The following is a 57,671-nucleotide window of genomic DNA, read 5'->3' as shown; positions in this document are numbered from 1 at the left end:
GCTTCGAAAGGCAAATAGATTCACTACACTCATCCGCTGGTAGCCCCAGTGTTGAGAAAATCGTATGCATCTACGGATAGTTGGGTCATCAACTTGTGCATCTGCGGTACTGGGGTTTAGCAACACCCACGTTACCATACCCGCACCAAAAAGCCATGAGCGCCCCAGCCAATAACGATAGCGTTTGCACAAGGAAAATTCAGCTTGATGAATCATTTTTAGCAACGGATATCTTTTGGGTTTGAATAGCTTTTATGTGCTTCACAATCTTATCTGCAGAAAGTCCAGGGTGTTCATAATATATAGTTGCCTCGCTGTTAGCCGGTATCGAGTAGACTATAGTTATGGGCAGATCAAGATCACAAATCTCAAGTTGAATACTTTTCTTGAACGAAAATTTTCTATTCGTGGTATCAATACCATCCCTATAAACTAAGCGAAATTTTTCAAATTCACTTTGAATTCTCTTTGCTGCAATTGCAATTGATGTGGAGTCAAGATTATCATTAGGTTTGAACCTTTTGATCGCATAGCTTTGTTTAATTTCAATGCACTCTTTGCTAAATTCAACGACCTCAGGGGGGAAAAAATGAATATCACTGTCTCTGATTCCGTGGTATTTATTCCTCCCCCAATCCTGCAATTCATCACAGAAAAAGAGCAAGAAGGAAAAACTTGCCACATACATTTGATATACATCTGAGCATGTATGGGATGCGATCGAGCGTAGGATTTCACGCCGTGCATAAAACTGACGTACATCTTCATGTGTAAAACGATAGTCTTCACTTATATTACAATCAGTTTCTAAGAAATATAATAATGATTTATATAAAACTATTGAACTAATTATGCCATGTCGAGATGTCTCAAGTGACTTTAAAAATTTTATGTAAAACTTGGGCTGTACCCGCCCAACGTATACTTTTTCGTTTACTACATCATTAAAATATGGACGATACTGCGACATTCTAGTGCTAATTAGTCTCACAACATAGTCATTAATAGAATCTGCAGCCGTATTAAAGCGCAGGTCTTGTCGTAAATCAGGAGAACATACAAAATTAGCCATCATATCCTGGATCGACCGAAGAATTTTGGGCGCTTTTTCTAATGGGTATCCTAGATCATGAGTTAACGCTGCAATTGACCAGATGGCGATAATTTCATCGTATGAATAAACAAATTTAGGAGCATCAATGGGTAAAGCAGTCGCCTGAGAATTAGGTATATTCTGCTCTATATCCTTTGAGCAAAATAGCCCCAGGTCGCATTTGACCTCAAGGCTAATTGCTTCTGAAAAATCATCTGCAAAAATTCCCCCAGCGGGCTTTTCCTTTAGCAAAAAATCAAGCCCAAGAAGCCAAACTCTATATGCATGAACAACATGATCTCGGTACCATCGATCCGCTCCATATAGCACATCTTCAAAGTCAACAAACTTTTGAAAAAATTCTTTAAGGTGTGTAACTCCATAGGCAGAGGGATTAATTTGAGAGTGAGACCTTTCACGAAAAGGCTCACGCGTGTCGGCTTTTCTCAAAATAGCGATGGCAGCTCTTATTATTCGCTCCCATTCTATTGTAAGCTCTCTATGGTGACTGGAAAGCACATCATACGGAAGTGTCCCAGATTTATCTTTTTTGTAAATTTTTTGGATTTCTGTGATAAATGTTGAGTGACACGCACTGTCATTCATCCTCTGCGGGGCTATTGAAAGAATAGCAATTGGATGTGCTTTAGCGGCAGATGTGATGCTGTTTAGAAGTTTTTTGTCTGCATTGTTTATAGAAGAAATAACTTTATTTTTATCATCCAGATTGGTTTTAGTTGGCATGTAAAATCGCTCCAGACTGGCATCCACGGGCATAGTCATGTAAAGAATAACTGACCGCATCACACGCAAAAAGTTTTTTATCTAAAGCATATTCTGAACAATGTCTGAATTCTTTTCTCGAAGATTTAAATACTTCGCAGGGGATAACATAGCCGTCAAATGATATGCACATTTTTTTACTACCAGCTTCACATCGATAGGTAGCGTTAGATAATTCTCCAAATGAATTGCCAATTTTTGTTTTCTGCTTTCCGCATAGAATACGTAGTTCTTGATCTATGCATTCCCTGGAGGCAAATAATTTTCCCCAATTATTCTTAGCATTCCCTTGGCATACTAATTTGAGAACATTAAATTGACTTAATATTTCTTTATATTTTTCATACACTACATTCATTTCGTGTGCATTTAAAGCCATTGGAACGAAATTCATTTCAAAATATTCTACTGTATTATGAAATTGAGAAATAAATTCTTGTAATTTGTCATAGCTCTGCGAATTGCGCGTAATTGAATTGTGCAGATCTCGGTCTGACGCGTAACAGGATACAGTTATGGCGTTTAGACATGACATAGCATGAATTTTTTCCTTATCATTAAAAAAAGAACTGTCGGTAACTCCAGAGGTATACACCTTCATAGGTATATTCCGGCTGTGGAAATACTTTACAAACAAATCAAACTCAGGATGGAGCAAAGGTTCTCCACCAGAAAAAACAACCTGATGAAAGCCAGAATTAATGGCACTAGATACCACAGGTTCAATTTCATGCAAAGAAATGTCGTGGATTTTCCCCCCAGCACCGCAACTTTTGCTTGAACAGTGAATACAGTTATTCAAGCATCGATTCGTGAGTTCTATTATAAGCTCTTTCATGTATCTCTTCTCTTTATGTTGAAAGCTTGCAAGCCTTCTACACGCTACGCCATAACTTAAGGCACCAACTAGAGAAATGAGTTTTATAAGTCTAGTTTAGTAGAAACATTCCAATCGGAACGAATTCGTGTCTTTTTGCCTTACAACATGCGTGTATTCAATTTTGCCATTTTTTTTGTTGCCCGTAAAGTCTGAACTAAAAAAGTCCTGTCACTCGCTCTCAATAAAGTGTCATGTTTTTATTGATATTTTTTTAATGAGATGGCTGTTGACGTTTTTTTGAAAACTGTCTATCGAAGAATTGTCATCAACATTTAGCAAAAAAAAGATTTGGGCCGACCGAAAGGTCTCCCCCCTGCCTGGTGGTCAGGAAGGTGGAAGCGCTTCGCGATCAGGGTCGATGGAACAAGCCCTGCAACTACGTTTTTTCCCAACCCACAATTTGCGATTATGCGCTCATTTCCAAAGAGCGCCGAAGGGGAGGACGCCCCTTCGTTTTATCCGGGGCACCGGAATATGGCGGCATGGAGCTGCTATAAGGGGGAAAACGGCAAACAGTCGGAATTGGTGAGAACCAATTCTGGTTGTCTGCCGTTTTCTTTTTTTGTTTTTCAGACAGAAAACGGCAGACTCTTTGGAGGAATCCATGAGTCTGCAAGCTAATACTCCTTCCACATTCCCAGACTCTCCTTACCGCCAGCACCGACTGGGCTTTCTTGCCTCGGTCAAGCCTGTGGTTGTCTCGCAGCCTCTTTCGACTTCACCATCCGAAAATGCACTTTTCACATTTGATAGCGGCAGAACGCTATCATTTGCTGATGGTGCGCGGTCAATCGCCATTATTGGCGGCACAGGTTCGGGCAAAACCACATCTGTTATCTTGCCTATGATTGACGCACTGATGCGCCAAGGATTCGGCGGTGTCATCTTGGACATCAAAGGGAATCTTGGTACGCAGACGCGGGCTTTGGCCCTAAAATGCGGGCGGCAAGATGACGTCATTGAATTCGGCTCTTCGCACACAGCGCAGCCGACTAATCTTCTTGCAGGTCTTAAGAAGCACGAAATTGCAGACCTCTTCCAAGTTATTGCCCTTGATGGCGTTGAGCGTGACCCTAATGCATCATGGCATGCAAAGGGTGGGGCTTTGGCATCAGATGTTGCATTTGCAATGCTGTCTTTGTCGAAAATTGCGCACAAAAGCCATTTTTCTCAGCAATTTTCGCCAACGCTGAAAGCCATCTACGCGGCCCTTTGTAACCAAAAATTTTCGGCTTCCCTCTGGTCATTTTTTTGCCAGGAGCTAGGTGCGCTCCGTGCGCAAAATATGGGGAAAGAATGGCCCGATTATCTGCTCGAAGCCGAATCATTTTACCATGCTGTCAGTGCCGAATGTTTTCATGTTCTCGAAACTGAGAACAACTTGCGAAGCACGAAAGGTTCTGCAACTAACCAGCAACAGAAAACATGGATGTTGCAACGCATTTTGATGCGATTGAAAACTATAAAGACCACTTGCGGGCTAATGGACTGCTTCTCGTCTCTAGAGGATGGGGCAGTCCCTATTGATTTCACACGGCTAGTCTACAAAGAGAAAAAAATCGTTTTGATCCACTTTGCTGCCGAATGCGGGGCTACTGGTGCAATTTTGGCAAGATGCCTGAAAGAGAGATTTTATCAAAGTATTCTCAAGCATGGGAGAACGCTTGGGAAAAATGAATTTACTTTCATGGTTGGGGATGAGTTTCAGGAAATTATGGACGTAGGCAGCGCAAATAATCTGAACGACATGCAGCTATTCGGGCTTTCTCGCGAGTTTAAAAACATAAATATCGTTGCTTCGCAAAGCATTGCATCCTTGTACGCACGCGGAGAACGACACTCCGTCTCCTCACTTCTTGGAAACTGCACGACAAAAATTTTGCTGCAAAGCAGCGACCCTGAAACTCTAAATTGGGTCAAAGAGGTTCGTGAAGACAGCGCAGAAATTAAAACTTTAGAAAGGGGAGAGTGTTTTTGGGAGGGAGTCAGGAATAATGGGCCGCTTGTTAGCTCAAAAGAACAAGTTAATGTCGCCCACAAGTCTGTCACCCAAGCTATCCATGCGCAGAAGCCTCTGGGTGATACAATTGCGAGAAGGCAAAAAACAAAGCTCTTGTTTAAACGAGGGATGAGTGGGCTTCCTCTTAGCGTTGAACGAGCAATGCTTGAGGAGCGGTCGCAGAGGACAGGTGGCTTGGAAATGAGATGTGAGCTGGTACAGATGCGGCAGGAATCGCTTCGTGGGGGAAAATATTGGGAGCAAAAGAAAGAAATAGCCAAACCTAAAGAAACGGCTGTTCCAGCTGAAGGGGTATTTCAATTCCTTTGAGTTACTTGTCTTCGGACAGTGAGGCTCCGATAGTTATGGTGCGGCGGCGTCCGCGACCAGGCTTAGAAATTGTTGGCTTTTGCGCTCGTAAGTCTTCTACGCGCTGAAAAAAGGCGACAATATCAACATTCATTACGCCAAGGAGTGCGTAGAGGCTTTCACAGGAAAAGCTGGTTTCTCCGGCTTCCAGTGCGGCAATATAGCTGCGAGAAAGGCCGGAGAAGTCCGCAAGCTGAGGCTGGGTCAATCCGGCTGCCTTTCTGGCTTCAGCCATAGCAATGGCTATAGAGGGGCGAAGGAAGGGAATGATATCCATGTGCTAAGATTAGCTTAGCTGTTGACCACCAAAATCCATTATCATAGATTATTTGAAAATTACCGAGCTGCCAACAAGTGAACACTGTGATGGCAGCTCGGTAAGACAAAGACTGAGTAATCCAACTCAAACCTTATTATTCGAGGAGAGGAACATGTTTATTTTCACACAGTACCAACTTTCAAAAATTCCTTCTGCTGAGCGCGAACAGTACAAGCGTAAGATGCGAATCAACCAGGGAATCATTTTGGTTGCCAGTATGCTAGTTGTATGGGGATTGTTTCGGTATTCGAAAATGCCCTCAAATGCACAACGTGAACATGGGAATGTAACAGATAAAATAGTTAAAAGTTATGTGTTAAATAATTACGATGTACTAACAGATGAGGTGATAAAAAATAACGACAAACTGTACTATTCGACAAAATGTGGATGGAGAAATTCCACAGAAAGAAATAAATATGTCGAAGATATATGCACTTTGCCAAAAAACAATAATCTTCAGCCAATAAAATTTAACAATGAAAAAGAATATTATGTAGAAATAATAGAATCAACAATTCCAAGAGTTGATAAAAAAGACAAAACAAAAGATTTTTCCGTGATCATATCAACATTTGAAGAAAGTTCTATTTCAGGGCGAGTGGAACTAAGCACTTCGTTCCGCACTAATGGAACAAGTCCAGAATGGAATATGAAAAAATAATATAAGGAAATAATATGTTAATCGTTAAACACGAGCGCGATATAAATGGGAAAAAAGTCATTGTCAGCATGGAAGAAGGTGAAGTTCTGGAAAGTGAAGAATCAAGTCGTCTTCACATTTCAGGGAGTGGGGGTGGTTCTAGTGTGTCTCGTGGCTATGGCGGAGGTTCTGATATAAAAATAAACTCTTACACAACAACTACTACAAAAGTATGGGTTCGAGTAGAAGGGGATGAGTCACAGTGGAGCATTCCATGCTCTTTCCCAATTCGTTCTGGACACATGCTGGCAAGATACATAATTGAAAACAATTTTGATGAAAAAACGGAATTATTGCTTGTATGGAATAAAACGTCTGGAGACTACTGGCATCCACCTCTAGGCGTTACATGCACGAGGCTAAAAATCATCAATACATATGCCGACAGCATATGGAACTGGATACGCACCATATCCTTCTTTGTGTTAGTGTTTGGCCTGATTTTTTCTGGAGGAAAATCCAGTTCATTGATTTTGCCAACACTAATTGCTGGCTGTGTTTTTGCCATCACATTTGTCAAGCAATTCATTTGCAACTTGAGACATCACAACAATGCAGAGAAAAACTTGAAAGAAATAATTGGTATTTTAACCTCAGCAAGGTGAGATTAGAACGCCGTATAGTGAATTGAAAGATTTTTCTGCATGAGTAATGCCCCCATCTCATACGAGTGGGGGTATTGCCGTTTTTGTTTTGTCTTTAGGTTTATGGGATGAGGATGATATCTAGATTAAATGATCTGGCGGCTTTTTCCGGAAAAGCTTACATCGGCCTCTTAGCTGCTCTTTGATAAACTTTTCGACAATATTAACCTTATTATTTTCGACTAATTCTAGAATTACAGGTTGATAACGATAATTTGCTATCGAGCGATATGTTGCTTCCGGCACGCCCAAAATGACTTCATCTGTTGATCCTTGCAGAAGTTCTTCATCCGTTTTATCTGCAATTCCGCAATATTTCTTTAGAAGAGGAGACCAATAAACAGCCACACGGCTATACATGCCGACAGCGTATTCGGCCCATAGTTTTTTCGCCTGAGTATCGCCCTCACAAGCCAGAGCAAGCAATTCGTGTGGATGGACAGAGCCAGCAGTCCTTGCCGCCTTGGTAGTGCGCGATGAAAGTTCCCATACTGCCGTTTTGGTGAGATATTCTTGAGCAACTGGCTCACTACCAATTCTCACGTCTACTGCGTGCAACCGCGCATCGCCCATTTTGCCGTGCTCAATTAAGCCCACTTTTTTGCAGACTTTGAGCCAGCGATCACGAATCAAAGCTTGGTAAGCCTTTGACTCCTTGTCGTTCAATATATGGTCAAAAATTGTCAGCTCGTGGAAATGGGGGTGCCATCCGCTATTCCAACCATACGTCACCTCTTGTGCTCTTATGTAGCCCTTCATGCCAAACTGGGTTTTTACATCGGCCCAAGCTCGGCCCGCGCGATACAATTTCAAGGCTTTTTGAAGCCGTTCCATATAAACTTGAAGTTTAATACCTACGCGATGCGGAAACGTCAGCGTGACAAATGCAAATCCGCATCCTTCGCTTTTCAGTACTTCCAAGCCTTCTTTGATCTCTTCACGCCGCCTGGCCATAACTTTAGGGCCGCAAAGTGGGCAAAACCAGGTTGATGCACACCATCGAACCCAACTCCAGACAGTATAAGAAGATTCACCGCCGCCTACTGCGTGGACTTCAGCGCCTCCTGGAGCGCCAGTTTCACATTTTTCACCTTCTTTATTGGTGACATATGTGGGGATGCAGCGATCTCCACATACACGAACTGAATGGTTCCTTACTTTGAGAGCTCGTTTCTGGCTGTTTTTGTCGTTGTCGTTTCTGGCTTCAAAATATAAGTCCATCAAGTAGCCCTGAAACTCATCTGACTTCCATAATTTTTTTTCACGCGAAAGAGCCTTCCAAGCGTTGCGGCGCAATGCTTTTGGGGATTTTTTCTCTGATAAAAAGGAAGACTCTGTTGAAATTCTCCCAAGAGAGACAGAAGACGTTTCATCCGGTAAGGCGCTTTCATTTTGAAGAGCAGCCACAGAAGAAATAGCTTCACCCCGTCCATCAAGACGCGGCTTTAGAGCCGAGCCTTCAGGGGCGGGTGAAGTGAACTTTTTTTGAGAAAAAGAACGAGCGCTTGCCATGTCTTGTTTGACATGGAAGGTCGAATCTGCTATCTAGCGAAGTACATTTGCTGGGTAGTCCGCTTCTATTATGCCTTTTTATAGGGCGTAGCAGAGGCGGCCTTCCTTTTTTAGGGAAGTGCCGCTTATGCCTGATGAGCCGAATCGTGTGATTCAGCGCGAAATTTATTCACCAACTCTGGTGAAAAAGCACGGTGTATTGACTGGCTTGGAGTGACAGCCGTCCCTTCTAAATAGTCGATAATATCTTGCCACAAGTACCGAACAAGCTTTCCGTTTAGCCGCCAATAGCGCGGGCCAATAGACTTCAAACGCCAAGCTTGTGTGGTTTTAATGGAAATTCCAAGGATGTCAGCGACTTCTTTTTCTGAAAGAAAACGAGAATAAGAAAGTGGGGTAGGAATTTCAGACATATAGAGACCCTTTGACCGAAAAAAAACGGCCCTAGAAAATGAATTTCCAGAGCCGCTTTTTTTAAAGAGCATCTTGCAATACCTTTGTCCTACGACAGCGAAGAAAGTGTAAGCCTAGGCGGCTTTCATCGCAGATATTGCAGAGAAGGCGGGACTCTATATTCGTAAAACAAGCTTATCTTGCTCTCTGCACAAGATCAGCGGGGGCTGTTCTAATCGCTCCGGTACGAACAGCCAAGCTACCGATGCGCGTCCTTCATATCGACCCAAAATCTGCTGCCACTGTAGGCATCGGTGGCAGGGGTAGACCAAAAACGACCTGCATGCCTAATTGTCATGCGCTTTTTTGGCTTTTCTAAATATATACACGAACATAGCCCTTCTGTCAAGAAAATATCTCTTCGCGTTATATTTTTACCAATATTTCCCCATCTTAAATAATTGCACCGCTAATCGGCTCCGCCGTAGCGGAAAGGCCATGTCGCCACCCGCCCTAGCGGGCGTGGCGACAAGAAGATTCGCGCATTTTCTCACTTCTCCAGAGCGGTCAGTCAGTCGCGTGCAAAGGCATAGCACAGCTAAAAAAAACTCAAGACCCACTCTTCATTTGCTATTTATTCCTCGAAGAACGTATAAAAACATTAATCTTGAGCTGCGGCATAAACCGCAAATGCCTCGTTTTCCGTCTTGAGTTTTTTTTGTTCGCTGTGCTTTTTGAAGAGCACGCGACTGACACCGACCGGCTCCGGAAGAGAGTAAGATGAAGAGAAAAGCCTTGCTTCATCATGAACTTTTACGCTCCCTCTCCCTCCCTCACCAAAAGAGAGAGGTATGGAGAAGGAATACCTTCGTTAATGAAGAAAAAAACGGGCGTATTAAGCCCGTTTTTATTTGCCTTTCAGAATATGGTTTTCAGGAAAAGTACCTTCCCTATTGCTCCCCCTGCTTCTTCCAAATTCTTCAAAGAATATTTTCTTCACTGCGTGTTACCATAGGTGTTACCACAAAAGAAAAAGGGGCCACGGTATTACCCGTAACCCCTTGATATTGTGGTGGAGAAGAAGGGATTTGAACCCTCGACCCCCGCCTTGCGAAGGCGATGCTCTCCCAGCTGAGCTACTTCCCCACAATGGAAAGCTTAACGCAGGAAATGAGCAATAGGCAAAACCGCTCGACTTGTCAAGCCTTTCTCCTGTTCAGCTGTGCATCCAGCCTCCGCCGCCTGTCAGGCAAAACTTTCGATAATCTGCTGAATACGTTGATCATAGCCGTGCTGCGCGCGCAGATGCTCGCGCCATGCCCGCCGCAGATCATACGCAGCTTGCGGATGCGCCCGAAACCATGCGCGCTTGACCATAAAGTCGTTTAGCCCGCGCAATGTCATGGGTTTGGTCAATTCCGCAGGGAAGATTTCCAATCCAGATGTGGCATCACTGAGCAGCAACCCGCCGCTGGCCCAGACGTCAAAATGGCGCTGACTCAGGCTGTGCGGCAATAGGAGGCTCGTCACGTTCAGCACGGCTTCTGCCCGCGCATACACTTCGGGCAGTGCCGTATAGTAATCTACTGGCGGCAGTATTTCCGTGCCAGGCAGCAGGGGCTTCCAGCCGTCATCGCCGATAACTCGCAGCCCGCCAACCTTGCCAGCCCCTGCGGCCAAGAGCCAGCGTCGCCTGTTGGCCTGTGCGCAGCGCTCGGCCCCAAGGCCCGGACAGCGCGCATCATAGCCAGGCCACAGCCTGCCCCTCAGTTTGTCATGCCACCAGAAAAAATGCGGCGCATTCTGCGGGCCGGTGCTGGCCTCAAGCAGCGTTGCGGCCTCAGCCTCCAAAGCCTGCGGCACACTGGCCGCCGCAAAAAAGCGTTCTTTTTCAGGAAAGGCGGAACGCCCCACAAACAGGGGCGGCTCCATATTAAAGGAGGTGGGAGCAAAATCCGGCAGTTCGCGCCACATATGCTGCGCAACAGCCAGAGGCAGATGAAAAACCCGGTCTGCGCCGTATGCTCTGAGGCTGTCCACAAAGCTGGCATCCGTCACAAAAATATGGGCATCCCGCCACCAGGGCAGCCGCGCGCCAGACAAAACATGCCAGGGATTGTCCACAAACCACAGGGCAACGGGAATTCCAACGGCCCGGCAAAGCTCGAAAACGCGCCCATCAGCATCCAGCCCGCGCATGTTTACCGAGAGCAGACATGCGGGCTTGCCCCCTTCCAAGAGGGTGCGCCAGCGGGCCAAAAAATCATCTTCACGGGACGCCTGCGCTCCGCCCATGCCAGATGCAGGCTGAGGCAGGGCATCCACCATCGGCCCGAAACCGCATTCGGCAATAGCCGTGCGTAATTCCTGGTGCAGCAACTGCCCATCGTTGCCCGGCAGCAGAACTGCCCCGCGCGCGCCTGCCCCAACTCTAGGGAAGCCTCCCCTGCCCGCTGCCGTCATGGGCCCACTCGGCGTTGCAGATGCAGGAAGGGCGAGAGACGCATCCACCCGGCCCAGCAACGGCCCCCAAAATTCAGGATCAAGCCGTAAGCCGGGCGCGTAAATGTAGTAACGACACTGCCCGGACAAAGCCTCAACCTGCTCTGCGGTCACCGCACGCCAATGGACGGGCAGAGGTTCGCGTGGCAAAAGCCCGGTCTCCTGCCTCCATGCCTCCAGGGCGCGGGCCACAACTGGGGATTCCAGCCAGTAGACGGCGGGAGCATTGGCAAGCAGGGGCAAAACCTGCGGCAGGTTTGCTCCTGATTCTGGCCCCAGACCGAGCAGCAGCACGGCATCGCCCTCTCCCCGGCAGATCCATGCTTCCGGGCCATCGGGCAGGCTCACGGCCCGCCCCGCAAAATCCGGCAGGCGAACTCGCTGCGGGCGCGCAATTTGTTCGGCCATATTTTTCTCCGCCAATGCTGGCTCCTTGCGGAACTGTCCCATCAAAAAGCCCCGCTGCGGCAAGCAAGCGGGGCAGAATAATCCAAAACTCCGCACCGATTACGGCAGTCGGAGGTTCTCCCCTGTGGCTGGTAATCCTTTGCGCCGATAATGGCGCGCCCTTGCCAGAACTTCAAGGCCCACACAAGGGAAGGCATGAACTATCCACGCGACAGGTGAATTTTCCGCCGCGTGAATGAAAAAACATAATCCTACTTGATCACGCCGCAGGCGATGCGCGCCCCGCCGCCGCCAAGGGGAGCCGGCTGGTCGGAATAGTTGTCGCCGCCAGCATGGATCATGAGCGAGCGGCCCTTGATGTCGGCTGTGGTCAGATCAGTCACATGCAACTTGGCCTTCACATTTTGCTGGGCATCGGCGGTTATCAGCGGCAGATCGCCCTTGTGCCCATGCTTGCCGGGGCCTTCATGTTTGCCAGCGTGGGTGGGATCATAATGCCCCCCGGCGGCAAGACCGGCCACATTGACGCCATCCTTGGCAGCGGGCGCGCACGAAGGATTTTCGTGTACGTGCATGCCGTGGCCGCCCTGAGGGATACCTACAACATCAACCATAATATCCATGCCGCCCTTGCCGTCGTCCTCAAAAACAACAAAGCCGATGGCCTCTCCAACGCCTTCGCTGCTGATCTTGTTCACAGGAACTTTAACGCTTTCCGCCAATACCGTTTGCGCTCCCAAGCCGAGCGCGCAACCCGCAAGACAAGCGGCCAACAGAATCCGTTTCATAGCCTCTCCTTACTGGTGATAGTGTGCGAGATCAAAGGTTCTTGAAACTTATTGGAAAAATATCCTGATAAACTCCAGAGGTCAACCAGTTCGGCAGTTTTGCGCGGCTCGTCATGAAGGGCTGCACTGCGCACTTGGCGAGCGCGATAAAAAAGGGTATGATCCCCTGTTGGAATTTACCATGAAAGAATACCGAGATCATTATTTTCTAAAGGCCAAGCGCGAGAATTATCCCGCCCGCTCGGTCTACAAGCTCAAGGAGCTGGACTCCAAGTTCCACCTGCTGCGCCCCGGCCAGCGGGTTCTCGACCTTGGCGCGGCCCCCGGCTCGTGGTCCATGGGTGCAGCGGAAAAGGTCGGCACGCGTGGGCTTGTGCTTGCCTGCGACATTCAGAGCACTGAAACGGTGTTTCCGCCGCAAGTCACATTCATGCAGGAAGACGTGTTCAACCGCTCTGCCGAGTTTGAAGCAAAACTCAAGGAGCTGGGGCCTTTTGATGTTGTCATCAGCGACATGGCTCCGCGCACTACGGGCACGCGCTTTACGGATCAGGCCCGTTCGCTTGAGCTTACGGTTGAGGCATTGGCTGTAGCCTGTCTGCACCTCAAAAAGGGCGGCAGCTTTGTGGTCAAAATTTTTATGGGGCCGGATATTCAGGAGCTGCTCGCGCCTATGCGCAAGTCTTTTGATTCGGTCAAATCGTTCAAGCCCAAGAGCTCGCGGGCCGAAAGCAAGGAAACATTTTTTGTCGGCCTTGGTTTTCGCGGCCAGGCGGGCGCGGCCCCAATGGCGCACATGCCGGGCGAAACCGCCGGGGAAACTTCGCACGAAGTTGCCGACGACGCGCCGCCGGGTATATAAACATACTCTACATGAGGTTTCGGAGGTTTTATGTCAGGTCACAGTAAATGGGCCAATATCCAGCACCGTAAGGGTCGCCAGGACGCCAAACGCGGCAAGATTTTCACCAAGGCCGCCAAGGAAATCATCATCGCAGCCAAGGGCGGCGGTGATCCTGTGGGCAACTCCCGTCTGCGCGCGGCCATTGCCGCCGCCAAGGCCGTCAATCTGCCCAAGGACAAGATTGAGGCAGCCATCCGCAAGGGTACGGGTGAAGACGCAGGCGGCGACCTGACAGAAACCTTCTACGAAGGCTACGGGCCCAGCGGCATCGCCATCATGGTGGAAGTTGCCACTGACAACAAAAACCGCACCGTGGCCGAAGTTCGCCACCTTTTCACCAAGCATGGCGGGGCCATGGGTGAAAACGGCAGCGTGGGCTGGATGTTTGACCGCAAGGGCGTTATCGCCGTGGACAAGGCAGCCTACCCCGAAGACAAAATTATGGAAGCCGCTCTTGAAGCCGGCGCAGACGATATTATCGACGATGATGACGTGTGGACCATCCACACCGCCATGGCCGATTTCACCTCTGTGCGCGATGCGCTGGAAGCTGCCGGTATTGCCATGCAGGAAGCCGAACTGGCCATGATTCCGCAAAATCTTGTGGCTGTGAGCGCCGAAGTGGGCATGAAGGTGCTGCGACTCATGGACGCGCTGGACGACAATGACGATGTTCAGAATGTCTATGCCAACGCGGACTTCCCCGACGATATGCCCACCGACTAACGCATTTTTATTTTGAGATGTCTGTCTGGCGGGGGAGAATCCCGTTTGTAAGAAGGGTCACTCCCCCGCGCAGCCAGCCAAACTTCGCAAAATCACGCCGACCGCGCCCCCAGCGTTGCGCATCAACCGCACTTGTTCCGCCTGCCTCCCTGCATTATACTGCCAAAGCGCCACAAGGCCCGCGGCCATCCACCTGCTGACGGCGCTCCTACATCAAGGCATTCTCACGTTGAAATACTTGCTTAAAAGCGAAAAGGATTCGCCTGGCAAAATATTTTTAGCGGGAGTTTTTACAAAAAAACGTGCAGAGCAGATGCATACTTTCAATGATAATCTGCTCCAACCGATAATCCATATCAGAGGCGACAGGCGGTATTCATGCAGGCATGGGACATTGAATTTCGGGCTCTTAGCGTGGGCTACGGCGAGCATGTGGTTCTGCGCGATGTCAATGCGGTGCTTCCGGGCGGCAAGGTTTCTGTAATTCTTGGCGGTTCCGGCTGCGGCAAATCCACCCTGCTGCGCCATATTATCGGCCTTTCGCGCCCACAGGCTGGTCATGTGCTCATAGGCGGCAAAGACCTCTTTGCCCTGCCGCAAAAAGAATTTCGGCGCATGCGCCGCAACATGGGCGTGCTGTTTCAGGATGGCGCGCTGCTTGGCGCGCTGTCGCTGGTGCAAAACGTCACCCTGCCCCTCACAGAACATCTGAATCTTCCCAAAAAGCTTGTTCGCGAGGCGGGCCTGCGCGTACTGCGCATGGTGGGTCTTGAAGATTTTGCCGATTTTTATCCCAACCAGCTTTCTGGGGGCATGCGCAAACGCGCGGGCCTTGCGCGGGCCATTGTGGCCGAACCGCGCATTTTGCTGTGCGATGAGCCGACCTCCGGCCTTGACCCCATCACCGCCGCCCGCATGGATGAACTACTGCTTGCCATGCGCAGACAATATACCGACATGTCGGTGATTGTGGTCAGCCACGATCTTGCCAGCCTGCGGGCCATTGCCGACCATGTTCTGGTGCTGGGCGAAGGCCGCGCGCTTTTTTCCGGCTCGCTGGCCGAGCTTGAGGCAAACAATGACCCGTATCTGCGGCAATTTTTGCTGCGCGAACCCGGCGACACGCAGGCCGCCATGGGCGAAGCGCCAGATCCGGCGGTGCGGCAGGCCCTTGACCGCTGGCTGGCATCATAAAAGCTGCGCCGCCTGCATAATAAATTGCGATAACCAGGCGATTCGCGATTACCTACTCAACAGTAGGGCTTGAAACTTTGTCATGGCGCACCTATACTGAGATTTGATCTTATTGCCGAATTATCTGTGGAGCTATCTGAACCTTATGAGTACTGTTCGTGAAACCGCTGTGGGCCTTTTTGTCCTGTTCGGCCTTGTATGCGTTGCTTACCTGACCATCAAACTGGGCAAGATGGAAGTTTTCAACCAGCAGGGCTTTGAACTTTCTGCCAACTTTGATTCTGTTTCCGGCCTGCGAGTCGGGGCGGATATTGAAATGGCCGGGGTGCCGGTGGGCCGCGTGGTAAGCATTGGTCTTGACCCAGACCCGGTGCGCAATCAGGCAGTGGTACGCCTGCGGCTCGACAAAGACCTGAAACTTTCGGACGACAGCATCGCCTCCATCCGTACCAGTGGCCTCATTGGCGACAAATATGTCAGCCTTTCGCGCGGTGGTTCGGAGCATGTCCTTGCGGCTGGCGACACAATTACTGAAACGGAATCCGCCGTTGACCTCGGTTCCCTCATCGGCAAGTACGCCTTCGGAGGAGTCAAATAACAATGACCATTCATGCGATCACACGCCATATAGCCGCAGGCTTTCTGCTTGCGCTGCTGACAGTTGCGCTGTTGCCCGGCGCGGCCAGTGCGAGTTCTCCTGCGCAGCTGGCGCTGGAGACTTCCATCAGCCGCATCCTCAGCTCCATCAAGAACCCCGACTACGTCAATCCTGCCACGCGCGGCCCGCTGCGCCAGCAGATTGAAGATGAAGTCCTGCACATTTTTGATTTCAAAGAATTTTCTTCGCGCACGGTGGGGCCGCGCTGGGGCACATTCAGCCCGGCGCAGCAACAGCAGTTCAGCGATGCCTTTGCCGAACTGCTCCTGAATACCTACCTGAGCAAGATTGACGGTTACAATGGCGAGCAGGTCGTGTACACTGGCGAGGTTTCGTCCCCCAAAGGCGACCGCACCGAAGTGCGCACAATCATCACCATGAAGGACTCGAAGAAGGTCCCCGTTGCTTACCGCATGCTCCCCAAAAATGGATCATGGCTTGTTTATGACGTGCTGATTGAAAATATCAGCCTGGTCAAAAACTATCGCACCCAGTTTCAGGACATTCTGAACACCGGCAGCCCTGACCAGCTTATTGCCAGGGTCAAGGCCAAGGCGCAGGAGGTCCGGCAGGGCAATGGCCAGTAGCTACTCATCAACACTGCCGGGACATCTCTATGTGCCCGGTTTTCTGCTGGCCGCACTGCTGTGCTTGTGGCATGCGCCAGCCAGCGCCGCCCCCAGCCAGGCGCCTGCGCCCTCCACTGTGTACGGCAAGTCACCCCAGCTTCAACCCGGGGCCATTACAGTAACGCCTTACGGAACCATGAACGCAGACAATACCCTGGACGACTACGACAACGAGCCGATACAAAGTATTTCTGACCCTATTGAACCGTGGAACAGATTCTGGTTCCATTTCAACGACATTTTCTTTCTCTACGTTGCCAAGCCCGCCTACTCGGCATGGGAAACAGTTACGCCGCACCAGTTGCGCTCCGGGTTGAAAAATTTCTTTTCCAACCTTCTGTTTCCTGTACGGTTTGTGAACAACATTCTACAGTTCCGCTTTTTTGAAGCGGGGGTGGAATTTGGGCGGTTTGTCATCAACACCACTTCCAGTGCGGGCTTTGCCGATGTGGCAAAGGGACACAAAACCATTGTGCCCATTGATCCCACAGGCGAAGACTTTGGCCAGACTCTCGGACGCTGGGGCCTTGGGCATGGTTTCTACATTGTCTGGCCCATCATTGGCCCAAGCTCCGCGCGCGACACTGTGGGCCGCGCTGGCGATCTGTTTGCCGACCCGCTTTTCTACCTGCAACCCACAGAACTGGGCCTTGGCGTTGGCGGCGGCCTGCGGTTCAACGCCCTTGGCGATGTGCTGCCTCTGTATGAAGACCTGAACACCGTGGCTGTCGATCCCTACATTGCCATGCGCGAGGCCTATGTGAACTTCCGCAAGGCGCAGGTGTTGCACTAGATATTGTCCTATAAGCCAGAATGAAGCCCCCGGCGGAAACGCATAGTTTTTGAGCCGGGGGCTTTTTACGTTTTGGGATATATTTTGGGCGTAGATGAGGCGCGTTTTCGGCCGATCTGTACGATACTATTTTTTTCTGCCCTTCGGGCGCAATTTTCCGCCTTCCGGCGGGGTTTGGGACGCCTGTGCGGCGCGCAGCAAGGCGGGGCCGGTTATGGGGCTACGCCCCCTTCTCGGCCCCCCTTGCATCCCCCCCGAAGCACCCCCTTGAGTTTTCAGCTTCCACAAACCGGCGAGGGCAACGCGGCCATAGCTGCGGGAGCTTCCCTCGCTCGCTGCACTCGCTCAGGTGATCTCCCTCCGCGCCGCGTTTATGCCAGAATCCGCTTTCGCTTTGATCAATATCTGTTTCAGCCAAATACCATTGATACTATTGCTGGTTTAGATAATGGCTTCGTGCCCATTTCTGTCACTCCAGTGATTTTTCCCATTTCAAGATTTTCGGATAACTCCAAAATATAATTTTAGACATACTTATTTTACTAATTTACCTGCAATGATACAGAGTTTCCTTCACCCATGAGTGTGTAAAAAAATTACGCGCCAATAAAATTCGTTCTCCATCAGGAGCTGGTCGTGGAGCCACCTTCCTTAAACTCGCCGGAGCGAATGCGAAGGCGATGGCTGGTGTTGGGCGAATTTGCAAAATACGCTTTTTGCGGTCTGAAAAGGAAGCACCGGGATTTTGAGCGCAGCGTACTCAAGTACGTGAGCATCAAAATCCCGGCGCTGACGCATCCAGGGCGTAAAAGTCGGGTTTGCTTAAATCAGCCTGACAGGCTCACCCACCCCGCAAAAAACCTCCCCCCTGCTTTTGCCTTTTCTTTTTCTGTCTTTTTGCCTTTCCCCCGCAGCCTCAGCACCCCAGCCCACAAGGCTTTTTTTTGCCAGCACCTTCTGGTAGGCTCTGCCCATGAACAAGCCTTCTACCCAAGCCGCCAGCCCCCTGCTGCAACTGGAAAACCTCTCTGTGACCTTTGCAACCGCAGACGGTCCGCTGCCCGCCGTGCGCAACGTAAACCTCTGCCTGCATGAGGGTGAAACAGTTTGCCTCGTTGGTGAATCCGGCTGCGGTAAAAGCCTCACGGCCAAAGCCATTTTGCAACTCACCCCGCCCAACGCACTGATTGAAGGGCGCATTCTGCTGCACGGTCAGAATCTGCTTGAGCTTTCAGAAAAAGAAATGCGCTCCGTGCGTGGCCGCCAGGTGGGCATGATCTTTCAGGAGCCCATGACCTCTCTCAACCCGGTGCTCAAAATCGGCGATCAGGTGACGGAACCCTTGAGGCTGCATCAGGGCATGAACCGCTCCGAAGCCCGCGAGGCTGCCATAGAGCTGCTGACAGAAGTGGGCATTCCTGCGCCGCAAAGCCGCTATGACGATTACCCGCACCAGCTCTCGGGCGGTATGCGCCAGCGTGTCATGATTGCCATGGCCTTGTCGTGCAAACCAGCCCTGCTGCTGGCTGACGAACCCACAACGGCTCTGGATGCCACGATTCAGGGCCAGATTCTGCGCCTGCTGGCGGCCCGCTGCCGCGAGCGCAGCATGGCTGTGCTGCTGATTACCCACGATCTCGGCGTTGCCGCCCAGATGGCGGACACCGTGGGCGTCATGTACGCCGGGCGTCTGGTAGAAAGCGCCCCGGCACAGGAACTGTTTGCCGACCCGCGCCACCCCTACACGCAGGGATTGCTGCATGCCGCGCCCAGCGCCCGTTCACGCGGCCTTGAACGCCTGCCAACCATACCGGGCTCGGTTCCATCCCTTGCCAACATGCCTGCGGGGTGCCCCTTCCACCCCCGCTGCAAGTCAGCCCTTGCGCGTTGCGCCGCCGAAATGCCGCCCGCAGTCGCCAGCGGCGCGCACAGCACGGCCTGCTGGCTGGTCAGCCAGCCATAGCCGAGCACCCATGCGGGCAATCATCACGTTCAGCTATAGCAGCAGACCATCTTGCGCAGACATATTGCCTCTGCTATAAACTTATTTTCCAGTTCTCCGTAAATTCAGGTATTGGTTCTGCCCGGCTTGTTCCTGATGCCGCGCAATGCCGCATACGATTGCTCCCCCCTTTGACGTTGCATCCCCCCTACTGGCAACGCTTGGCAATCGGACTTTTGAATTACGGCGTATCCAAGCATTCCGCCAGACTGTCAGTTTCTGGGCCGCTCCCCTCCGGTCCACCAGAGCATTTCGTGGCGCGATTTGTAGAATCCGCGCGAACAGACAAACTTGTTCAAGTTCACCTGCTCTATGCTGTCACCAGCGCTGCCCGCGACAAACGGGGCAGTTTCAGCTGAACGTGGAGGATGCCTCACATGAAACTAGGCGCAAAACTTGTGCTCTCTTTCGGCAGTCTCATCGCAGTCATTCTGGTGTCTTCTGCCGTCACCATGCACAACGTGGGCGAAATGAACGGCAAGGTACGCGAGATTGACGAGGCATGGCTGCCTTCCGTCACTGCCATCCAGTCCATGAATGTGCAGCTCAATTCGCTCCGCGCCGATCTTGCGTCAATAATGTCGCAAACCTACGCCGACGAAATCCGCAAGTACGAAAAGAATCTTCAGGATTCCATGGACTCCATCCAGCGTGATCAGGCCGCCTACCTGCAACTGCGCAGCGTCACCCCCGGTATGGACAGTGAGCAAGGCAAGGCCCTTATGGCGCGCATTACCGACCTTTCCCTACAGGAAAGCAAGACGCGCGAAGGCATCATCAAGGGTGTGCTGGACGGTCGACGCGGCGTGGCAAACGTGGCCTTTGACAAAAAATACCGCCCTGTGTTTCAGGAGCTTGGCGAAACCTATGGCGAAGTTGTGCGCATGAACGTCACGGGCAGCAAGGCTGCGGCCCAAAGCGCCACTGACGCAGGGCAAAAAACCCGCAACATGTCCATTGCCATCACTCTGGCAGCCGTTGTCATCAGCATCTGCATTACCTGGATGCTCACGCGCTCTGTGGGGCGGCAACTGGGCAAAGACCCCGGCGAGCTGGCCGTCATAGCCCGCCGGGTTGCCAACGGCGATTACGATATTGACGATGGCAGCGCCAAAACCGGCGTGTATGCAGATATGGTTTCCATGGCGCAGACGCTTAAGGAAAACATGGCAAAGGCGCATCAGGAATCGGGAAACGCCAGGCAAAGCGCCCAGCGGGCCGAAGAAGCCCTGCGCCAGGCGGAGGCGGCTGGCGTTGAAGCGCAGCGCAAGGCCGAAGCAATGAGCTCCGCTTCCGCGGGTCTTCAGCAGGTTGCGGAGGTGGTAAGCGATGCTTCAACGCGACTGGCCGCGCACATTGAGCAATCTGACAAAGGCGCATGCGAAACGTCGCTCCATCTGACAGAAGCCGCCAGCGCCATTCAGCAGATGAACAAAACCGTGCATCAGGTGGCGCAGAACGCCGCAGCCGCAAATGCAGCATCGCTTGAAACGCGCCAGAAAGCCGAGCAAGGCGCTGAAATAGTCAAGCGCTCCCTGCACAGCATCAGCGAGGTGCACCATGTTTCGCTGGCGACCAAGAACGATATGGCGCAGCTCCGGGAACATACGCAAAACATCAACCGCATCATGAACGTTATTTCGGATATTGCCGACCAAACCAACCTGCTTGCCCTTAATGCCGCCATTGAAGCTGCCCGCGCGGGCGATGCCGGGCGCGGTTTTGCCGTGGTCGCTGATGAGGTGCGCAAGCTGGCGGAAAAAACAATGGCCTCCACACATGACGTGGCCAACGCCATCGCGGCCATTCAGGAAAGTGCCGCAAAAAGCATGGATTCTGTGGATAACGTTGCCCTTCAGATTGAGCAGGCCAATGACTTTGCCCAGCAATCCGGGCAAGCGTTGACAGATATCGTTGTGATGGTGGAATCCACCTCTGATCAGGTTACCGCCATCTCTTCCGCCAGCGAGGAGCAGGCTGCCGCCAGCGATCAGGTCACAAGTATTATTGACCAGATCAACGGCATGTCCCGGCAAACAGCCTCTGCCATGCGTGCCGCCACAGAGGCTGTGGAAGATCTGGCGGCCCAGGCCAACGGACTTTCGGGCCTTATTGCGCAGATGCGCGCCCAGTAGTTTTTTCAGGGCATCCTTGTCTGTCTGCAACATATATTGCAAAAACGCCGACCTCCGGTCGGCTTTTTTGTTTATGAACAGGGATAATAATAATATCAATTTAGCAATAAAACCTGCCAGAGATGTTCCCAATGCAACATGCATTGTCACAAAAGCCCCATATCATTTTTTGAACTTGACCAGCCGCTATTGTGCATAGCATGCAACACCACCTGTGGGGAGATCGTCTGCCATGAGCCTGAGAGCACGTCTGATTCTGTCTTTCGGAAGTATAATTATCATAATGTTAATCACGTCCGGCCTGACCATCAGGAATCTCACCCGCATGAATGCCGAGATCGCATCCATAGGCAGCACATGGATTCCTGTGGCTACATCCATCCAGAACACCTATGCCCTGCTGTTTTCTTCCAGAGGGGATCTTTCGGCCATTACAACGCTGCACGACCCCAAGGAGATAGAGAACTACAATACACATATGGCGGGGCTGCTGCGGCGCATTGGCGACAGCAAAAAGGCTTTTGCTGTCGCCCTTGAAAATATGCCGCCGTCAGATCGCAAGCAGGCCATTATGGACATAACAGCCCAGATAGAAGCGCAATCAGGCCAATTTGTAACCATGCGCAAAGACCTGCTTGCTTTTATCAGAGCCGGTAAAAATGAAGAAGCCGCCCAATTGCTTGCCAGTAGCCGCACTCCCTTTCTCAGGCTGGCTGACCTCTATGAACAGATTGTCAGCCTGAGTAACGAAGGCGCAAACATTGCCATTACAAACGCCAGCGGCGTCAGCGAACAATCAATTATTTTTTCATCAGGATTATCTTTGGTTGCTGTACTTATTGGCATGGCTGTCATTCTGCTTCTGCTCAGGGTGGTTCATAGGCAGCTTGGCAAAGACCCAGGAGAACTGGACAACATAGCCAGACGCGTGGCCCAGGGGGACTATGCCCTTGACGATGATACTAAAAAGCGCGGCGTCTACGCTTCAATAATTGCCATGGTGCAGGCGCTGAAAACCCACATTGAAAGCGCCCAGCGCGAATCGCTGGCGGCACAAGAGCAGTCAGCCAAGGCAACAGAAGCCCTGCGCCAGACGGAAGCCGCCAATATAGAAGCCCAAAACAAAAGTGAGACTCTACGTGCAGCAGCCGCCAAACTTCAGGAAGTGACGCATGTAGTAAGCACAGCCACCGCGCGCCTGGCCGCGCAAATCGAGCAGTCGGACAAAGGTTCGCAAGAAACAACGGGCAGGCTGAGCGAGGCGGCTTCTGCCATGCAACAGATGAACGCAACCGTGCAGGAAGTGGCGCGTAACGCGTCCATTGCCTCGCAAGCCTCCACAGAAACTCGCGCCAAAGCCGAAAATGGCGCGCAGATCGTCAAGCGTTCGCTGCACAGTATTGATCAGGTGCACGAAGCGTCCATGACGCTCAAGGACGATATGGCTCTGCTGCGGGAGCACACGCAGAACATCAACCGCATCATGGGTGTTATTTCAGATATAGCCGACCAGACCAACCTGCTGGCGCTCAATGCCGCCATTGAGGCCGCCCGCGCGGGAGAGGCCGGGCGGGGATTTGCCGTGGTTGCTGATGAAGTACGCAAGCTGGCGGAAAAAACCATGGCCTCCACCCATGACGTTGCCAGCGCCATTGAGGCTATCCAGTCCAGCGCCGCCCAGAGCATGGATTCTGTGGACAGGGCGGCAAAACAGATTGAAGAAGCTAACACCTATGCCAGCCAGTCAGGTGCGGCGCTGGCCGACATTGTTGCTACGGTCGAGAGCACTGCCGATCAGGTTAATGCCATTGCAGCCGCCAGCGAGCAGCAGTCTGCCGCCAGTGATGAAGTGAGCGGCGCCATCACGCAAATCAGCGAGATGGCGCGCCAAACGTCCGAGGCTATGAGCGAGGCGGCAGAGGCCATAACCAACCTTTCCGCCCAGGCCAGCAACCTCATGAAATTGGCAGAAGCCATGAATCACGATTGATCCCGGTTCGCGACGGCGTCCCCCATATACTGCATGGCACGTACAAAGCGGTGGTTCAGAAAAACCACCGCTTTGTTGTATATTTTGTCCTTCATGCCACTGGAAAAATTTAGCACGCTCTTTGCATAAGTTATACATTCATCGCAAGTGCCTGTAGCACAAACCCAGGAGGTGAAAGCTTATGCGACTGATTGTAAAACTTGGATTATCATTCTTTTTCATTACACTTGTTCTGCTTGCGATGAGTGGCATGTCGATCAAAAACATTTCTGCAATGAATAAAAGATTCATTGAAATAGATACATCGTTACTCCCATCGCTCATAGAACTTCAGGAAATGCATCTGAAATTCTGGATTATCCGCTCTGACGTATTGGCGCTTATTTCACAAACATCGCCAGCAGAGATCGAACGCTATTCCTCCAACATCACCAGCACGATGGATTCCATCAGGGAAAATCACGACAGATATTTTGCCATTGTGGGGGAATCAGAAGATCAGCACCATGTTGCGGCAAAGGAACTGATAGAAAAAATTGATGCAATTTCACGCAAGCTCAACACAGTACGTAAAGAAATCCTTGCATTTGTACAATGTGAAGAACGTGGAGAGGCAATAAATATATTTGAAAAAAAATACACACCGCTATTTAACAGCCTTGAACCACTCTATGAAGAGCTGATGGCACTTACCAAGTCAGACAGTAAACATGTGTCTGCCGAGGCCGTAGCTACAGGCGAAAGCGCAGTTAAAGGCGCATATGCGCTCAGTGCTGCCGCTGTATTTTTCAGCATCATCGTTTCTCTTGTACTTTCGCGTTCCATAAAGCATCAACTTGGCAAAGACCCCGGCGAACTCCAGGCTGTGGCAAGCCGTGTTGCTGCCGGAGACTACGACATTCATGACGCAAATAACGACAGCGTTGGCGTGTACGCTTCAATAGTCGCCATGGTACAGGCGCTGAAAACCCACATTGAAAGCGCCCAGCGCGAATCGCTGGCGGCGCGGGAGCAGTCAGCCAAGGCAACAGAAGCCCTGCGCCAGACGGAAGCCGCCAATATCGAGGCCCAAAGCAAAGGCGAAGCCCTGCGGATGGCCGCCGCCAGACTTCAGGAGGTGGCCCGGGTAGTGAGCGCGGCCACCGCGCGCCTGGCCGCGCAGATTGAACAGTCAGATAAAGGCGCGCAAGAGACATCGGCCCGACTGGGCGAGGCAGCCTCTGCCATGCAGCAGATGAATGCCACAGTGCAGGAAGTGGCGCGCAACGCGTCCGTTGCCTCGCAGGCCTCCACAGAAACCCGCGCCAAGGCGGAAAACGGCTCAGAAATCGTCAAACGCTCGCTGCGCAGCATCGATCAGGTGCATCAGGCGTCCATGACGCTCAAGGACGACATGGCCCAACTGCACGGGCATACGCAAAACATCAACCGCATCATGGGCGTTATTTCAGACATAGCCGACCAGACCAACCTGCTTGCCCTCAACGCCGCCATCGAAGCTGCCCGAGCTGGCGACGCCGGGCGCGGCTTTGCCGTGGTGGCGGATGAAGTGCGCAAACTGGCGGAAAAAACAATGGCCTCCACCCATGACGTTGCCAATGCCATTGAGGCTATCCAGTCCAGCGCTACCCAGAGCATGGATTCTGTGGACAAGGCCGCAAGGCAGATTGAACAAGCCAATACCTACGCCAGCCAGTCTGGTGCGGCCCTGACCGATATTGTGGCCACGGTTGAGGGCACGGCGGATCAGGTCAATGCCATTGCCGCCGCAAGCGAGCAGCAGTCTGCCGCCAGCGATGAAGTAAGCCGCGCCATAACCCAGATAAGCGAAATGTCGCGCCAGACCTCTGCCGCCATGCGCGAAGCGGCGGATGCCGTGGCCGAACTGGCAGGGCAGACCCAAAATCTTATGAATCTCATGTCCAGCATGCAGCAATAGTACAAAAGAAAGGGGTTGTTCCGGCAGCGCATTGCGCATCTCTGCCGGAACAACCCCTTACAGGCCCGAAATTTTTTTGTCTACGGCTCTTCCGCCACGGCAGGCTTGCACCGCCTGCCCAGCCAGCGGGCGATCACAGGGGGCAGCCAGCCAGCGGCCTTTTGCCCGGCCCCGACAGCTTTATCCCTGCTTGGCGAGTACTGCTTTTTGACAATATAGACGCCCACCAGCACCACCGCTATACCCAGAACTTCCAAACCCGACAATTTCTCTGAAAATATGGCCCACGAGTACACCGCGGCAATGGCAGGCTGGCAAAGGCAGATCACCGCAGAAAGGTTGACGCTGAGCTTGCCCTGGCAATGCGTGAGCATGTTATGCCCAATCACCTGCACGCAGAGCGTAAGAGCCAGTATGGGCCACAGATCGTCCCAGCTTCGCGGAACCTGCAAACCCTCCACAGCCCACGAGGCAAAAAACAGGCCCACAAGCCCGCCAACAGCACTGCCAAGCATGATGACGCTGCTCTCCATCCTGTCGCGCAGGCGGTAGGCAATAAGCAGAAATCCCGCGTAAAAAAAGGCCGCGGCCAGTGCCAGAAAATCACCAAAATAGTTGCCCGGCACAGGGCTGGCCTTGCCCCCCACCAGAAGCACCACCCCGGCAAGGGTAACAGCCGCGCCGGGAATGAACAGCCTTGGCAGCCGCTCGTGAAACAGAAAATACGAAACCGGAATAACCGTGAACGGCGTCAGGTTGGTGAGCAGGTTGGCATTGGCAACAGTTGTGTAGCTGAATGCTGTGTTCCACAGGGCCACATCGCCCGCCAGAAACAGGCCGGATAACAGCAGCAGGACAACATCCCTGCCGCTGAGCCGCCCAAGCCTGCCATAGGCCAGCGGCCAGAGCAGCGGGATGGAAAACAGCATACGGTACATCCCCGTATTTATGGGCGACAGGCCGCTCTGTCGCACAAATATGCCCCCGGTGGCCAAAAAGGCCACGGCCAGCACCGCCAGCAGAACATATTTTGTACCGTTCCCCCGCCGCATTCCGCCCTGCGGCGCAGTATTGCCTTGCGTGGACATGGAGCCTCCCATCCTTTTGTTGTGTTTGTTGCCCCCTTTGATACAGTGGACATGGCACCATCAAAAGTGCCACATGACTCATATTTTATGGTGCCACCTGGGAGTAGACATGATCAGCACGGGCAAGGACGGCTCCGGGCCGCTGTATTTGCAGATATACAGCCAGTTGAAGCAGGATATTGCCTGCGGCGCGCTTGCAGAAGGCACGGTTCTGACCGGCAGCAGGATGCTGGCATCCATGCTGGGGGTCAGCCGCAATACTGTGGACAATGCCTATAGTCAACTGGTGGCGGAGGGTTACATAGCCGCCCGCAGGGGTGTGGGCTTTGTGGTGCAGCATGTTCCCAGCATTGACGCTCCAGCCACGCCATCCGGCCACGCCGCGCAGCAAGCCGCGCTGCACCCCGCACAGCCAGAAATATATGCGCAAAGACAGACGCTGACGCACGGGCAGCTTCTGGCCTACGACCTGACAAACAGCAGCCACACGGTTGATCTTTTCCCCAAAAGCCTTTGGAAAAAATACACCTTTGAATGCCTTGAGATGTTGGAGAGAGAAGAAAAAATTTCTGCCTTGCAGACCATGCAGGGCGAATCCTACCTGCGCAAAAACCTGCTGGCCTACCTCAAACGCATTCGCGGAGTGAACTGCACGGAAGACCAGATCGTCATAACCTGCGGTTTGCAGCAGTCCTTGGAATATCTGTGCAAAATAGCAGCCCAGCGCGGGCAGAAAATCCTGATGGAAGAACCCGGCTTCAACAAGGCAGCCGCCGTGTTCCGCAACAACCACCTGCCCATTGAGACCGTGCCAGTGGACGATAACGGCCTGAAAGTGGCCGACCTGCCCAACCGGCCGCAAGCCTTTGCCATCTACACCACGCCGTCCCACCAGTTCCCCACGGGGGTCACGCTCCCCATCGGGCGCAGGCATGCTCTGCTGCGATGGGCGCAGAGCAACAACGTCTATGTGCTTGAAGACGACTTTGACAGTGAGATGCGCTACTATTCCAAGCCCATACCTTCACTGCAATCCATAGATACGGAAGCACGGGTCATCTACCTTGGCACATTTTCCAAAGGCATATCCCCTTCCATCCGTATGGGATACATGATCCTGCCGCCGCAGCTTGCCGCCGCCTTTCACGAAATGTTTGACGAATACAACAGCACCGTCCCCGTACTGAACCAGTACATCATTGGCCGCTTGCTCGAAACCGGCCAGTACGACAGACACATCCGCCGTCTGAGCCATGTGTTCAAAAACCGCCTTGAGCTGTTCATCCAGGAATTTTCCCGTCTGGGATCGGGGCTGCGCATTACAGGCAACGGCACTGGCCAGTATTTTCTTTTGCGCTTTTCTGCCGGAACAGACCAGAATCTGCTTATAAAAAAAGCCCTGGAGCAGGGGGTGCGTGTCTACCCTACCATGCAGTTCTGGCAGGACAAGGCCGAATGCCCGCCGGACACGCTGTTCCTGGGATTTGGCAAAATTCGTCTTGAAGACATACCAGATTGCGTGACGCGGCTTAAGGCCGCCTGGGCGGAATGGCTGCACTGAGAGGGAGCAGATATCCGCCAGCGCCGGGATGCCCAGACGGATGACCCGCCAGAATACTTCCGCGTCCTGAATGCAAGAGGGCCTCTGCGCGGCTTTGCACTGCACAGAGGCCCTTTAGTATTACAAAAAGAAGAGGCCTTTTTTACGATAAGGCGTGTACTCTTGCGGTACCTGACTGGAGTAAAAAAATTGCCTTTTGACGCAGTCAGTTGGACAAAAGAATTACTTAGGGACAGCCCCTAGTTTTTCATGTCCACAATCAGCTCGGCCAGCCCCCTGGCCTGAACTGCCAGATCAGCAACGGCCTTTTGGGCTTCGTCCATGGCTTCCGCCGTCTGGTGCGCAACCTGGGTGGCGTCGTCAATTGAATGGTTGATTTCTTCGCTGGCGGCAGACTGCTGCCCGCTGGCCTCGGCAATGGCGTTAACCTGGCTGGCGGTGGCTTCCACCGTAGCCACGATTTCTTCCAGAGCCTTGCCCGACTGATTGGCAAAATCCGTGGCCTGCTCCACCTGCCCCACAGCACTGTCCATATCCGAAACGTTCTTGGCCGTGCTTTCCTGAATGGCCTTGATGGCGTTGCCCACATCCTGGGTTGAGGCAAGGGTTTTTTCTGCCAGTTTGCGCACTTCATCAGCCACCACGGCAAAGCCGCGCCCGGCGTCGCCCGCCCGGGCAGCTTCAATGGCGGCATTGAGCGCAAGCAGGTTGGTTTGATCCGCGATATCGGAAATAACGCCCATGATGCGCGTAATGGCCTGTGAATGGTCGTTAAGCTCGGCCATACCATCCCTGAGCCGCAACGAGACTTCGTGAACATGACCAATGCTCTGCACGGCCTTTTCCACAATGCCCGCTCCACTCAGTGCGCGGTCACGTGTCTGGCTGGCCGCCTCAGATGCGGTTGCGGCGCTGAGCGCCACCTCCTGCACGCTGGCGTTCATCTGGTTCATGGCTGTTGCGGCCTCTGCAAGCATCTGGGCAGAATGCACTGCCCCTTTGTCCGACTGCTCTATCTGGGCCGAAAGCTGGGTTGAGGCAGTGCTCACAGCCTGGGCAACCTGCTCCAGCCTTTCCGCAGCCTGGAGCATGGCAGCGGTTTTGTCCTTTGCCTTAAGCTCGGCTTCAAGAGCCTCCGCCTGCGCCTGATGGGCTTCACTGGCGGCCTTGCCAGCAAGACGGCTCTGCTCCTCGGCCTGACCGATAAATTCCTTGAGCTTCACAACCATTGCGCTCAAGGCCTGTTGCAGGGTCGCCACTTCATCGCGCCCTGTTGTTTCAAATTCTTCATCAAGGTTGCCCTGCGCCACGGCGCGGGCATGCCGGGTTATCCCCGCCAGGGGCCGGGTTATGGACACGACCATGACATAGGAAAGCGGGCAGACCACCAGCAACAGAACCGCCAGAAAACCACCGCCATAGATCGCCAGCTTGCTGTGCAGGATGGAGCGCATGGTGGTGATGAGGTGGCTTTCGGCCTTGTCCACATTGTCGATATACACGCCCGTGCCAATCCAGAAGGGCGTGCCCGCGATAGCTTCCGCATAGCCCAGCTTGAACACGTCGCCAGAGCCGGGCTTAGGAAACACAAAATCCACAAAGCCGCCGCCGCGCTGCGCGGCCCTGTACAGTTCACTGACATAGTGAACGCCCCTGCTATCGGCGGTTGAAGCCAGATCCTTGCCGATCAGCTGCTTCTGCAAGGGGTGGGCAGCACTGACCGTGCCCTTGTACACATAAAAATACCCGGAGCTGTCATCCTCAAACCGGGCGCTGTCCACATACTGCGCGATGGTGCGCAACTGCTCGGCCTCGGGCTGGCCTTGCGTCATGGCCGCCAGACCAAGCGCCTGGGAGTGCGTGATATCCTTGATGCGCGCCCTTTGGGAGTCGAGCAGCATTTCCTTGGCAAGTGCCGTGCCGTCAGCAATGACGCCTTCCGTCATGCGCACGGACAGGCCCGCGATGGAAATAATCAGGGCGATCATGATGATGACAAAAAAGATAATCCGCTGACTGATGCTGAAATTTCTGAGCACGTCTTAATCTCCTGAAAAATCAAGGTGCAGACCGACACGCCGAAAAGCCGCACCAACTCTCTTGCGCAGGCGCACGCTGTTGGAGCGGGCGCGGGGCGCAAAAAAGTACCGCGCGGGCACAATGCCAGGGCAGGTCATACCAGCGTAACTGGCTGCGTAAATGGGCGGTCGCAAGGCAAAGGCGGGAAGCAATGCACACATGATAAAACCAAAAGCGGAAAGGCCATGCCCGCAAAATACGGCACACCGATGCAGCCCGCAGGATGCTCCGGCGCATGGAAGACAACAACTTTATATACAAGCTGTATGGCCTGATTGTGGCAAACAGTAACTATTTTTGCAACATGCAGAAGTCGATAAAATTGATCAATTTAGTATGACAATATCCCCTGCCAGCCTGAAATAATGCCGGCTGCGTCCCAATCCTCTACGGGCTGGCCCTTTGAAGGACATCGGCTTTGTTATTTTCAGCAGGTATAAAAAATGGGGCTTCTCACGGAAATACCGCGAAAAGCCCCAACAAAACGCTTTCAGCCTGCGGCTGAAACAGCGGAACTAGTCTTTCTTGTCCTTCTTGAGCCAGGACATCATGCCGCGCAGTTCCTTGCCCACCTTTTCGATCTGGTGTTCAGATTCGTTGCGGCGGGTGGTGAGGAACATGGGGTACTTGGCGCGGGCTTCAAGAATGAAGTTGCGCGCGAACACGCCGCTCTGGATGTCCTTGAGCACGCCCTTCATTTCCTTTTTCACCGTTTCGGTGATCAGGCGGGGGCCGGTGACGTAGTCGCCGTATTCAGCGGTGTTGCTGATGGAGTAACGCATGCGGGAAAGGCCGCCCTCGTACATGAGGTCAACGATGAGCTTCATTTCGTGCATGCATTCAAAGTAAGCCATTTCGGGCTGATAACCGGCTTCCACCAGGGTTTCAAAACCGGCCTTGATCAGGGCGGAAACGCCGCCGCAAAGCACGGCCTGCTCGCCGAAGAGGTCGGTTTCCGTTTCTTCACGGAAGCTGGTTTCAATAACGCCGGAGCGGGCGCCGCCGATGCCCTTGGCATAGGCCAGGGCAATCTTGAGGGCTTCGCCGGTGGCGTCCTGATGAATGGCCACGAGGCAGGGCACGCCGCCGCCTTCGGTGAAGGTGCGGCGCACCAGATGGCCGGGGCCCTTGGGGGCGATGAGGAACACGTCCACATCCTTGGGCGGCTGGATCTGGCTGAAGTGGATGTTGAAGCCGTGGGCGAACAACAGGGCCTTGCCCTTGGTCAGGTGGGGCTTCACGTCGTTTTCGTACACGGCGGCCTGCACTTCGTCAGGCAGCAGAATCATGATCAGGTCGGCCTGAGCGGCAGCCTCGGCAGCAGACACGGGGGTAAAGCCGTGTTCCTTGGCCAACTCGTAGTTGGCGCCGCCGGGGCGCTGACCCACCACAACCTTGACGCCGGAATCACGCAGATTCTGGGCATGGGCATGGCCCTGACTGCCATAACCGATGATGGCCACGGTCTTGTTTTTCAAACAATTAAGGTCTGCATCCTGATCGTAATAAACTTTCATCTGAACATCCTCTGAGATCACTCACGGTTAGACAAAAATACATTCCTTGCCGCCCTTGCGGCAAGGACAGAGGGGGGCCGACTGGATACGGCGGGCAAGGCCGCCTGTGGGACGCTTTGCCAATGACCCGGGCTGGTTTGAATGGATATACTCCCCACCCCGACCTCATGCGCGTTGTCAAGGAGACCTTGTGGGCCATTGACACGCTCACGGGCTAACGCTCCTGTAATCTCGCGGCGCAAGGCCGCGCGACCGGATTCTTTACGTGTGTGGGCAGCCATGCCTTGCGGGGTGTTTTGTGCCAAACACCCCGGCAAAAGGCCGCACTTCGCGTCCCGGAACCCTAATCCGTTTTCTTGGAACGACGCATGGCAACTGCGCCTGTGCGCGCCAGTTCCTTGATTCCAAACCGTTGCAGCAGGCTGATGATGGCGTCCAGCTTGTTCTGGTCGCCAGTGGCCTCAATGGTCATCTCATTGGGGCTTACATCAACCACCTTGCAGCGGAATATTTCAACAGTTCGCAGAATTTCGCCCCGCATGGGGCCTTCTGCCTGCACTTTGACAAAGATCATTTCACGCGCCACAGCGGGAATATCCGCAAAATCCACCACCTTGATGACCGAAACAATCTTGTGGAGCTGCTTCATGATCTGCTCCAGAATAAGACTGTCGCCATCGGTGGTGATGGTCATGTGCGAAACGCCCTCTTCCAGGGCCGGGGCCACATTGAGCGAATGAATATTGAAGCCGCGCCCGCTGAACAGGCCAGCCACGCGGGAAAGCACGCCGGGTTCGTTTTCCACCAGCACGGAAAGCACATGTCGTTGCATAGCCATCTCCCTTACACCAGCAACATTTCATCAAGCGCCGCACCGGCGGGCACGATGGGGTACACGTTTTCTTCGCGCTCTACCACCACGTCAATGAAGGCAGGGTTGGGCGAAGCAAGGGCCTTTTCAAGCACGGCCCGCATGTCTTCAGCCTTTTCAATGCGATAGCCTTCGGCCCCGTAGGCCTCGGCCAGTTTCACAAAGTCGGGCTGGGCTTCCATGTTGGTGGAACTGTAGTTGTTGTTGTAAAAGAGCTCCTGCCACTGCCGCACCATGCCCAGATAGCGGTTGTTCAGAATGACGACCTTGATGGGCAGCTTGTTGGCCACCACGGTTGCCAGTTCCTGAATGTTCATCTGCAGCGAGGCATCGCCTGCCACGGCAATGACCTTTTTATCCGGAAAGGCAAACTGCGCCCCCACCGAAGCGGGAAAGCCGTAGCCCATGGTGCCGAGGCCCCCGCTGGTCAGCAGGGTGCGCGGCTTAGTGAACGAATAGAACTGGGCCACCCACATCTGGTGCTGGCCCACCTCGGTGGCGATGATGGCATCGCCGCCGGTGATGTCGTAAAGGGCCTCAATGACCGACTGCGGCTTGATATTGCCGTTGCACTGGTAGCACAGGGGTTTGCTCGCCTTCCACTCGGCCACGGCGGCAATCCAGGCGGCATGTTCACCAGCCCAGTCCTTGTTTTCCAGCTTGGCCTCGCAGATTTCTGCAATGCCCTCCAGCGCCAGACGGCAATCACCCACCACAGGAACATGCACCTCCACATTCTTGCGAATGGATGTGGGGTCAATGTCGATATGCACAATGCGGGCCTTGGGGGCAAAGGCCGCCAGCCTGCCGGTAACGCGGTCGTCAAACCGCGCGCCCACGCACATCAGCACATCGCAGTTGTTGATGGCAAGGTTGGCCGCGTAGGTGCCGTGCATGCCCACCATGCCCAGCCACAGGGGGTCGGTGGCCGGGAAAGCCCCAAGCCCCATGAGGGTGCAGGTTACGGGAATGTTCAGCTTGCGCGCAAGGCTCGTTAGAGCCTCTGCCCCATTGGACAGAATAACCCCGCCGCCCGCAAGAATCACCGGGCGCTCGGCCTTTGCCAGCTCTTCCACCGAGCGGCGCAACTGGTTCAGGTTGGGCTTGTAGGTGGGGTTGTAGCTACGCATGTAGACGTCTTCAGGCCAGACAAATTCCGCCCGCTTCTGCATGACGTCCTTGGGCAGATCCACCAGCACCGGGCCGGGGCGGCCCGAACGCGCGAGGTAAAAGGCCTGACGGATGGTCAAGGCCAGCTTGGTGATATCCTTGACCAGAAAATTATGCTTGGTGCAGGGCCGGGTAATGCCCACGATATCCACTTCCTGAAAGGCATCGTTGCCGATCAGCTGGGTGGGCACCTGCCCGGTAAACACCACCAGAGGAATGGAATCGGAGTAGGCTGTGGCTATGCCCGTGACCGTATTGGTAGCTCCAGGCCCCGAGGTGACCAGGCATACGCCGGTCTTGCCCGAGGCACGGGCATAGCCGTCAGCCGCGTGCACAGCTCCTTGCTCGTGCCGTACCAGCACATGGCGTAGCTCGGGATGTCGCGGTAGTTCATCATAAATATCAATGACCGCACCGCCCGGATAACCGAACAGCACATCCACGCCCTCTCGCTTCATGGACTCAAGGAGAATCTGCGCACCAGTACATTCCATGTCCGACTCCTTAAAAAAAGCCCGGCTATCCTTGTTTCTTCAGACGATCAAGAACGGCCATGAGCTGGGTTTTTCCTTCGAGCTTCTGCTTTTTCAATTGCTTGAGCGTCTGCTCTTCAGTGGGCGAACGGAAGGCCTTGCCTTCGAGCTTTTCCACCTGTTTTTCGTAGAGCACGTGATCTTCCCAAAGGGATTTCAGCTCCGGATCAGTGGTAGCGTACTTTTCCAGCAGTTCCAGTTCTTGCTGATCCATAAGAAATCTCCATTGTTAGATGTTCATAGGCTGTTGCCTGCGCATCAACTGAGGCTTTTGCTCAAGGGGATCGGCCCGCCTGTGCCGTTGCGCCGATGTGGCTTTGTGCAGCGCGGCTACAAGTCGTATGGGCTTATTCTCCTGGCGCGGATTCTCAGATATCCGCATGGAGCAGCGTAAAAAATCAGTCCTCCGGCGGTGCCAGTTTTTTTAATGGAGAGTCATCGCGTACTGGGCCAGCGAGTTGATGACAATCCGGTTAAACAGCTCAATGGCCAGCAGCACCACCACGGGCGAAAAATCCATGCCGTTTGAATAGGTAAACGGCAACCACTTGCGCACACGGTAAAACACAGGCTCCGTAAGGGTGCGCAAGGTGCGCACAATGGGATTGTAGGGATCGGGGCGCACCCACGTGAGTACAGCCGCGATAATGACAATCCAGAAATAAAGACTAAGCAGAGACCCGAGCACCAGGGCAATAGCGCTCATGGTATTGGCAACAACAATCATGCGCCCTCCAGCGTGGCTTTCTTTTGTATTCGCAACGGGGTTAAGCCTTACAGGCCGGAAACAGGCGGCAACACTGCGGCCAGCGCATTGTGCAGACCGGGATAATCCGCCACCGTAATCTCTCCCCGTAACGGGCCGCCATTAAATGCGGCAAATATCACGCCCGCCCCCCCGGCTGCCTCCTTGTCGTGCTCGCTGTCGCCAACAAAAAGCACCTGTTGTGGAGGGCATTGCCACGCGGCGCATATGTGCCGCGTACCCTCGGGCGAAGGCTTGGGTGCGGCTGTATCCGCCGCGACCACAGGATTAAAATAGGAGGGCAGGGAAAAAATGTCCAGAACCGTTTGTATTCCATCGAGCTTTCGGTTGGTGTGCACGGCCATGCGCACGCCCCTGCTCCGCAGATTGCCGATAAAGTCCATAAAACCGGGCTGTAAGCGCAGCATGGGGACGATATCGCGCTGGTAAACAACCTCGTGGCGGATAACATGGTCGATCTGCCCGTGCAGGGATGGCGGCACAATATGCAGCAAGGCCTGACGCGATGTAGCCATGAAACAGTAATTTTCCTGTTCAATGGTCATGGGCGGCAGGCCAAACCAGGCGAGAACACGATTGTAAAAGATGTTGTTCGCCTCGCGCGAATCAATCATCACGCCGTCGCAGTCAAAGATCACGCCAGCAATGCCGTGAGGGAACAAACCTTGCGCGGTGAGCGGCTGCGCCTGCTGGCTGCTCATGCTCCGGCCCTCCAGGTGATCCACACCCGCTCGGCATCAAGCGGCGGCTGCCCTGTGGGGCGGGTATGCCCAAGCAGTTTCCAGCCTGGAGCGCGGACTTCGACCGCCATGGGCAGCGGCGAACCTGCGGGAGCTGAGTCAGAAGCTGCGCCAGGCGCGCCAATCAGAGCCTGACGGTCTGGAGCGGGGTCAAAAGTCAGAAGGTCCAGCACGTCTTCACGCATGGCCCCTTCAATAATAATAGGCGCATGGAGCGGCACAAAATAGAGCGCGTTGGCCACCACCAGCCGCCACGGCGGCACAAGCCCGGCATCAAGGGCTATGGGCGAACCAAGGCGCACAAGGTCGCCCGTAAGCACATCCGGCATTAGTCCGGCAAGGTCTTCATCAGGGTCAACACCCAGAGAAGCTGCCAGCCCGCCCGCGTTTTTGGTAAAATCCGCGGTCAGCTCCGCCAGATCAACCAGGCGTTCCTCCTGCTGCCAGACCCAGAGCAGGGCCTTCTGCGCCTGAGTACGCGCAAGCTGCTCCTTGCGGGCCGCCTCTGCCGCCAGAGCGGCTGCGGCATCGCCATCAGACTTTTCAAGGCCGGAGAGCATTGCCATTTCTGAACTGCGGCGCGCGGCGCGCGCGTTGCCGACGGCGGCAGCGCCTACCGGCAGGCCGGAAAGGGCCGCATCGCCCAACTGTTGCAGATCGCCAAGGCAGGCCACGGCCTCGCGAGGTGAAAAGGGATAGGTATCCGGGCAAAAAAAACCTTCGGCAGGCGCATCAGGCAGACCGGGCCACAGGCGCAAAGCGCCAGCCCAGTGAGGGTCTGATCCTTTTCCGGCGGCAGAGGCCTGGCCGGACTGAGCGGACGCTTCAAAAGCGTGCAAAGGCAATGGGCCGCGAAGCAATGGCAAAAGAATGGGGAAACTTTCTGTCATCATACTTCCTTTTGAGTCCTTAAGCATAGCCAGAGGACGCCCGAAGCGCAAGCCGCATGGCCCGATGGCGGAAGTTTTTTGCGGCGGGCTGTCCGGTTGCGGAGCATAGCAGGTATCATATTGTCAGGTGCGGCTTATTGACATATATACACGCCAGCAAAGCCGCCGCATGTGTGGCATGCAGACATCATCACCAGCCGGCCTCCGGCTCAGAAGGAGTAGAAAGATATGGAACAGGGCACCATCCGCCTGAAGACAGGCCTTGCTGAAATGCTCAAAGGCGGCGTGATCATGGACGTCACCACTCCCGAACAGGCTAAAATCGCCGAAGCAGCGGGAGCCTGCGCAGTCATGGCCCTGGAACGCGTACCTGCCGACATTCGCGCCGCAGGCGGCGTGGCCCGTATGGCCGACCCCACCATCGTCAAGCGCATCATGGAAGTGGTGAGCATTCCCGTCATGGCCAAGGCCCGTATCGGCCACTTTGTTGAAGCCCGCATTCTTGAGGCTCTGGGCGCCGACTACATTGACGAAAGTGAAGTGCTCACCCCTGCTGACGACAAATACCATATCGACAAGCGCGATTTTACCGTGCCTTTCGTATGCGGCTGCCGCAATCTGGGCGAAGCCCTGCGCCGCATCGCCGAAGGTGCAGCCATGATCCGCACCAAGGGCGAACCCGGCACCGGCAACGTGGTTGAAGCCGTGCGCCACTGCCGTCAGGTTATGGACGACGTGCGCAAGCTGTGCAGCCTGCCCGAAGCCGAAGTTGCCAACTACGCCAAAGAAATCGGCGCACCCCTTGAAGTGTGCTACGCCGTGCGCAAGGAAGGCCGCCTGCCCGTGGTGAACTTTGCCGCTGGCGGCATCGCCACCCCCGCTGACGCCGCCATGATGATGCACCTCGGCTGCGACGGCGTGTTCGTCGGCTCCGGCATCTTCAAATCCGGCGATCCGGCCAAGCGCGCCAAGGCCATTGTGCAGGCCGTGACCAACTACAATGATTTCGCCATGCTGGCCGAAATCTCCCGCGATCTGGGCGAACCCATGGTGGGCATTGAAATTTCCACCATTCCTTCTGCCCAGCGCATGCAGGAACGGGGTTGGTAATGTCGCAGCTTTGCGTAGGCGTTCTGGCTCTTCAGGGAGCCTTTCGCGAGCATGTGGCCGCTGTTGCCAGCCTTGGCGCGACGGCCCGCGAGGTGCGCCAGCTCAAGGATATTGAGGGCATCGATGCCCTGATCATTCCCGGCGGCGAAAGCACCACCATCGGCAAACTGCTTAATGAATGGAACATGCTTGAGCCCCTGCGCCAGCGCATACTCGACGGCATGCCCGTTTACGGCAGTTGCGCCGGGCTTATACTGCTGTGCCGCGACATTGAAAACTCGGACCAGCCCCGCCTCGGCGTGCTTGACGCCACCGTGCGCCGCAACGCCTTTGGCAGGCAGGTGGACAGTTTTGAAACCAATCTGAGCATACCTGAGATCGGGGCAGACCCCCTCCCGGCTGTTTTCATTCGCGCTCCTGTCATTACCGGCGTGGGCGCGGGTGTAAAGGTGCTGGCTGAGGTTGACGGTCAGGCGGTAGCCGTGCGCCAGAACAATATTCTGGCCACGTCCTTCCACCCCGAGCTTACGCCAGACACGCGCATGCACAGCTACTTTCTGTCCTTCTGCGGCAAGTAGGCCGCTGCGGCAATCCGCCGGTAAAGCCTGATATAAAGCCCGTCCCGCATTGCGGGGCGGGCTTTTGTGTGCTGAAGTCGGCAAAGCAGCCAGAACTTATTGAACAGATTGCGGATTTACCGCATCACAAAAAAGGCCCCTTCCACGCACCCTATCCATGATTGGTAAAGGCAACGACAGGAAGGGACCCTTGCCGCTCAGTTCTGGCCTTTTGCTACTGAGGGAATGCCGCTACAGCAAACTCAGCTTTTCGCCACCATGATGTCCAGCACCACGCGGTCGGCCTGAGCCATACCGTCGCAGCCCAGCCGGGCCAGATTGGCAATGCATTGTTCAATATCGTCTTCAACAATACCTTCATTGCGGGTTACGCCCATACCATCCATAGCCAGCATGGCAGATTGCACGCCCGCACCCACCGCCGAAGCAACCTTCATGGCGCAACCGGTCTTGGCGCCATCGCAGATCATGCCCGCCACGTTGCCCACCATATTGCGGATGGTGCGGTCAATCTGCTCTATCCCGCCGCCCAGCAGCATTACAATACCGCAGGCGGAGGCCATGCTGGCAACCGTAGCGCCGCATAAAGCCGAAAGCCGCCCCAGACGATGCTTGACGTGAATTGAGGTAAGGTGGCTCATGATCAGTGCCCTTGCCAGGGCCTCGTTGCCTGCTTCCAGCCGCATGGCAAAGGCCACCACCGGCATGGTGCAGGTTATGCCCTGATTCCCGCTCCCGGAATTGCTCATCACAGGCATCATCACGCCGTCCATGCGTGCATCGGAAGCGGCAGCCGTCAGTTTGACCGCCAGGGTGGTCACGTCGTCGGACATGAGATGCTTGCGGATATTGCCATCAATGGTGCGTCCCACCTGAAGGCCGTATTCCCGGGCCAAGCCTTCCAGAGCCACCGCTTCGTTGAGCCTCGCTGCTTCAAGAATAAAGCTGATGTCTTCAAGAGGCGCCTGCGTGGCAAACTCGTGAATGGCGGCAATGGACAGCGGCCACTCGTCACTTTTTGCAGTTGCTGCGCCATCTGGCTGTTCACGGCTGAACAGCACTTTGCCATCGCGCTCAATACGCACAATGTTGGTGTGCTCATGCTCAAGCACGGCCCGGCCTGTATGCCCCCCGCCTTCCACGAGAACTTCCGCGTACAGCAGGGGCGAGCCTTCGGCAATGCCCACATGGACACGGCCCGCTTCGACCATGCGGCGTCCAGCTTCGGCCTGCCCGGACGTAAGCTCCGCCAGCACTTCAAGCCCGCGCGCTGCCTTTCCGCCAATCGCCCCAACAGCAGCGGCAATATTCATGCCCGTGGCGCCTGTACCGGGCACACCAACGCCCATGCCGTTTTTCAGCAAATTACCGCTAACGAGCACCTTTATGTTCTCGGGCTGGCAACCCAGGGCCTCAACGGCATGGGCAGCAGCCAGCGCCACAGCTACTGGCTCAGTGCAGCCTAGAGCGGGCACTACTTCCTTATGCAGCAGTTCAATAAAACTGGGCCATTGGGAATTGGGCATGTATACTTCCTCGCATTTATTGCAGGGGGTTGTTATATTCATGATTTTCAGGCTTGGCTGACCTTGCCTTTTGACCGGTTGAAAAGACCTTCCAGCATCAGGGCCATTGCGCCATCGCCGGTAACGTTGCAGGCTGTGCCAAAGCTGTCCTGAAGGGCAAATATGGCAAGCAGCAAGGCCACCCCGGCAGGATCAAAACCAAGCACGCTCACCACAATGCCAAGCGAAGCCATTACTGTACCGCCAGGCACGCCCGGAGCACCGATGGCGAACACCCCAAACAGGGCAATGAACACCGCCATTGTCGCCGGGCTGGGCAAATAACCATACAGCAACATGGAAATAGTCATGGCAAAAAAAGTTTCCGTCAGCACAGAGCCGCAGAGATGGATTGTCGCCCCAAGGGGCACGGCGAACTCCACCATTTCTTTGGAAAGCACGGAAGATCGCGATGCGCAAGAAAGGGAAACCGGCAGAGTGGCCGCGCTGGACATGGTGCCAACAGCAGTAAGGTAGGCCGGGCCATAGTGGCGCAGTACCTCAAGGGGATTGCGACCAGACACAATACCGGCAATGGAGTACAGCACGGCAAGCCAGATGTAGTGCCCGAGCAACACAAGGATGATAACTTTCAAGAATACGGGAAGCTGCCGCGTGAGGCTACCTTCGTAGGCAAGTCCGGCAAAGGTGGCGGCAATAAAGAGCGGCAGCAGGGGAATGACCACGTTGCTCACGATCTTGAGCATGATAGCTTCCAGCTCGTCCAGCAGGCGCACCATGATTTCAGCGCGTGTCCACAGCGATGCTATGCCAATGAGAATAGCCGTTACCAAGGCTGTCATGACCGGCATGACCGGCGGGATATCCAGCTTGAAGAGCACATCGGGCAGAGGATGCAGGGCGGCCACCGCCGTGGGAACGGACAAATGGGGAATGATGGCGTATCCGGCGAGGCAAGACATGGTGGCCGCGCCTACTGAAGAAATGTAAGCAATGACCAGCGCCGCAATCAACATGCGGCTGGCATTCTGTCCAAGCCGGGTAATGGCAGGCGCAATAAACGCAATGATAACGAGCGGCACGGTGTAAAAGATTATCTGGCCCAGAACATACTTGAGAGACATTACAACCTGCATGACATTTTCATTGGCCGCAAAACCGATCAGTGCGCCAATGACAATGCCTGCCAGCAGCTTGAGGATAAGGCCGAATTCGTTCTTGCTCTTGGACATGTGGTGTCTCCTGACGATGAAGTACCGTTCAGCGGCCCCATGCCGCCGATGCTCAGACAGCTAAGCCCACTTACGTCTACAGGACGGCGATTGCTTCAATCTCGACCCTTACTCCAAGAGGCAAGGCCGCTACCTGTACGCAACTCCGGGCAGGAAAAGGCTCTGCAAAATAGGTGGAGTACACCTGGTTTACAGCGGCGAAATCACCCATGTCAGCCAGGAACACCGTAGTTTTTACCACGCGGTCCATGCTGCTGCCGCCAGCTTCTACAACGGCCTTGACGTTTTCCAGCGACTGACGGGCCTGGGCAGCCACATCATCGGGCACAGCCTTGGTGGAAGGATCAACGGGTATCTGGCCGGATGTAAAAAGAAGGGTGCCGCAGACCATCCCCTGAGAGTACGGGCCAATGGCTGCCGGGGCCTTTTCCGTTGCAATACGCTGAGACATTTGACGGATTCTCCTTAACAAGTTGTTAAAACAAGATGTTTTGCGCTGCCCCGTTAAGGAGACCATACGCCCTGCAAGCACAGCTATCGCAGTGAAATAAAATTATCTTGATAATAATTTTTTGTCAATGTGATAGAAAAAAATCATACCCCAGAAAACACCCTCAGGAAGAAACCCGCTGCAAATACCTGTAAACGGTGGCCTCTGACGCTGCCAGATGACGCGCCACAACCGCCACAGCGCCTTTAAGCAAAAACACGCCTTTTTCGTTAAGGGTGCGTACAATAGCTATTTTTTCATCTGCCGTCATGCGATCCGGCGGAATATCCGCGCCATTCACCGCTTGCTGGATAATACTGCTGGTCAGGTCTTCCAGCGATTCAGCAAATGTTTCAAGAGGATGTCCATTTTCAGCGTCCGACCTGGGCTTTTCCATTCGCGCCCGCGATATGAAGCGATCAAGCAGATCGCGCGCCTCAATCAGCGGGGCCGCATCCATGTTGAGGCATAACATCCCAGCCAATGAACCATCGTCTTCACGGATAAAATACGTTGCCGAATGAAGCTGACGGCCGTCCTTGCTCTGCGTTTTATAGCCCGTAATAAAAGGCGCGGTCATCCAGGTGCCGTCCTTGATAAGGCGTAACGCCATATCGGTAATGGGCGATCCCACGCGGCGTCCGCTTATATGGCTGTTGGCTATCGCAAGCACGGAGCTGTCCGGCCTGGTGGCATCGTGCAGCACAACTTCACAGTCAGCACCCAAAAAAGCGCCCAGAAAGTCCACAATGGGGATAAACCGCTCTAACGTTGAGGGCTTTCTATATTCGGACACAACTTCCTCCCTGGCTACATCATGATGATAAATTATATGCATGAGAAAATTATTGCACAAATACCCCCCTGTCAACAAATCTTCCCCTGAGCTGAATCTGTTCAGAAAACACAGGCCCCGGCTCCACCACTTTGCCGCCAACATGACGCACAAATTCACATGGGCGTCACCATAACGCAAACCAGCACAATCATGATGCCCCAAGAGCAACAGTTCAACCATCGGAAATTCTCCGAAGGAGGCAGACATGGACAATTTGCACACTTTGCAGCGTCTTCAGGGCGAACTGAACGAAGAAATGCACCGTCTCACCCTGCTGCGCGATGTTTTTCAGGCCCAGCACTGCGCGGACGAACTGGACGCGGCCAGCCACCTTGAGGCGGCCCACATAGCCCATTGCAGCGCCCGCCGCAGTTCCCAACGCATCCGTGAACTCCAGAGCCTTGTGGCGCTCCTGCGGCACGGCGGCCCCCGCCGCTGCGAAGAATGCGGCGAGGATATTCCCCTTGCCCGCCTTATGGCCGCCCCAGGGGCGACCCGCTGCTGCGAATGCCAGCAGAACATTGAAAACGACATGCGCACAAATATGATCCAGATGAAGGCAACGCCGCTTCCTCAGGAAGTCTGCGCCGAATACTGTTAAACTCCAGCATGTTACCATCGCCAGGATCGGCGCACTACGACGCGCAGAAAACGGAACCAGCCGAGTATGCGCCCTCACGCGCATGCCCAGCCCAAGCACAGGAGAATCCCCATGCCCGGCAATGCTGATATTTTACCCCTTGCACCTGGCCGTCCGCTGGTCAGAAGCGTCGGGCGGCTGGCCCGCGCTCTGGCCCGTCAGCTTTCGGGTTTTGCCCGGTTGGAAAAAATGGCCGACACACTGCCCCAGTGCGGCGACCCTCAAACCTTTGCCACCGCCTGCCTCACCGCGCTGGATGTGCGTACGGAATGCCTGCGCGGCGATCTGGAGCGCATCCCTGCCCGAGGGCCGGTGGTGCTTTTTGCCAACCATCCCTCCGGCGCGCTTGAAGGGTTGATGCTTGCTGCCCTCTGCGGCAAGGCACGTCCAGATCTCAAAATTCTTGCCAGCGATGCCTTGCTGCGCATTCCCCAACTGGCGCAGCTTGCCCCCATGCTGCTGCCCCTGAATCTTTCAGGCGGCGCAGCCGCCAACGCCGCAGTGCTGCGCACAGCCATAACCCACCTGCGGTCGGGCGGCGCACTGGGTATTTTCCCTTCCGGGCGCGTGGCCCGCTGGCAATTGGGGCGCGGCATTGCAGAGCAGCCATGGTCACGCCTGCTCAGCAGGCTTGGCGGTCGCAATGCAGATATCACCGGCCTGAATTTTGTTCCCCTGCATATGTCCGTGCGGCAGAATCCCCTCTTTATCGCCGCAACAGCGCTCAAGGAGAACGTGGGCGAGGCCCTGTTGCCCAATACCTTGTTCAGACAACGGGGCAGCACTGCCCGCATGATTGTGGGCGAGGCCATCCCCGCAGAAATTCTGACGGGGCTGAACCATGAGCAGCGCACCCACTGTCTGGGGCTTTGCCGTTCTGCCCTTGGCTCTGAACACGGCGCAGCCGGGCACGCAGCCAACTGCCAGCCCCTGGCCCCTGCCGCTGCCAAGATGGATATAATGGTCAGCCTTGCCGCCCTGCCGGAAAACCGCATGCTGGCCCGCGAAGGCCGCTACTGCGTCTATCTGCTTGAGGGCGACGAATCGCCCCTGCTGCTGGACGAACTGACCAGAAGGCGCGAAGAGGCCTTCCGCGCGCTGGGTGAAGGATCGGGGCAGGCGCGGGATACTGACCGCTACGACCCCCTGTATTCACACCTTCTGCTCATGGACGAAGAAGGCAAAAACATTGCCGGTTCATACCGGGCACGCGTGGTGCGACCAGAAGGAACCTGGCAGTATGACAAAAAGCGCCTCTATACGGCCTCGCTCTTTGAATACGAGCCGGAATTTTTCCGCCAGTGCGGTAATGCACTGGAACTGGGGCGCGCCTTCGTCTGCCCCGAATACCAGCGCGATTACACGCCCCTGCTTCTGCTGTGGAAGGGCATTGGGCAAATGGCCCTGCGCAATGGCGTGCGTACTCTTTTTGGCCCTGCCAGCATTGGCCTCAACTATCGCCCGCAATCGGTAGACCTGCTCTGGCGGCACCTGCGCCTGCGCCATTGGGATACCCCCCTGGCAAGCATGGTACGTGGCAAACAGCCCCGCAAACTGCGCGAAGAACTGCCCTTTGCCCAGCACCTTGATTACAAATCCGTCAACGCGCTGGTGCGGCAGATGGAGGGCGGGCGCACCCTGCCCATACTTTTCAAACACTACCTGCAACTGGGCGGGCGCATTGCTGCCTTTCACGAAGACAGAACCTTTGGCACCCTTGATGCCCTGCTGGTGGTGGATCTGCTCAACGCGCCCGACAAACAGTTGCGCCGCTATGTGGGAGAGGAAGGCATGCGCAGGCTGCGCGAGGGCAGCTGGCCCGCATAGGGCAGACCGGCATCGGGATGTTTTGTGAGGCAGTGGCCTTTCACAGTCCTACCCTGAAATTTTATCTCAGCTTCAAAAGATGGCAGTAAGCCCCAGTGAAACTGGGCAACAACAGATAGTAGTCTGACGCGCCACCTGCGCACAGGGGCCATCACGCAAGCCCGGCGTGACGGCCCCTTTTTCTGCAAGCCCTGCACACAAGCAAAGAAACCCCTTTCGGGGCTTCTTTGCTTGCACAAAACATCTTCGATTTTTATGACTACCGCGTTTTCGCGGGTTCCTTGTCCTCGGGCTTGAGGTAGGGCAGATAGGTGGGGTCAGTGCCCATGATGTGCTGCACCAGCCAATCCTTGAGGAAGGTCAGCAAATCCATGCTCACGGTGGCGGTACCCATGCGCAACTGCTCTTCCACCTCATCCAGCTTGGCAACAAACTTCTTATGGATCTTCATGTGTTCCGCTGCGGCCTTGTAGGCGGGAACATTGAACAGCCTTTCTTCATCACCAAAGTGGGTGGCCGTGTAGTCGCGCAGTTTCTTGAGCACACCGATCATTTCGGAGGCGGGCTTGTTATGCGTCATGGCCTGATGCAGTTCGTTGATATACTCCACCAGCAGCTTGTGTTCCCTGTCCACCAGGGGCACGTGCAGTTCGAGCTTGGGCGTCCACTCCACAAACTTGTCGGAGGTGGCCTGATCATAGTCGCCTGAAACAAGCGCGTTGACGATCATATCCAGCTCTTCCATGCCGCTCTGAAACGTCAGCAGCGAGGCCGTAAACATTTCCATATTTTTTGAGGTGCTTTCCGCCACACAACGCACTTCTTCCAGAGCGCCGCTGGTTCCGGCGCTCTGCTCGGACTGCTCAGCGGCACCGGCGGCGATGCTGGCGAGGTGCCCGGCGGTATCCGCCATACTTTGCAGAATAGCACGCATCACATCACCGGCATTGGTGGCCTTGTCTGCAGCGTCCACGCTCAGTTGAGCGGCCTTGTCCACAGTCAGCACATTGCGCCGTGTTTCATCCTGAATGGCCTTTACGGCCTCCTCGACTTCCTTGGTGGCACCCATGGTTTTTTCAGCCAGCTTGCGCACCTCGTCGGCTACCACGGCAAATCCGCGCCCGGCCTCGCCAGCGCGCGCCGCTTCAATGGCGGCATTGAGGGCCAGCAGATTGGTCTGATCAGCAACTTCGTTGATGACGCTCATGACCTGACCGATATTGCTGGCTTTTTCGCCCAGCCCAGCCATGGCTTCCTTGAGTTGCACGATGGTGTCACGCACACTGTCAATGGAGCCAACTGCGCCTTCCACTTCCTGCTCGCCCGTGGCGGCGCTGGCGCTTGAATTCTGGGCGTTCTCCGAGAGTTCACGCACACGCAGGGAGGCCTGACTGGCAGAATCTGCCACGCGCTCCATAGCCGCGCCTGTTTCCACAAGTCTGTCGCGCTGCACGGCAACGCCGCCGTTTACGTCCGTAATGAGGCTGGCAAGCTTGCGCATGTCGCCAGAAAGTCTGGTGCACACCGCATGGGCCTTGTGCAGGGCAATAACGCCCTTTTCACGCCGCTTGCGCAAAGTTACGACAAGTTCCTCAGATTCCTTGAGCTGCTTGGCAAGTTCGCTGTTCTGCGCCTGCAAGGATTCCACAACCTGGGCGTCCGCCTTGGTTTTCAGCGTTTCGCGCAGGCTTTCAATGCACTGCATGGCCCGCTGTTCCACATCGCCATCAGCAGCTGGCGCTGCTGCCTGAACGTCCAGATACTGCGCCAGATGGGCAGCACGGGAACGCCCACTCAGCCAGAGCCAGATGTTTGCACCGGCACAGACAAAAATAATGCCGACCACCAGCCAGCTCATACCCTGTATACCGCCCAAAACGGCTAAACCGCCCAAAGCGGCAATGATTACTACCTGAAGCGCAATGCCCATATATGCCTACCTTAGTTTATCTTGCTTATCGGCTTTTTTCTAACTACCCTTACCCCTAATAGTTGTAAATCTCATATATCATGAACAGGAGAATATTCATGGAACAATTTGATTGCAGAGGGCTGGCCTGCCCCCAGCCCGTCATGCGCACCCGCGACGCCCTGGCAGCAGGAACAAACGCCCTTGAAGTGCTGGTAGACAATGAACCCGCACGGGAAAACGTGCGGCGTTTTCTGGAAGGCCGCGGCTTTACTGTTGCCGCCAGCCAGGAAGGCCCCGACTGCTGGCGCATCACGGCAAGTGCTGGTGAATCTGCGGCATCCGCCCCGCAGCAGGCTACGGAAGCTTCCCGCCCGCGGGGCGAAACCAACCGGACGCTGGTACTCATCACCACTGAGACCATTGGCCGTGGCGATGACGGGTTGGGCGCAAAACTTATGGGCAATTTTGTGGCAACCCTGCCGGAGCTTGGCCCTCGCCTGTGGCGTATTGTGCTGATCAACGGCGGCGTCAAACTGGCATCCCACCCTGGCCCTGCGCTGGACGCCCTGAAAAAGATGGCAGCCGATGGCGTTTCTGTGCTTGTATGCGGCACCTGCCTTGCGCACTTTAGCCTGCTGGAAGCCAAGCAAGTGGGCGATACCTCAAACATGCTTGATATTGTCACCAGCCTTGACCTGGCAGACAAAGTCATCCGTCCCTGAGCCTCTGCCCCTCGGGCATGGGCTGCCTTAACACGCAAAAAGCGGCATGGATTCCATGCCGCTTTTTTTTGTTATGGAGCAAAGCCACGCAGTTTTTCATTTCATACCGCTGTCAGATACGCGGAGCTGAAACACGGCACACGGAGCGGGGCGGGGCGTAAACCACAACGCAAAAAGCAAGAAAAACGGCGCGGAAAGCCCGCGCCGTTTTTCATACCGCGATGTCTGCCACAGGCCTGTCCCACCGGGGGGCATCAGGCAAACGGCCTACATTCTGGAGGACACTGTATTACAGGGCCGCCTTGTAGATAGCCGCCACAGCCGCATCCGTCATGGAGCGGGGGTTGGTAAGGCCGCATGCGTCCTTCTGGGCGTTGGCGGTCATGGTGGGAATATCGGCTTCGCGTACTTCCTTGCCATACTTCTTGCCAAGGGCGACCAGGCCATCAGGGATACCCACGTCCTTGGACAGGATGTTGATGGCGGTGATGGCTTTGCGCGAGGCTTCGTCAGCGCTGATGCCCTGGGTGAGTTCGCCCAGGAGCTGGGCAATGCGGCCAAAGCGACGGCGGCTGGAGATGCGGTTGTATTCGCACACATGGGGCAGCAGGATGGCGTTGCATTCGCCGTGGGGCAGGTCATAGAAGCCGCCAAGCTGGTGAGCCATGGCATGCACGTGACCGAGGCTGGCGTTGTTGAAAGCCATACCAGCCAGATACTGGGCATAGCACATGCCTTCGCGGGCTTCCTTGTCCCGGCCGTTGGCAACGGCGCGGCGCAGATAACGGTTGATGTATTCCATGGCCTTTTCAGCGCAGGCATCGGTCATGGGCGTGGCGGCGGTGGAAACATAGGCTTCCACAGCGTGGGTCAGGGCGTCCATGCCGGTGGCCGCGGTCAGGGCCGGGGGCATACCCATCATCAGAACGGGATCGTCAATGGCCACGCTGGGGGTACAGCGCCAGTCAACAATGGCCATTTTCACCTTGCGGGAGGTATCGGTGATAATGCAGAAACGCGTCATTTCAGAGGCGGTGCCTGCGGTGGTATTAACAGCAACATACGGGGGGAAGGGCTTTTTGGACTTGTCCACGCCTTCATAGTCATGAATCTTGCCACCGTTGCCAGCCAAAAAGCCTACGCCCTTGCCGCAGTCATGCGAGCTGCCGCCGCCAAGGGTAACGATGCTGTCGCACTTTTCCTTTTTGTACAGCTCAAAAGCTTCTGCAACGTTTTTGTCCGTGGGGTTCGGGATGGTCTTATCGTATATGGCATACTTCATCTTGGCGGCATCAAGGATGTCGGTGATCACTTTAAGGATACCGGCATTAACGATACCCTGGTCAGTTACAACCAGCGGCTTCGCACCATTGATGCTCTTCAATCGAGCAGGAATCTCTTTGGAACATCCCTCGCCCACCAGGGTGACGTTAGGGATAAAGAACGAGGTGATCTGACCCATATGCATGCTCTTAAGATCCGTACTCATTCGTAACTCCTTTTGTTATACAGAACGATATTAGTGTGAAATGCTCTGTCGTAAGTATGAAAGACTCCTGTGGGAAAAAATATACCATATAAAAAACCAATGCAAGCATAACAAAGCATTTAGTTAGTTCTTTTTTTCCTTTTAGTTTCACATTCAAAAGTTCTTTTTTGCACAATCAACTAGAGTGTAAAATTATTTTTTGCACAAGCACACCATTGATTGATTGACCACACAATGCACCCGCTTAAAATAAAACCGTGAAAAAACAGATGACTAACCGTTTTGCATTGTACTTTTCCACAACAACAAAAAACCACCGAAGCAGGCGAACCTGCAACGGTGGTTTGAAGACGGGAACCGCGTCGTTCCCATACTTCCGGTGTGTACTGGCGCTGCCTGTCAGGCAGGAGCGCCCTGTGCCCGACGCAAAGGCAAATGCCCGCGCCCGCCGTATGATTATTCAGCTGATGCCTGCGCAGCAGGCATCAGCTGTTCTCTTGCTGCCGTTTGGTCTATATCTGGCTTCCTGGCGCCAACTGCAACCGCAATGGCGTCAGAATGTTCCCGGTTCCCGCATCTTTCCGGGACGGCACAGACGGCTTAACCGCCTCAGATATTCTTTACGCTTATCAAGGTAAAAAGCCAGTGGCCGGGAAAAATTACGTCCAAGCAGTCCGTCCACCAGCATCTGGCTGACCTCTCGCTCACGCGTCAGCACAAGCTGCGCCCGCGCAAGCACGTTGCGGTCAGCCTCGGGCATGGCCCTGGCAATCTGCCGGAAGGCATCCTGCGCGCGGGGCTGATAGAACCATATATACATGAGGTCAAGGGCGTTAATGATGAAAGCCCGTTCAAGCTCCTTGCCCATCACCCCGCCGCTGCCCTGCAAGCCGCCGGATTTTGCCAGTTTGATAAGAGCGTCTTCGTCAGGAAACAGCAATTCCAGGCGCGTGTAGCAGTCAAAAACATTGGCAAGTTTGCTGCGATAATCCCATCTGCGCATGCGCAGGTTCACCTGGCTGTCGGCATACCCTTCAATGAGAGCGGCAACCGAATCCGAGGCCATCTTGGAAATAACCGCAGCGCTCGGCACAAGATACATGGCCGGGTTATCCACCCCCAGCAGAAAGGCCATCTGATACAGCACCCAGTTGTACAGCGACGACACCGGGATGGCCAGAAGGCTGCGGAACAGATTGCCGATGGACGCTTCTTTGGGAAAACCGCGAAACACATTGTGCGCACACAAATAAATGCCGTTAACAAGGCTGAGCACGCCAAACACCACCCAGGGGTCTTGGGCCGCAGTAATGCCGAGGGTTTTGTCGAGCAGCAGCACACGCACCAGCATTTCGAGCAGCAGCACCGAAAAGCCCGTGAACATGAGCGAATCGCACAAGCGGCTCACGTTGACCTGATCTTTCCAGTGAATGAGCGTGGAACGCGTTGCCCCCTTGGCAGCCATGACCATCTGCACCACGTTGCGGAATCCCGTAATGCCAAACCAGATAAAGGTGCCGCACCAGGCGAGGAACCACCAGTTCTGCGTGTACATAAAGGAGAAAAACGCCGGGCAGAAGCCCATGAGCACCTTGAGGCAGTTGCTCACAAAACTGTTAAAATAGGCTGGCCCCAGAGGTTCGCTGCTGCCCTTTTCGCAGGTTTTGCCCAGCAGGCCGTTGCCGCAGGCAAGGCTCAAGCCGCCAAGATTGAGCACGTTGCCCTTGGTGCAGATGCGAAAGTCCACGCTGGCGGTCTTCCAGACAGACTGGCGTTCCATACCCAGATGGCGGCAGCCGGGCAGATGGCGTAGCAGGCGCAAGGCCTTTTGCCAGGGCGAAGGATTGCGGGGTTTGCTGTAACGCACGCATTCTTCAACCGGCGAACAAACGGGAATATCCGGCTGTTTTTGATCCCTTGCGTAAAATTTGCGGCTGCGTGCGGGCAGGGTTTCGCGCAGCACAAAACCCATGCCGTAGGAATCGCGGCTCACCGAGCTTGTGCCAAGGCGTGAACCAAGGGGCTTGTTGCGATAGTGCTCCCACAATTTCGGCACGTTGTGCAGAATATGGCGGAACTTCGCCGCGCGCTCCTCATCCTGGGTGCTCATGCGGCGCACCATCGTGCGGATCATCTGCTTCACACGCGGGCCAAGCCCTTCATTGAGGGCCTGCTGCAACTCGCTGATGGCCTTGAGGCAGGAGTGCTTGCCTTCCATCCAGCCGCGCATGTTGAAAATTTCCAGATGGCTGATGCTGCCCCGGCTGTCCCACAAAAGCTCCGCCACGTCTTCCACGCTCAGCCCCTTGGTGCTCAGCACAAGGCGGTAGCCGGGGTTCAGTTCAGAAAGCTCTCGGGTAATGTCGCCCACAGAGAGCTGCATGAGCGGCGGCAGGTCGCCGTGCGCGCAGGGCTTGTTGAGGTCGGGCATTTCCGGGTGTTCCTGGGGCGAAAGCCAGTGGTCGGCAATGTATTCAGCGCTCAGGCTGTCCAGAAAAACCAGCTCGGCCCTGGCCTCTTCGCTATCGCTCTCAAGCAACAGGGCTGCGCGTTCACGTAGCGAGGGCTGCACATGCGCATGCAGCGCCTCGGCAAGGTGCAGGCCAGAGGCCTGCCCCCGGCCCACATGCCGCGAAAAGCCCTCGCCGGTCAGTTCCGGCACAGGGACTCCCCACTGGGCTTCAAGCTGCGGACGCTGGATTTCGTTCCAGAGCGCAAGGCTTTCAAGCACGCGTTCACGACGCCAACGCAGCACCTCGCGGCCCCTCTTCATGAGCTCGGCAACCTTGGGGCTGTGCAAAAACTCCAGAAAATCCTCGTTGGAGCTGAAGCCACGAGGAATCCAGAACAGACTAATGAAGCGCCCGTAAAAAGGCAGATGAAATTCCAGACCGATACGCACGCCGATGCCGGTGATTTCCGCTGCGCGCAGGATTTCGCGCGCGGCCTCGGGCTGCACCCAGTATTCATAGGCAACAGTAAGGGAACGCATACCCTTGATCCATGCGTCCATGATCAGATGGGTGGGTGTTTTGCGCCCCTTGGTGTTGGCATCATACACATGGTCGTCAAAGGCAAGCTGATTCCAGCTTTCGGGCATTTCAGGCAGATGATAGCGCGCAAGCATACGGCGCACCACGCGCGGCGTTCCCTGCACGGTGCGGCGAAAATCGTGAGCCAGCTTGAGCTGCTCAAGCTGGTTGCCGTGGGCACGCACCATGCTCTTCATGATCTGCATGAGGGCGCGCGCGGTGTTGCGCCGCAGGGCCGAATGGGCGCTGTTGAGCACTTCATCATACAGGGTCTTGAGGGCAAGCAGACGGTCCCGAGCCTGTGTGCGGCCTGTCTGAAGGTTGCGCAGCAGGTTTATGACGGCATACGCCATGCGCGAAACAGGCGAGGCCACCAGTTCCTTGATGCCGTGCGGGTGCAGGCTGGGATCAAAAAGAAATGTGTCCGACTGTTTGCCGTCGGATTCCAGAATACGGTTGACCAGAGCCAGGATGTCCCTGTCCTGCTTGTCAAAATAAAGACCTTGCATCTTCGCGCACACGGCGGATCTCCTTTCTGCCGCTTCCCATTCAGCCAAATCCATTGGGGGAATGATCGGCAAGGAACTGTTCCCGCATACCTACGCGGCCTTTTGCTGGCAAAAGGCCGAAGCCAAGACAGACGCGGCCGCGGTGACGCAACGCGCAAGCTGCTTGTGACGGAGTGAACAGCCCTAGTATTTCTTATTACTTACCCTGTGACAATAGCTTCGTCAAACAGAGCTTTTTCCTTACGACTCAAAAAGTTAGGAGCGGGACATCACTGCCCCGCTCCAGCTTGACGGCAAAGCCCGCATGGCGGGCTGTAGCATATCGGCGGCGACAACACAGCCTCGCCGAAAAGACGGAAACACAGAATGGCAACGCAGTGCCTCAGACCTTATCTGCCCAATTTTTTTGCAGTATTCGCCTTGGCACAGGGAACTAAATCACAAAGAGGGCCTGGAACTACCGTTACCCACTCCGCAAAAGTTCAAAAAGGTACAATCCCTGCGTCATATGAGGGACGGCAACGGATTGATACTCCTAAAAAGCCTTTGTGCCAAACACCGTATCCCAGAACGACTTTTCCTTGGACGAAGGGTCAACCCAGGCCAGAACTTCGCGGCCCATATCCCATGCCAGCGAGCGGGCGATAAAGCCCGAGGGGTCGCCGGGATTGCGCTCCCTGATGGAGAAAAGATAAAAATCATGCACCTGCCGGGCTTCCATCAGCCCGCCCTGCGCCATGGACCAGAGCAAGGTGCCGGAACGCGCGTCATACACCTCCATAGCCAGCGAAAGCGAACTGGAGCCAGTGCTGCCGCCGTCCATGTAGTGATTGATGTACCCCCCGACCACCATTTCCGCGCCGCGCTGGCGGGCCAGGGCTATGGCGCGGGAGGGTTCGTACGGCGCGCCCTGCGGCGCATACTCAAGGGCCTGAAAGGCATTGAGCGAAAGCCAGACCTGCCAGACCTGCCGCGAAAGCATCTCGCTGAAGCTCACGGCATTGGCTATCTGCTGCGTGGCACGCAAGGGTACGAACAGGGCGCGGGGTCGCCGCCCCAAAACCATCTGCGGCGCCACGTAAATGGCAGGAGGCTGACGGCGCACAAAGTTGTTTATCTGAAACTGAAAAGGCGTGCCGAAATCGCCAGTGACGCTCACAGACCTGTGGCTGTCGTCTGGCGGCGAAGAGCAGCCGCCGAGGAGTGTAAACAAAAGCGTTGCCAGAATTGTAGCTGTGACTAGCGCCAGCGCAAGAGGCCCGCGCTGGCGCGACCCCGCGCCGCCCAAGCCACAAAACCGGATATACAGATGGTTCATTGCGTTTTCTCCGAGGCCAGACATGCGTTTTGCATGGAATCGAGCAGCTTTTCCCTGGCTTGCGCCAGGCTGTCGTGCAGATCGCGGCGTTTTTCTGCCGGGATGGTGCAAAACGAGGTCTGGCGGGTCATCTGCACAAGGCTGCGCATTTCCCGCTCCAGCTGAACCAGATGGAGCGATTCCGCTTCCGTCAGCGCAATGCTTCTTCCGGCCAGTTCCGCCAGATGCCCAAGGTCTTCGGCCTTGGCGCGAATGGTGTCTGGCCTGATGCTTGCGCCATATTTACGACAACTGCGAAATTCATGCCAGAATAGCGCAATTCTTCGCCAAAAGCGGGCCATGGCAATCCTCAGAATTGGGCAGCCTTCATCACCTGCAACAACAGCGGCGCGAGCAGCAGCACAACAGGAGCAAAGCCCATGAAGGTCTGCGGCCACGTAAGATTAAGAACCGTGCGGCACCCCACAAGGACGCAGGCGATCATCCAGATGAAGCCCACTATGGAGCCCAGCAAGGGCACCACGCACAGCAGCGAGGGTGCTGCCGCATAGGCCGCCACCTGAAACACCAGCGAGAATTCGGGCTTTTTGCCCGTTATGAAGCCATAGGTAAAATGCATCAGCGCCGTCAGCACATAGAGCTGCACGACAGAAACGCCTGTTTTGATCAGGATGGTCATGGGCAGGCTGAGCTGGGGCGAAAGCAGAATGAGCATTTTTTCCAGCTCGGGGTCAGAAGCGGCGCTGGGCGCCATGAGGGAAAGAAAGATGCCCGACCACACCCTTTCGATAACAACCTGAATGACGCTGATTATCAGATAGAACACCAGTGGCCGCACCTGCGAGGATTCCGCCCGCATATGGGCAAAAAAGTTGTGCGCGCCAAACATGACCCGCATACAGGTGTGATAAAAGGCGGGTATCCAGCCATCCGGCTCAGGCGCGGCCTCCCAGGGATTGGCTGGGCCGTGCTGCCCATCGTCCTGATTGTCTTCGCGGTCGTTTTCAAAACGCGAGGATTCACGCGCATAGGCCGCGCTGGCATTACGGCTGTCATCAGCATCATCGTCAGCCGGGCCAAAAAGCCCGCGCTGCGAGTTGCGTTTCTGCTGATTGTCGTCATCCCGGTCGCCAGCGCGTTTTTCACTGCTCTTATCGACACGCTGGCCAAAAATATTTTTGCCGCCCAGCAGCCCCCACAGATTACCGATATGCCTTTCTTCCCCAGTATCCGCCTGAGGAAATTTTCTGCCAGACTGCGGCTTTTGCGCGGGTTCACGGCTCTCGCCCCGCTCGTCTTCAGCACGGGAGGGTTTCTGCGCGGAATGACCGGGAACAATGGCCCCAGGGGGCAATGGATCATCATCGCCCGACTGCCAGGCTCCCCGCCCATGCTCTTCCGCACCCAAATTTTCAGGCCGCGCAGCGGCGGCTTCGGAATCACCACTGTGCGCAGGATTTTCAACGGGGTGTTCCGGCTCGGACAAAACATCCATGACGCCAACGCCGGGAACCAGACGGAATCGGCATGCACAGTGCGGACATGTGGCTATAACTGCCTTGGAAGGCAGACGATCGGCGGGCAATTCGCGGCTGAAACCGCAACGCGGACAAGTAATATTCACAAAAAGCTCCTAGGCTGACCGGTAACACCGGCACATAATTCACCGCCACTTTAGCCGCAGGCACCCATACTGGCAAGTGCCGCCTGCCCGCTTGCAACATTGCGGCGCAGGGTTCAGGCAGCAAAGCCTGTGCCCCCCGATTTTGCGGCGCTGCAAGCCGCTGAACGCCTGGCGACGTTGTTGACAGCACGATGAACAACGTCTATTTTAGCGGCTCAAGGGGAGTAACTGGGTTCTCGAAACCCTGGCGACATCAACAGCATGGCCTCATGGCCTGGTGTCGCCGTCGGTATAGCCGATTAGTGAGACCTTGGCGTTACATCGCCAAGGTCTTTTTTCTTTTTAAGGAGAACAGCATGACCATTCGCGCACTGCGCCCCTACATCATTGCCGTGGGCATGACCCTGCCAGGCATTGGGCTGCGTTTTCTGCACCCTGACGTTTCGCCGCTTCTGGTGGCCCTGCTCTCGGGCATGGCCATTCTGGGTGCGTCCTTTCTGCTCACCTGGGCGTGCGAAGTCGCCCAGATGGATATTCCGCAGGCTGTAGCCGTGGCTGTTGTGGCCTTTATCGCAGTGCTGCCCGAATACGCTGTGGACATGTACTTTACCTGGATGGCGGGCCAGCACCCCGAGAGCGCATACTCCCACTACGCCATTGCCAACATGACCGGGGCCAACAGGCTGCTCATCGGCGTGGGCTGGTCGTCCATTGTGCTTGTTTTTGCCAGACGTTTCCATTCGGGCGTTTCCCTGCCGGACGACAAACGCACAGACGTGCTCTTTCTCGGCCTGGCGACCATTTACGCCCTGTTTATTCCGCTCAAGGGTTCGCTGACCTGGGTTGACGGCGTAGTGCTGCTGGGCATCTATATCTGGTACATCTGCATTATCGCCCGCAGACCCGTGGAAGAGGAAGAACCCGAGGGCCCCGCAGCCCTGCTGGCCCATTTTGCCAAAAAGGTGCGCCTGCGCAGCGTTATTCTTATTTTCCTTTTTTCAGCGCTGGTCATTTTGTGCAATGCCGAACCCTTCAGTGAAAGTCTGGTTGCCAGCGGAAAACTGTTGGGCATCAACGAATTTTTGCTGGTGCAGTGGCTTGCGCCTCTTGCCTCGGAGTCGCCCGAATTCATCATTGCCCTCATGTTTGCCGCACGGGGCAATGCTTCGCTGGCTCTGGGCAGCCTGCTTTCGTCCAAGCTGAACCAGTGGACCCTGCTTGTGGGCATGATCCCTGGTGTCTACGCCGCGTCATCTGGCTCGCTTTCACCTTCCATAAACCTTGACACTCACCAGTTTCAGGAAATACTACTGACCGCCGGGCAGTCCCTTTTTGCCGTGGCCCTGCTGGTGGATCTGCGCCTGCATGTACGCGAGGCCCTGTGGCTGTTCATCCTGTTTGCAGCCCAGCTGCTCTCGCCGCTCTACGACACCCAGGTTGAAGCCCTGCTGGGGCTTGCGCACGATCCTTTACGCCTGCACTATTTCTTTGCGCAGGTGTATCTGGTGCTGGCGGCAGTGCTGCTGCTCAGAAACTGGCGCGGCCTTCTGCGCCTGCGTGAAGGATTCAAGGTTTAAAGCTATTGTATTTACCGCCCGCATGTGTTCCTGTGCCTGCACATGCGGGCTTTGCCGCAAAACCCCGTCGGCCAGACTTTTCTGACCGCTACAATGGATGAATATGCCCCGCTTAGTCTTTTTTCTGCTTCTGCTTTTGCCGCTGCTGGCATGCGCGCAGGCCGCCCTTGCTGCCCGTCTGCCTGAAGTGCAGGCAGCGGGATCACTTAAAGCTGAAACTCCAGTCCAGGGCATTAAAATAATACCGGCCCGCAAGGATTCCGCGGACGCGCCTCCCACTTCGCTGGCCGCTGCCGACCCCAATGCGGGCGCAGGCCAGCCCCCTCAGCTCCCGGCCAATGCGGACAAAGACACCTCTGCCGCAGCGGACACCCCTGCCGCGGCAGATGCCGCGCCCGCGCCGAAAGCTGTGGAAAAAGCCGACGAAAAGACTGCGGCAGCCATTATTTCCGGTTCGCGCCGCCTTGGCATCATTGAACACCAGATCGTGCGCACCAACCGGGAGGGCAAACCGGATATCAACCTCAGCTATCCCTCGCTGGGCATTCGCGCTGTGGACGCCAATATCCGCGAATGGGCCACGGGCATTGCCAACGCCTTTGAAGAAACCTTCAATTCGCCCGGTCTGTACCCGGATGGCAACCGCCCGGTTCCTGAACTGTGGTGTTC

At 54.9% G+C, this 57,671-nt stretch carries 49 protein-coding genes and 1 tRNA gene (2 of these 50 running past the window's edge); 22 read left to right on the top strand and 28 right to left on the bottom strand.

The window, feature by feature from the left end; translation table 11 throughout:
- The 3 genes in view from G449_RS18135 to G449_RS18130 are tightly spaced (each overlapping or abutting the next) and all read right to left on the bottom strand, a layout consistent with a single transcriptional unit that may run on beyond the window.
- On the bottom strand, positions 1-216 hold the beginning of the coding sequence (locus G449_RS18135; RefSeq protein ID WP_034605644.1) for a DUF1643 domain-containing protein. It extends 273 nt beyond the left edge of the window; 216 of the gene's 489 nt are visible here — the first part of the coding sequence; its start codon is at positions 214-216; the stop codon falls past the left edge of the window.
- A complete protein-coding gene (locus tag G449_RS0112535; protein ID WP_022659664.1) occupies positions 200-1,837 on the bottom strand; it encodes a hypothetical protein in 1,638 nt (545 codons plus the stop codon). The genes G449_RS18135 and G449_RS0112535 overlap by 17 nt, the downstream gene beginning before the upstream one ends.
- The gene (locus G449_RS18130; protein WP_081640556.1) at positions 1,827-2,714 is read right to left on the bottom strand and encodes a radical SAM protein; all 888 of its coding nucleotides are present in this window, start codon (positions 2,712-2,714) and stop codon (positions 1,827-1,829) included. Before G449_RS18130 ends, G449_RS0112535 begins: the two co-directional genes overlap by 11 nt.
- A gap of 646 nt (positions 2,715-3,360) precedes the next feature.
- Here G449_RS18130 and G449_RS0112525 point away from each other — a divergent pair.
- Entirely contained in the window at positions 3,361-5,085 is a 1,725-nt protein-coding gene (locus G449_RS0112525) for a type IV secretion system DNA-binding domain-containing protein (RefSeq protein ID WP_022659662.1), read from the top strand.
- A gap of 1 nt (position 5,086) precedes the next feature.
- Here the strand turns inward: G449_RS0112525 and G449_RS17865 are convergent, their stop codons facing one another.
- Positions 5,087-5,401 carry a helix-turn-helix domain-containing protein gene (locus G449_RS17865; RefSeq protein ID WP_022659660.1) on the bottom strand — a complete coding sequence of 105 codons (315 nt, stop codon included), beginning with the start codon at positions 5,399-5,401 and terminating at the stop codon, positions 5,087-5,089.
- Positions 5,402-5,555: 154 nt separating this feature from the next.
- On the opposite strand from G449_RS17865, the gene G449_RS0112515 reads away from it, so the two are divergent.
- Both G449_RS0112515 and G449_RS18485 read left to right on the top strand, forming a co-directional pair.
- Positions 5,556-6,107, top strand: coding sequence for a hypothetical protein (locus G449_RS0112515; protein WP_022659659.1), 552 nt, complete (start codon positions 5,556-5,558; stop codon positions 6,105-6,107).
- Positions 6,108-6,121: 14 nt separating this feature from the next.
- Positions 6,122-6,751 (top strand): hypothetical protein, encoded by a 630-nt coding sequence (locus G449_RS18485; protein WP_159060475.1) that lies wholly within the window; start codon positions 6,122-6,124, stop codon positions 6,749-6,751.
- Positions 6,752-6,871: 120 nt separating this feature from the next.
- On the opposite strand, the gene G449_RS18480 is transcribed toward G449_RS18485, so the two are convergent.
- Both G449_RS18480 and G449_RS18585 read right to left on the bottom strand, forming a co-directional pair.
- Positions 6,872-8,302, bottom strand: coding sequence for a protein rep (locus tag G449_RS18480; protein WP_159060474.1), 1,431 nt, complete (start codon positions 8,300-8,302; stop codon positions 6,872-6,874).
- A gap of 125 nt (positions 8,303-8,427) precedes the next feature.
- On the bottom strand, positions 8,428-8,715 hold the full coding sequence (locus G449_RS18585; protein WP_211215151.1) for a helix-turn-helix transcriptional regulator: 288 nt from the start codon (positions 8,713-8,715) through the stop codon (positions 8,428-8,430).
- A 760-nt stretch (positions 8,716-9,475) separates the two neighbouring features.
- Here G449_RS18585 and G449_RS18475 point away from each other — a divergent pair.
- A complete protein-coding gene (locus tag G449_RS18475; protein WP_159060473.1) occupies positions 9,476-9,760 on the top strand; it encodes a hypothetical protein in 285 nt (94 codons plus the stop codon).
- Positions 9,761-9,765: 5 nt separating this feature from the next.
- Here the strand turns inward: G449_RS18475 and G449_RS0112490 are convergent.
- The 3 genes from G449_RS0112490 to G449_RS0112480 all read right to left on the bottom strand — a co-directional run bounded on the left by G449_RS0112490 (position 9,766) and on the right by G449_RS0112480 (position 12,393).
- Positions 9,766-9,841 (bottom strand) — tRNA-Ala (locus tag G449_RS0112490).
- Positions 9,842-9,940: 99 nt separating this feature from the next.
- A complete protein-coding gene (locus G449_RS0112485) occupies positions 9,941-11,605 on the bottom strand; it encodes a glycosyltransferase family protein (RefSeq protein WP_027180976.1) in 1,665 nt (554 codons plus the stop codon).
- A 251-nt stretch (positions 11,606-11,856) separates the two neighbouring features.
- Complete coding sequence (locus G449_RS0112480) at positions 11,857-12,393, bottom strand: superoxide dismutase family protein (protein ID WP_022659654.1); 537 nt, start codon at positions 12,391-12,393, stop codon at positions 11,857-11,859.
- A gap of 181 nt (positions 12,394-12,574) precedes the next feature.
- On the opposite strand from G449_RS0112480, the gene G449_RS17075 reads away from it, so the two are divergent.
- The 10 genes from G449_RS17075 to G449_RS17070 all read left to right on the top strand — a co-directional run bounded on the left by G449_RS17075 (position 12,575) and on the right by G449_RS17070 (position 25,363).
- The gene (locus tag G449_RS17075; RefSeq protein WP_022659653.1) at positions 12,575-13,255 is read left to right on the top strand and encodes an RlmE family RNA methyltransferase; all 681 of its coding nucleotides are present in this window, start codon (positions 12,575-12,577) and stop codon (positions 13,253-13,255) included.
- Between the two features lie 30 nt (positions 13,256-13,285).
- On the top strand, positions 13,286-14,023 hold the full coding sequence (locus G449_RS0112470) for a YebC/PmpR family DNA-binding transcriptional regulator (protein WP_022659652.1): 738 nt from the start codon (positions 13,286-13,288) through the stop codon (positions 14,021-14,023).
- Positions 14,024-14,401: 378 nt separating this feature from the next.
- Complete coding sequence (locus G449_RS0112460; protein ID WP_022659650.1) at positions 14,402-15,217, top strand: ABC transporter ATP-binding protein; 816 nt, start codon at positions 14,402-14,404, stop codon at positions 15,215-15,217.
- Between the two features lie 145 nt (positions 15,218-15,362).
- The gene (mlaD, locus tag G449_RS0112455) at positions 15,363-15,815 is read left to right on the top strand and encodes an outer membrane lipid asymmetry maintenance protein MlaD (protein ID WP_022659649.1); all 453 of its coding nucleotides are present in this window, start codon (positions 15,363-15,365) and stop codon (positions 15,813-15,815) included.
- Positions 15,816-15,817: 2 nt separating this feature from the next.
- On the top strand, positions 15,818-16,462 hold the full coding sequence (locus G449_RS0112450; RefSeq protein ID WP_022659648.1) for a Tgt2/MlaC family protein: 645 nt from the start codon (positions 15,818-15,820) through the stop codon (positions 16,460-16,462).
- Positions 16,452-17,297, top strand: a complete 846-nt coding sequence (locus tag G449_RS0112445; protein WP_022659647.1) for an MlaA family lipoprotein — start codon at positions 16,452-16,454, stop codon at positions 17,295-17,297. Before G449_RS0112450 ends, G449_RS0112445 begins: the two co-directional genes overlap by 11 nt.
- Before the next feature lie 973 nt (positions 17,298-18,270).
- Positions 18,271-19,260 (top strand): ABC transporter ATP-binding protein, encoded by a 990-nt coding sequence (locus G449_RS0112435; protein ID WP_022659645.1) that lies wholly within the window; start codon positions 18,271-18,273, stop codon positions 19,258-19,260.
- 416 nt (positions 19,261-19,676) lie between these two features.
- Complete coding sequence (locus tag G449_RS0112430; protein WP_022659644.1) at positions 19,677-21,434, top strand: HAMP domain-containing methyl-accepting chemotaxis protein; 1,758 nt, start codon at positions 19,677-19,679, stop codon at positions 21,432-21,434.
- A gap of 232 nt (positions 21,435-21,666) precedes the next feature.
- Positions 21,667-23,424, top strand: coding sequence for a methyl-accepting chemotaxis protein (locus G449_RS0112425; RefSeq protein ID WP_027180975.1), 1,758 nt, complete (start codon positions 21,667-21,669; stop codon positions 23,422-23,424).
- 181 nt (positions 23,425-23,605) lie between these two features.
- Positions 23,606-25,363 carry a HAMP domain-containing methyl-accepting chemotaxis protein gene (locus G449_RS17070; RefSeq protein WP_022659641.1) on the top strand — a complete coding sequence of 586 codons (1,758 nt, stop codon included), beginning with the start codon at positions 23,606-23,608 and terminating at the stop codon, positions 25,361-25,363.
- 80 nt (positions 25,364-25,443) lie between these two features.
- On the opposite strand, the gene G449_RS17065 is transcribed toward G449_RS17070, so the two are convergent.
- Positions 25,444-26,451, bottom strand: a complete 1,008-nt coding sequence (locus G449_RS17065) for a DMT family transporter (RefSeq protein WP_022659640.1) — start codon at positions 26,449-26,451, stop codon at positions 25,444-25,446.
- Between the two features lie 109 nt (positions 26,452-26,560).
- Between G449_RS17065 and pdxR the strand changes: the two genes are divergently transcribed.
- A complete protein-coding gene (gene pdxR / locus G449_RS0112405) occupies positions 26,561-28,012 on the top strand; it encodes a MocR-like pyridoxine biosynthesis transcription factor PdxR (RefSeq protein WP_022659639.1) in 1,452 nt (483 codons plus the stop codon).
- Positions 28,013-28,251: 239 nt separating this feature from the next.
- On the opposite strand, the gene G449_RS0112400 is transcribed toward pdxR, so the two are convergent.
- The 8 genes from G449_RS0112400 to G449_RS0112355 all read right to left on the bottom strand — a co-directional run bounded on the left by G449_RS0112400 (position 28,252) and on the right by G449_RS0112355 (position 36,578).
- Positions 28,252-30,051: a methyl-accepting chemotaxis protein gene (locus G449_RS0112400; protein ID WP_022659638.1), complete on the bottom strand. Its 1,800-nt coding sequence runs from the start codon at positions 30,049-30,051 to the stop codon at positions 28,252-28,254.
- Positions 30,052-30,606: 555 nt separating this feature from the next.
- On the bottom strand, positions 30,607-31,608 hold the full coding sequence (ilvC, locus tag G449_RS0112385; RefSeq protein ID WP_022659635.1) for a ketol-acid reductoisomerase: 1,002 nt from the start codon (positions 31,606-31,608) through the stop codon (positions 30,607-30,609).
- A 343-nt stretch (positions 31,609-31,951) separates the two neighbouring features.
- Positions 31,952-32,440: an acetolactate synthase small subunit gene (gene ilvN, locus G449_RS0112380; RefSeq protein ID WP_022659634.1), complete on the bottom strand. Its 489-nt coding sequence runs from the start codon at positions 32,438-32,440 to the stop codon at positions 31,952-31,954.
- A gap of 11 nt (positions 32,441-32,451) precedes the next feature.
- Complete coding sequence (ilvB, locus tag G449_RS0112375; protein ID WP_022659633.1) at positions 32,452-34,143, bottom strand: biosynthetic-type acetolactate synthase large subunit; 1,692 nt, start codon at positions 34,141-34,143, stop codon at positions 32,452-32,454.
- A 25-nt stretch (positions 34,144-34,168) separates the two neighbouring features.
- On the bottom strand, positions 34,169-34,396 hold the full coding sequence (locus G449_RS0112370; RefSeq protein WP_022659632.1) for a DUF465 domain-containing protein: 228 nt from the start codon (positions 34,394-34,396) through the stop codon (positions 34,169-34,171).
- Positions 34,397-34,606: 210 nt separating this feature from the next.
- Positions 34,607-34,909 carry a YggT family protein gene (locus G449_RS0112365; RefSeq protein ID WP_022659631.1) on the bottom strand — a complete coding sequence of 101 codons (303 nt, stop codon included), beginning with the start codon at positions 34,907-34,909 and terminating at the stop codon, positions 34,607-34,609.
- Positions 34,910-34,956: 47 nt separating this feature from the next.
- Positions 34,957-35,649 carry an HAD family hydrolase gene (locus tag G449_RS17060; RefSeq protein ID WP_022659630.1) on the bottom strand — a complete coding sequence of 231 codons (693 nt, stop codon included), beginning with the start codon at positions 35,647-35,649 and terminating at the stop codon, positions 34,957-34,959.
- Positions 35,646-36,578, bottom strand: coding sequence for a hypothetical protein (locus G449_RS0112355; protein WP_022659629.1), 933 nt, complete (start codon positions 36,576-36,578; stop codon positions 35,646-35,648). Before G449_RS0112355 ends, G449_RS17060 begins: the two co-directional genes overlap by 4 nt.
- A 228-nt stretch (positions 36,579-36,806) precedes the next feature.
- Here G449_RS0112355 and pdxS point away from each other — a divergent pair, with 228 nt between their 5' ends.
- Complete coding sequence (gene pdxS / locus G449_RS0112350; protein WP_022659628.1) at positions 36,807-37,688, top strand: pyridoxal 5'-phosphate synthase lyase subunit PdxS; 882 nt, start codon at positions 36,807-36,809, stop codon at positions 37,686-37,688.
- Positions 37,688-38,266 (top strand): pyridoxal 5'-phosphate synthase glutaminase subunit PdxT, encoded by a 579-nt coding sequence (gene pdxT / locus G449_RS0112345; RefSeq protein ID WP_022659627.1) that lies wholly within the window; start codon positions 37,688-37,690, stop codon positions 38,264-38,266. The genes pdxS and pdxT overlap by 1 nt, the downstream gene beginning before the upstream one ends.
- Before the next feature lie 242 nt (positions 38,267-38,508).
- On the opposite strand, the gene G449_RS0112340 is transcribed toward pdxT, so the two are convergent.
- The 4 genes from G449_RS0112340 to G449_RS0112325 form a co-directional block, all read right to left on the bottom strand.
- Positions 38,509-39,792, bottom strand: a complete 1,284-nt coding sequence (locus G449_RS0112340; protein WP_022659626.1) for an L-cysteine desulfidase family protein — start codon at positions 39,790-39,792, stop codon at positions 38,509-38,511.
- 47 nt (positions 39,793-39,839) lie between these two features.
- Positions 39,840-41,024, bottom strand: a complete 1,185-nt coding sequence (locus tag G449_RS0112335; RefSeq protein ID WP_022659625.1) for a dicarboxylate/amino acid:cation symporter — start codon at positions 41,022-41,024, stop codon at positions 39,840-39,842.
- A 76-nt stretch (positions 41,025-41,100) separates the two neighbouring features.
- Positions 41,101-41,475: a RidA family protein gene (locus tag G449_RS0112330; RefSeq protein ID WP_022659624.1), complete on the bottom strand. Its 375-nt coding sequence runs from the start codon at positions 41,473-41,475 to the stop codon at positions 41,101-41,103.
- 163 nt (positions 41,476-41,638) lie between these two features.
- Complete coding sequence (locus tag G449_RS0112325) at positions 41,639-42,310, bottom strand: helix-turn-helix transcriptional regulator (RefSeq protein ID WP_027180974.1); 672 nt, start codon at positions 42,308-42,310, stop codon at positions 41,639-41,641.
- Between the two features lie 247 nt (positions 42,311-42,557).
- On the opposite strand from G449_RS0112325, the gene G449_RS17055 reads away from it, so the two are divergent.
- Together G449_RS17055 and G449_RS17050 are read left to right on the top strand one after the other, a co-directional pair.
- On the top strand, positions 42,558-42,953 hold the full coding sequence (locus G449_RS17055) for a TraR/DksA family transcriptional regulator (RefSeq protein WP_022659622.1): 396 nt from the start codon (positions 42,558-42,560) through the stop codon (positions 42,951-42,953).
- 111 nt (positions 42,954-43,064) lie between these two features.
- Positions 43,065-44,819 carry a bifunctional lysophospholipid acyltransferase family protein/GNAT family N-acetyltransferase gene (locus tag G449_RS17050; RefSeq protein WP_022659621.1) on the top strand — a complete coding sequence of 585 codons (1,755 nt, stop codon included), beginning with the start codon at positions 43,065-43,067 and terminating at the stop codon, positions 44,817-44,819.
- 259 nt (positions 44,820-45,078) lie between these two features.
- On the opposite strand, the gene G449_RS0112310 is transcribed toward G449_RS17050, so the two are convergent.
- Positions 45,079-46,749 carry a bacteriohemerythrin gene (locus G449_RS0112310; RefSeq protein WP_022659620.1) on the bottom strand — a complete coding sequence of 557 codons (1,671 nt, stop codon included), beginning with the start codon at positions 46,747-46,749 and terminating at the stop codon, positions 45,079-45,081.
- 98 nt (positions 46,750-46,847) lie between these two features.
- Between G449_RS0112310 and yedF the strand changes: the two genes are divergently transcribed.
- Positions 46,848-47,453, top strand: a complete 606-nt coding sequence (yedF, locus tag G449_RS0112305; protein WP_022659619.1) for a sulfurtransferase-like selenium metabolism protein YedF — start codon at positions 46,848-46,850, stop codon at positions 47,451-47,453.
- Positions 47,454-47,742: 289 nt separating this feature from the next.
- Here the strand turns inward: yedF and G449_RS0112295 are convergent, their stop codons facing one another.
- The 5 genes from G449_RS0112295 to G449_RS18665 form a co-directional block, all read right to left on the bottom strand.
- Positions 47,743-48,942: an iron-containing alcohol dehydrogenase gene (locus tag G449_RS0112295; RefSeq protein WP_022659618.1), complete on the bottom strand. Its 1,200-nt coding sequence runs from the start codon at positions 48,940-48,942 to the stop codon at positions 47,743-47,745.
- Positions 48,943-49,495: 553 nt separating this feature from the next.
- Complete coding sequence (locus G449_RS0112290; RefSeq protein ID WP_245170771.1) at positions 49,496-52,495, bottom strand: hypothetical protein; 3,000 nt, start codon at positions 52,493-52,495, stop codon at positions 49,496-49,498.
- A 523-nt stretch (positions 52,496-53,018) separates the two neighbouring features.
- On the bottom strand, positions 53,019-53,801 hold the full coding sequence (locus tag G449_RS0112280; protein WP_022659615.1) for a hypothetical protein: 783 nt from the start codon (positions 53,799-53,801) through the stop codon (positions 53,019-53,021).
- Positions 53,798-54,142: a hypothetical protein gene (locus tag G449_RS0112275; RefSeq protein WP_022659614.1), complete on the bottom strand. Its 345-nt coding sequence runs from the start codon at positions 54,140-54,142 to the stop codon at positions 53,798-53,800. Before G449_RS0112275 ends, G449_RS0112280 begins: the two co-directional genes overlap by 4 nt.
- Positions 54,143-54,150: 8 nt before the next feature.
- Positions 54,151-55,425, bottom strand: coding sequence for a YIP1 family protein (locus tag G449_RS18665; protein WP_027180972.1), 1,275 nt, complete (start codon positions 55,423-55,425; stop codon positions 54,151-54,153).
- A 356-nt stretch (positions 55,426-55,781) separates the two neighbouring features.
- Here G449_RS18665 and G449_RS0112265 point away from each other — a divergent pair, with 356 nt between their 5' ends.
- Complete coding sequence (locus G449_RS0112265) at positions 55,782-57,002, top strand: sodium/hydrogen exchanger (protein ID WP_022659612.1); 1,221 nt, start codon at positions 55,782-55,784, stop codon at positions 57,000-57,002.
- 103 nt (positions 57,003-57,105) lie between these two features.
- A protein-coding gene (locus G449_RS17860) for an RsiV family protein (protein WP_027180971.1) crosses the window boundary here: on the top strand, positions 57,106-57,671 show its 5' portion. Its footprint extends 421 nt past the window's final position; the window shows 566 of its 987 coding nt (coding positions 1-566); the start codon lies at positions 57,106-57,108; its stop codon lies beyond the right edge, outside the window.

The organism is Desulfovibrio desulfuricans DSM 642 (assembly GCF_000420465.1).
Classification (GTDB): domain Bacteria; phylum Desulfobacterota; class Desulfovibrionia; order Desulfovibrionales; family Desulfovibrionaceae; genus Desulfovibrio; species Desulfovibrio desulfuricans.
The sequence above is the reverse complement of the archived record's forward strand: the minus strand, read 5'-3'. Positions and strand labels throughout refer to the sequence as shown.

Coding starts and splice junctions, on each gene's coding strand:
- G449_RS0112535 (WP_022659664.1), bottom strand. CDS start 1,837: ATGCCAACTAAAACCAATCTGGATGATAAAAATAAAGTTATTTCTTCT.
- G449_RS18130 (WP_081640556.1), bottom strand. CDS start 2,714: ATGAAAGAGCTTATAATAGAACTCACGAATCGATGCTTGAATAACTGT.
- G449_RS0112525 (WP_022659662.1), top strand. CDS start 3,361: ATGAGTCTGCAAGCTAATACTCCTTCCACATTCCCAGACTCTCCTTAC.
- G449_RS17865 (WP_022659660.1), bottom strand. CDS start 5,401: ATGGATATCATTCCCTTCCTTCGCCCCTCTATAGCCATTGCTATGGCT.
- G449_RS0112515 (WP_022659659.1), top strand. CDS start 5,556: ATGTTTATTTTCACACAGTACCAACTTTCAAAAATTCCTTCTGCTGAG.
- G449_RS18485 (WP_159060475.1), top strand. CDS start 6,122: ATGTTAATCGTTAAACACGAGCGCGATATAAATGGGAAAAAAGTCATT.
- G449_RS18480 (WP_159060474.1), bottom strand. CDS start 8,302: ATGGCAAGCGCTCGTTCTTTTTCTCAAAAAAAGTTCACTTCACCCGCC.
- G449_RS18585 (WP_211215151.1), bottom strand. CDS start 8,715: ATGTCTGAAATTCCTACCCCACTTTCTTATTCTCGTTTTCTTTCAGAA.
- G449_RS18475 (WP_159060473.1), top strand. CDS start 9,476: ATGAAGAGAAAAGCCTTGCTTCATCATGAACTTTTACGCTCCCTCTCC.
- G449_RS0112485 (WP_027180976.1), bottom strand. CDS start 11,605: ATGGCCGAACAAATTGCGCGCCCGCAGCGAGTTCGCCTGCCGGATTTT.
- G449_RS0112480 (WP_022659654.1), bottom strand. CDS start 12,393: ATGAAACGGATTCTGTTGGCCGCTTGTCTTGCGGGTTGCGCGCTCGGC.
- G449_RS17075 (WP_022659653.1), top strand. CDS start 12,575: ATGAAAGAATACCGAGATCATTATTTTCTAAAGGCCAAGCGCGAGAAT.
- G449_RS0112470 (WP_022659652.1), top strand. CDS start 13,286: ATGTCAGGTCACAGTAAATGGGCCAATATCCAGCACCGTAAGGGTCGC.
- G449_RS0112460 (WP_022659650.1), top strand. CDS start 14,402: ATGCAGGCATGGGACATTGAATTTCGGGCTCTTAGCGTGGGCTACGGC.
- mlaD (WP_022659649.1), top strand. CDS start 15,363: ATGAGTACTGTTCGTGAAACCGCTGTGGGCCTTTTTGTCCTGTTCGGC.
- G449_RS0112450 (WP_022659648.1), top strand. CDS start 15,818: ATGACCATTCATGCGATCACACGCCATATAGCCGCAGGCTTTCTGCTT.
- G449_RS0112445 (WP_022659647.1), top strand. CDS start 16,452: ATGGCCAGTAGCTACTCATCAACACTGCCGGGACATCTCTATGTGCCC.
- G449_RS0112435 (WP_022659645.1), top strand. CDS start 18,271: ATGAACAAGCCTTCTACCCAAGCCGCCAGCCCCCTGCTGCAACTGGAA.
- G449_RS0112430 (WP_022659644.1), top strand. CDS start 19,677: ATGAAACTAGGCGCAAAACTTGTGCTCTCTTTCGGCAGTCTCATCGCA.
- G449_RS0112425 (WP_027180975.1), top strand. CDS start 21,667: ATGAGCCTGAGAGCACGTCTGATTCTGTCTTTCGGAAGTATAATTATC.
- G449_RS17070 (WP_022659641.1), top strand. CDS start 23,606: ATGCGACTGATTGTAAAACTTGGATTATCATTCTTTTTCATTACACTT.
- G449_RS17065 (WP_022659640.1), bottom strand. CDS start 26,451: ATGTCCACGCAAGGCAATACTGCGCCGCAGGGCGGAATGCGGCGGGGG.
- pdxR (WP_022659639.1), top strand. CDS start 26,561: ATGATCAGCACGGGCAAGGACGGCTCCGGGCCGCTGTATTTGCAGATA.
- ilvC (WP_022659635.1), bottom strand. CDS start 31,608: ATGAAAGTTTATTACGATCAGGATGCAGACCTTAATTGTTTGAAAAAC.
- ilvN (WP_022659634.1), bottom strand. CDS start 32,440: ATGCAACGACATGTGCTTTCCGTGCTGGTGGAAAACGAACCCGGCGTG.
- ilvB (WP_022659633.1), bottom strand. CDS start 34,143: ATGGAATGTACTGGTGCGCAGATTCTCCTTGAGTCCATGAAGCGAGAG.
- G449_RS0112370 (WP_022659632.1), bottom strand. CDS start 34,396: ATGGATCAGCAAGAACTGGAACTGCTGGAAAAGTACGCTACCACTGAT.
- G449_RS0112365 (WP_022659631.1), bottom strand. CDS start 34,909: ATGATTGTTGTTGCCAATACCATGAGCGCTATTGCCCTGGTGCTCGGG.
- G449_RS17060 (WP_022659630.1), bottom strand. CDS start 35,649: ATGAGCAGCCAGCAGGCGCAGCCGCTCACCGCGCAAGGTTTGTTCCCT.
- G449_RS0112355 (WP_022659629.1), bottom strand. CDS start 36,578: ATGACAGAAAGTTTCCCCATTCTTTTGCCATTGCTTCGCGGCCCATTG.
- pdxS (WP_022659628.1), top strand. CDS start 36,807: ATGGAACAGGGCACCATCCGCCTGAAGACAGGCCTTGCTGAAATGCTC.
- pdxT (WP_022659627.1), top strand. CDS start 37,688: ATGTCGCAGCTTTGCGTAGGCGTTCTGGCTCTTCAGGGAGCCTTTCGC.
- G449_RS0112340 (WP_022659626.1), bottom strand. CDS start 39,792: ATGCCCAATTCCCAATGGCCCAGTTTTATTGAACTGCTGCATAAGGAA.
- G449_RS0112335 (WP_022659625.1), bottom strand. CDS start 41,024: ATGTCCAAGAGCAAGAACGAATTCGGCCTTATCCTCAAGCTGCTGGCA.
- G449_RS0112330 (WP_022659624.1), bottom strand. CDS start 41,475: ATGTCTCAGCGTATTGCAACGGAAAAGGCCCCGGCAGCCATTGGCCCG.
- G449_RS17055 (WP_022659622.1), top strand. CDS start 42,558: ATGGACAATTTGCACACTTTGCAGCGTCTTCAGGGCGAACTGAACGAA.
- G449_RS17050 (WP_022659621.1), top strand. CDS start 43,065: ATGCCCGGCAATGCTGATATTTTACCCCTTGCACCTGGCCGTCCGCTG.
- G449_RS0112310 (WP_022659620.1), bottom strand. CDS start 46,749: ATGGGCATTGCGCTTCAGGTAGTAATCATTGCCGCTTTGGGCGGTTTA.
- yedF (WP_022659619.1), top strand. CDS start 46,848: ATGGAACAATTTGATTGCAGAGGGCTGGCCTGCCCCCAGCCCGTCATG.
- G449_RS0112295 (WP_022659618.1), bottom strand. CDS start 48,942: ATGAGTACGGATCTTAAGAGCATGCATATGGGTCAGATCACCTCGTTC.
- G449_RS0112280 (WP_022659615.1), bottom strand. CDS start 53,801: ATGAACCATCTGTATATCCGGTTTTGTGGCTTGGGCGGCGCGGGGTCG.
- G449_RS0112275 (WP_022659614.1), bottom strand. CDS start 54,142: ATGGCCCGCTTTTGGCGAAGAATTGCGCTATTCTGGCATGAATTTCGC.
- G449_RS0112265 (WP_022659612.1), top strand. CDS start 55,782: ATGACCATTCGCGCACTGCGCCCCTACATCATTGCCGTGGGCATGACC.